Below are 56,281 nucleotides of genomic sequence, written 5' to 3'. Positions count from 1 at the left end.
GCTGCTGGTCGCGATCGAGATCGCCGTGGCGGTGCGCCGCGTGATCGAGATCGCGGCCGGACCGCCGGTGACGGTCGAGCTTCCGCTGATCGATACTCCGATCGACGGCCTCGAGGTCGAAGCGAGCGCGACGAGGGTGGACATCAGCCTCACGTGGATCGACGGCGGCGAGCGCACCTGGCTCGTCGTGCAGCAGCTCTCCGGCGCGTTGTCCTGGCTCGTGCTGACCACGTGCATCGTGGTGTTCCTGTCCTACGTCGCGCGACGCATTCCGTTTCCGCCGCGCGTGCCGCTCCTGCTCGCGGCCGGCGGAATGGCGTACCTCGTCTTCCAGGGCGTGGCGCTGATGGCGCGCACGATGGCGCTCGGGGCGATCAGCGCACGGCTCGGCGTCGGGGACGTCAGCGTCGACGTCGACTTCCTGCGGCTCCTGGTGGTTCCGGTCGTCCTCATCAGCATCGCGTACGTGCTCGGCGCAGGTCAGCGGATCCAGAAGGACACCGAGGGGCTCGTATGACGCCGCGCGATGCGGAGCTGACCGGGATCCACTGCCGCCTCGACGAGCTGCTCGCGGAGCGCGACATGACCCTCACCGCCCTCGCGGAGCAGGTCGGGGTGAGCATCGTGAACCTGTCGGTACTGAAGAACGACCGGGCGAAGGCGATCCGATTCTCGACCCTCGTCGCGATCTGCGATGCGCTCGAGTGCGAGGTCGGAGACCTGCTCGTGCGCGCGCGGTGACGCGGCGACGGGCGCCGGCGCACCCAAGCGCGCACCCACGTGACATTCCCGAGTGCCCTACCGATCAGCCCGCGTTCCCGAGTGCCCTACCGCCCTCGCCGGCGTCTTTGAGGGCGGCGAGGCACTCGCCAGATGCCGCGGGGACGCAACGGCACTCGCGTAGGGTTCACGGGCGCGAACGCACTCGCCAAGCGGACGGCACCGCGGGCGCGGTGTTCAGCTGCGGCTGCGCGCGACGTACACCGTGTTCGACGACACCCCGCCGGTGACGGCGTTGTCGAATTCGACGACGTGGGCGGCGGCGTCATCGAAGACCGAACGCAGGTCGACCATGAACTCCTCGTCGGGAGGGTCGTCCGACCAGAGCGCGAACACTCCACCGGGTGCGAGGTGCCGGTCGAGTTCGCGGAGGCCGTCGGGCGTGTAGAGCACGGCGTGGGCGGGATCCAACTGGTGGCGCGGCGAGTGGTCGACGTCGAGAAGGATCACCGAGTAACCAGGCTGGTCCGCGGCGGGTTCGGTGCGCATGAGCGCGAAGAAGTCGTCCTCGACGAGCGACGTGCGCGTGTCACGCACGAGCTCCTCCGACGCCGGCAGAAGCTCGCGTTCGTGCCAGCCGATCACGGCGCCGAGGCGGTCGACGACCGTGACGGATCCGACCCGCTCGTCGCGCAGGGCCGCGACGGCCGTGTAGCCGAGACCCAGGCCGCCGACGAGCACCGACAGACGCTCACCGTGCGCCGCGGCGAGGCCGAGATCGGCGAGCTCTTCCTCCGCCACGGTGAACAGGCTCGACATGAGGAACTCGTCGCCGAGCTTCACCTCGTAGATCTCGCGGCCCACCGAGGGCTCCGTGCGTCGGCGCAGCGTGAGCTCGCCGATCGGCGTGGGCTGCCAGTCGAGCTCTTCGAACCGCGTGATTGCCATGAGGTCCCTTCGTCGCGGTTCACCCTATCCGGCGCGGGCGATGGCACGATCGTTCGTATCAGCACCACGATCGCCGCCGTCACATCTCCCACGTCACGCCGGAGATGCGGGCATCGGCACGGCGGGCGGTCTGCTCGATCAGGCGGGCGTTCGCGCCATCGACCCCGCGCGCCCACGCCGTGGCGGCTTCAAGGCTGCGGCCGTGCCGCGTGTGCCGCGCAACCAGGCGCTCCTCGCGTACGTCGGCGGCAACCTCGCAGAACCACGCGGCGTCGAGCAGGCTGCGCACGCGATTCCACGGATCCGCGTCCGCCAGCAGGTAATTGCCCTCGACGACGATGACGCGCGCGGCGGGTGCGATCGCAATCTCGCCCGCAACGGGTTCGTCGACCTCGCGGCGGAAGCTCGGTGCGTACACGACGTGATCCGTCTCGCGCCGAACGCGGTCGAGTAGGGCGATGAACCCCCAGCCGTCGAATGTGTCGATGGCGCCCTTCCGGTCGCGGATGCCCAGCCGGTCGAGCGTGGCGTTCGCGAGGTGGAACCCGTCCATCGGCAGGTGCGCGGCGCCGCCCGGCGTGCGTTCGCGGATCCGCTCGACGATTGCGCTCGCGAGTGTGGTTTTTCCGCTCCCCGGGCTGCCCGTGATCCCGAGCACGAAGCGCTCGAACCCCGCCGCCTCGTGCTCGATGCGCGCGACGAGGGATCCGGTCGGGTCTGCAGCCATACGTCCAGCCAACACGATGCTTGATCGGGCGGCATCAGCCCCCTTGCAGACTAATAACGCGTCGCGTTATTATTATCGCAATGATTCGATCCTTCGCCGACAGCCGGACGGCGAAGGTGTGGAACCGCGAAAAGCCCGGCAAGATGAGCCTCGAGCTCACCCGGCGCGCACACCGGAAGCTGCTCATCCTGAATCGAGCGGCAACCCTGAATGACCTGCGCGTTCCACCGGGAAACCATCTGGAGAAGCTCGCCGGTGGCCGCGCTGGCCAACATTCCATCCGCGTCAACAAGCAATTCCGCATCTGCTTCCGCTGGACCGAAAGTGGCCCAGCGGACGTGGAGATCACCGATTACCACTGAGGAGCGACCATGACCGAGAAGGCATTCGAGCCGGTGACCCCGGGTGAGATCCTGCTCGAAGAGTTCCTGCGGCCGATGAAGATCTCGCAGTACCGCCTGGCGAAGACCATCGCTGTCTCACCCCGACGCATCAACGAAATCGTGCACGGCAAGCGTCGGATCACGCCCGAAACCGGAGTACGCATCTCCAAAGCGCTCGGAATGAGTGAACGGTTCTTCCTCGATCTGCAACTTGACTACGACCTTGCGATGGAGAAGGACGCGCACCAGGCGGAGATCGATGCGATCACGCCGCTGGTCGCGTGACATCCTGCCCACAATCACGCCGGTTCTCGACGACGTCACCACCGAACGCACCGATGCCATCGTGAACGCCGCGAGCACCGCGATGCGCGGAGGCGGCGGCGTCGACAGTGCGGTCGCTCGGCCGACCGGACGAACCTGATTAGGGCGTCAGGACGTCGCGCGCGACGGTGTATTCGTCGAGGACGTCGGCGCGGACGTCGACCCCGATACCAGGCCGGGTCGGCACCGACACACAGCCGTCTGACACCGTGAACGGCTCCGTGATGTCCTTCGCGTAATACCTCGAAGACGCTGAGATGTCGTTCGGTAGATCGAACCCGGGCAACGACGCGAGTGCGGCGTTTCCCGCCCGCCCCACTCCGGTTTCGGCCATGCCTCCGCACCAGACGCGCACGCCGTTCGCTGTGGCGAGGTCGTGGATTCTTCGCGCCTCCAGGTACCCGCCGACGCGTCCAGGCTTGATGTTGATGATCGAGCACGCCGCGAGCCGGATCGCGGTTGCGGCGATCCGAGCGGATGTCACCGACTCATCAAGGCAGATCGGCGTGCGCACGTGGCGAGCGAGGTCGGCGTGTCCGATCAGGTCGTCGGGATCCAGAGGCTGCTCGATCATCAGCAGGTCGTAGTCGTCGAGGCGGGACAGCAGGCGTTCATCGCCGCGTCCGTACGCGGTGTTCGCATCGACCTGCAGCAGCACGTCGCTTCCGAACGCCTCTCGGACGGCGCGTACCGGTTCGATATCCCAGCCCGGCTGAATCTTCAGCTTGATCCGGCGATAGCCTGCGTCGAGGTGGTCGGCAACCTCGCCGACCAGGGCATCGATGTCGTCGGCGATGCTCACCGAGACACCTGCTGGCACCTCCGTCCGAGTGCCGCCGAGGTAGTTGGACATGGAGAGGTTCCACTCGCGCAATTGGCCATCCAAGACGGCTGCCTCCAACGCGGACTTCGCCATCGGGTGTCCGCGAAACTCCGCCAACAGCGAGGAGACCTCCTGCGGAAGCACCTCTCCTTCCGCGAGCAGGCGGGGAACGAGGAAGTCTCGCATGACGCCTACCGCACCACGGACGTATTCAGGCGAGTAGGACGGGTCGCCTTCCGCCACGCACTCGCCCCACCCCTCGCTGTCCTGGCCCTCGACACGCACGAGGAGGCCGGCGTGCAGACTCTGCGTGCCGAGCGAGGTGCGGAATGCACTCACTCGAGGGATCTCGATGGTGCGCAGTTCAACGGCCCGAATCTTCACGATCAGTTCCCCTTCATCTCGTCCGCATCCGGACGTCCACCCTGCCGGTCGATCACTGCCTCGAAGAACGCGCGGACTGCCGGCATCATGAGACGCCCACGGTGTCCCGCGCCCGCCACCCGTTCCAATTGAACGTCCACGCCGTGCTCTTCGAGATTTCGGCGAAGCGACTCGATCCGCTCCTGCCGGTCCCGCCCCGCGTGATTGGCATCTGGCATCCAATGACGACTGTCGGGTGGCACGGTAACTTCTTCGGCACCGGAATCGTCGGCACCGATGACGAGCAGCGCGGAGACCTGGCGCATGGCGTCAAGATTCATCTCGACACCGAATCGCGCACGCACGTCGGCCGTCCCGACCCACCAGTCACGTTGATCATCGACAAGCGTGACCGCCCCGGGCGCGCCGATCGAGACCGCGGCGAGACGTTCCGGATGGAGGTAGAAGAATCGATGCGCGAACTGGCCTCCGCCAGAGAACCCGTGCAGATACCAGCGTCCGAACGACAGTCCGTAGCGCTGCGAATACTCGGCGACCATGTCGATGAGGACCCGGTCGAAACGGATGCCGCGGAAGGCGATTCGCTTGTAGTTGTCGATGTCGCCCGTCTCCTCGATCCCGGCCGGGAACAACGGCGCGAGGACAGCGCACTGGTGTTCGTGCGCGAAGTCGACGAACTCGTCTCGATAGACCTGCGGCTGCCGCAGCGTTCCGTGCACGACGATCACGAGTGGGATCTCGTCTTGCCGACCCTGCAGCTCTGGAGGCGTGTACGCGTAGTAGCTGAATCGCTGGTCTGTCGCGAGCGCCCACGCGGGCGCCTTGCCCCACAGGTAGTGTGCGAATCGGTTCTCCGTGTCCGCGCTCGTGTCCGACGTGTTCATGTGCGTATCCCTTCCGCGTCACGCATGTCACTCATCATCTCTGCGCGGAGCCGCGAGACTTCGGCAGGATTCCACGAGGGCGACGGCACCGACGCCAGCAGAAGGCGCGTGTACGGATGCTGTGGATTCTCCAGCAGCTTCGCCGTTTCGTCCGCCTCCACCACGCGCCCTCGCTGCATGACGAGCGCACGATCTGTGATCTGCCTGACCACCGCCAGATCGTGGCTGATGAAGACGTATGCCGTGCCGGACTCGCGACGAATGTCGTCGAGCAGTTGCAGGATCTGCGCCTGGATCGACACGTCCAGCGCGGCGACAGGCTCGTCCATGACGAGCACGGCCGGATCCGCAGCGAGCGCCCGGGCGATGGCCACACGTTGACGCTGCCCTCCGCTCAGGTGGCGCGGCCGCAATCCCGCCTCGCGGCTTCCGAGGCCGACCTGCGCAAGCAACTCCTTCGCTCTCGCTCGACGATCGTGCCCGGTGCCGCGCTGCGCGACCTTCAGCGACGCCTCGACGCACTCGAGCGGGGTCAGCCGAGGGTCGAGGGTGGAGTACGGATCCTGGAACACGAGTTGAACGTCTTTCGCGCGCCGCAGACGCGCTCGCGAGGATTGCGATCGGACAAGCGTCCGGCCGTTCACCGCGATGGTCCCGCTGTCCTGCAGTTCGAGCCCGACCAGCATCCGCGCGATGGTGGTCTTGCCCGAGCCGGACTCGCCCACGATCCCGAGGGATTCGCCGGCGCCGACCGTGAACGAGACGTCATCCACAGCCACCGATCGCGCGCTTCTGCCCCTCCGCACGACGCCGCGGTCTTCGAACGACTTCACGAGGTTGTCGACCTCAAGAACGGTCATCAGTGCCTCCCTCCCACACAGCCGCCGATGGGCCCACGTCAGCGGCAACCGCCGGAAGGCGCCGGCACGCCGCTTCGACTCCGGGCGCCACGGGGATGAGCTCGGCCTGCCACGTACGGCACGCTTCCTCGGCCCAGTCGCACCGGTCGACGAACGGACACCCCGACACGGCTTCGCTCATCATCAACGGCCGTCCGGCGATCGGCATAAGCGGCCTGTCGCCGGAGAGATCAGGCACGGATCCGAGGAGCCCGCGCGTATACGGATGGCGAGCGTTCGTGAACAGGCTCCGCCCGGGCTGCTCCTCGACGATGTGCCCCGCGTACATGACGTACACCCGATCGCACGCAGCGGCCGCAAGGTGCAGGTCATGCGTGATGAAGAGGACCGCGAAGCCATGTTCGCGGCGGAGCTCTTCGAGAAGCGCCATGATCTCGGCCTGCGTCGAGACGTCGAGGGCGCTGGTCGGTTCATCGGCGAGAATGAGTTTCGGCTCGCTCGCGAGGGCCGCCGCGATGACGACACGCTGCAGCATTCCGCCGGACAGCTCGTGCGGGTACTGCTTCATCCGCAGTTCTGGTTTCGACACGTGTACGGACTCGAGCAGCTCGACCGTGCGTCGGCGAGCCTTCTCGCGCGACCAACCGAGCTGCTCCAGCTGTTCGGTGAGGAAGTCGCCGACCGTCCGCACGGGGTTCAACGTCGTTCGCGGGTCTTGGAAGATCATGGCGGCCGAGCGCGTCCGCAGTCCACGCAACGACATCTCACCCATCGCGAGAACATCATCGCCGCCGACCGACACGCGTCCCGTGACCCGGGCACGTTGGGGAATCGCCCCCACGGCCGCTTTCGCGGTGGTCGACTTCCCGGATCCGGATTCGCCCACGAGGCCGACGACCTCACCGGGCGAGACCGTCACGTTCACGTCGTGAAGGATCGGACGGGCGATGGCCTCGTCATCGAGCACCAGCGAGAAGTTTTCAATGCTCAGCATCACTCCCCCTTTCCGATTTTGTCGGCGATTCTCACGCCGACGAGGTTGACGGCGACGACCGTCAGAACGATGGCGATGCCCGGGACGATTGTCGGAAGCCACGCACCCTGCAAGAGCGCGATCTGGCCTTCGGAGACCATGAGACCCCACTCTGAGGACGGCGGCTGCGCACCGAAGCCCAGGAAGCTCAGACCGGCCAGACTCATGAGGGCGTCGCCGAAGAGGACGACGATGTATCCCAACACAGCGGGGGCGATGTTCGGCAGGAGACGCAGGAAGCAGATCGCGAAGCCACTCACCCCCTGCACGCGGTACGCATCGATGTACGGCTTACCGATCTCTGCGATCGCCAGGCTGCGCGTGAACTTCGTGATGGTGGGAAAGAAGGCCAAGCCCAACGCGATCGTGACCGCGGTCATTCCGCGCCCGAAGACGGCGATCACCAACAGGGCGAAGAAGAGACCGGGAAAGGCGTAGAACATGTCCGTCGCGCGTGAGGCGACGGCATCGAACCACCGTCCACGCCACGCCATGACGATCCCGAGAGGCACGCCGATCACGCTCGCGGTCAGCAGAATCACGAGTGGACCGAGAAGGCTCGCCTGCGCGCCGTACATGAGCCGAGACAGAATGTCGCGGCCCATCTGATCCGTTCCCAGAAGGTGCTGCGCGCTCGGCGGCCCCTGCGTGTTCGCGAAATCCGCTGTTCCCGGACCGTACGGCGAAATCACCGGAGCGAGGACGGCGACCACGGCGAGCACGAAGACGAAGCCGAGCGAGATCCAGAAGAACGCGTCACTGCGCGGCACCCGCCGGCGAATCTGGCCGGTGGTCTCTGTCATGGTCGCTCTCATCACGCCTTCTCCTTTCGCGCCACTCGGGGATCGACGAGGGGATACAACAGGTCCATGATCATCGTGACGACGACGTAGGTTCCGACCATCAGCAGCAACACCGCCTGCACCACCGGGAAGTCGTTGTTGTTGATCGCATCGACGAGAAGAGATCCGACGCCGTTGAGCCCGAACACCGTCTCGACCAGGACGGACCCGCCCAGCATCCCGGCAAGGATCAGACCGCTCATCGTCATCACGGGACCCAGCGCGTTGCGAAATACATGCCGACGCACGAGAGGACCGCTCTTGATTCCACGGATGCGGGCGGCTTCAACGTGGTCCTGGCTGAACGCGTCGAGCATCGACTGCCGCGTCACGCGTGTGATCACCGCGAGTGACACAGATGCGACAGCGAACGTGGGCAGGACCATGTGGTACAGACGGTCGGCGAATCCCGTCCCCGTGCCTGATACCGGAAACCATCCCAGCTCGACGCCGAATATCCCGATGAGCACGAGCGCCACGACGAACTGGGGGATGGCGGATCCGAAGGTCGTTCCGACGAGGATGACGCGATCGGTCCGCCCCCGCCGTGTGGCCGAGAGGATGCCGAACGTGATCCCGAGGCCGATGATCACCGTGTAGGAGAGCACGAGCAGAAGGCCCGTCGTCTCCAGCCGCGTCGCGAGCATTGTCGTGACGGGCAGACCGTACACGTACGAACGGCCGAACGACCCCTGGAGCACGCCTTCCAGCCAGTACCAGTACTGCACGACGAACGGCTCATCGAGGTGGTAGGCCTCGGTGATCGCGCGAATGGATTCGGCGTTCACGCTCTCGGGCCCCCCGAGGAGCGTGGCGACCAGGCTCCCCGGGGCGACATACATGGCGCCGAAGATGAGCACCGAGGCGATCAGCAGCGTCAGCAGACCCTCTGCGACGCGGCGCACCACCCGGTACAGCACGGGCACTGCTCGGCTCATCGGTTAGCTCGCTGCTCCGATACCGGCCGCCCATGGGTACGTGCGGTACACGAAGGACGTGGGAGCACCGGTGAGGGCGTCGTCGAGCACGAGGGTGATCGGTGCAGACGCGAGCGGGATCCACAGCATCTCGTCGAGTGCGAGCGCTTGAAGCTCAGAGACCACGCCCGCACGTTCGTCCTCCTCGTAGATGGCGGCCGCCTTCTTGTAGAGCTCGACATACTCATCGCCTTCGTAGCCCAGATAGTTGCTCGATTCCCCCGGGAGCAGGTTGTCATAGAGCCCAAGCGCCTCGGGCTTCGAGAGGTACCAGTCGTCCGAGACGAAGTCGACGTCCGCACGCGCCTCGGGGGACGAGAACAGCTCACCATATTCGGCATCCGAGTACATGCGGACCTCGACGTCCAACCCGATCTGCTCGCCTGCGCTCACGGTGGCGTTCGCGATGACGTTACGCAGCTGCGTCCCGTTGGAGGCGACGACGATCGGCCCGTCTGGCACTCCCGCCTCCGCGACGAGTTCCTTCGCCTGCTCGATGTCCGCTTCTTCCGGCGAGACGGGCACGCCCTCGATTGCGTCGTATGCCGCTTCGAAGGTGTCGCGCGCGTAACCCCACGCGCCTGGCCCCGCGGGTGACTTCCACGGCTCACCGATGCCCTGCAGGCCGGCGGTGACGATTCCCTGCCGATCCATCGCCAGCGAGAGCGCCTTGCGGATCCGCGGATCCGTGGCGTTTCCACGGTCGGTCGGGATGAGCTTCTCGGCACCCGTGCTCGCGCCGTAGTAGATCGACATCCCTTCCACATCTTCGATCGTCGGCACCAGCGTCGGCTCCGCGAGGAACGTGCCATCGACGTTTCCGGCACGGACCATGTTTGCGACCGTGGTCTCATCACCCCAGGTGAACGTCACACTCTCTGAGAGCGCGCGCCCGTCGGTGTGCCAGTAATCGTCATAGCGGCTGATCGACAGGTTCGATCCCACATTCCATTCGTCGAGGACATACGGCCCCGTACAGGCGTCTTCACTTCCGGCCGTTCCGTAATCCTGGCCCTGTGCTGAGGCCACCTCGCTGTCGAGGATGATGCCGGCGCCGCCGGCCATCCGATACTCGAACTGTGGATCCGGCTCCTCGAGAGTGAGCGTCACTTCCATGTCGCCGGTCTTCTCGATGGCGGTGATGTTGCTGAACTCGTCTGACTCACCGCTCTCTGGGCGCGAGTGGCGCTCGAGGCTCCAGACCACGTCGTCGGCCGTCATGTCACGACCACTGTGGAACGTCACGCCGGAACGAATCCCGAGGACGAACGTGACGTCGTCGGGTTGCTGCACGCTCTCCGCGAGCCACGGCTCGACCGAGAGATCGGTCTGCATGCGGAACAGGCCCTCGCAGACGTTGGCGATGACAGCATCAGAGTCGCCACCGTTCGCCCTGTCAGGGTCGAGCGAGTTCGGCTCTTCGGACAGCGCCCAGTCGATCGCGTCGATTTCGCCTGACGCCGAGGGCGTCGATTCCACCAGCTCGAACTCGCGAGCTTCTCCTTCTTCTTCGCCCCCGCCGGTCGGCTCGGGGCTCGTACACCCGGTCAGGGCCAGACCGCCGATGAGGACGGTCGCAACGGAAATGTGAGTCTTCTTCATGGTGCTGCACTCCAAAGGGATTCGTCATTGAACAAGCGGCGTGCGAGATCGTCGCGGGTAGGGCAAGCGCTACATGGAACGTGCACCTCCACGGCGCGGTCCATCGGGGCCGGGGCCGTCGAATACGTTCCACGGCACGAGCTCGTAGTCGTTCTCACAGGGCATCCCTGGCGCGAGCATGTATTCCCCTGTGGTCAGGTCCACAAGGCTCGAGAGCAGCGTTGACACCTGCTCGTGCGGGCCCTCTGTCGGATCCGGATGAGCGCACACGGATTTGGGATAGCCGAGGTGGTCGGAGACTGCCGCATGGACGCGTCGGCGGACTTCTGCCGAGTCCGCCGCGTCCCGACAGGCGAGCAGGCGCTCACGGAGGCGCGGGACGCGGAAGAGCGAGTCGACTGAGGCGGGGCGATACCGCGCGGCGAGCTGCTCTGGAACGAACGCCTGGTAATGGTTGCCGTGCACCAGGAGCCCGTCGTCCGGGTACATCCATCCATTCGCACCGGGGGTCGTCTCGAGGTCGATCGAGAAGTGATCGTGGTGGGTGATCAGTGCGTTGCTCGCGATGTGCTGTGGCGCGTGGTTGAGGACCCGCACGGCCTCCAGCAGTCCGGCCGAATCGAGCACGCGTCGCCGGATAAAGGCCTGCGGGACGCCCACCGACTCGTCGAACCGACCGCCGAGCCCGTTGGCGTTGAGCGCCAGGCCCGCGGAGTTCGCGCCCTGTCGGCCAATCTGTCCGGCCTCGACCTGCATCACGATCGTCGGTTTCGGATCCTGGACGATCCTGAGCACCATGAGCGTCTCGCTCGAGCCATGCAGCCAATCCCAGTTCTGCCCCGCATACACGTGGCCGTCGCCGCTCGCGCCGTGGGTCATCGAGAAGGACGAACAGCCGTCCAGAACCGTTTCCTCCCCCTCGGTGGACTTCCCGAAGGAGGTGTCGTAGATGATCTCGCCGCGCGCGTTGAGCGTGAGCACGTCGAGCATTTCCACGCCTGCACCGTCGGCGACGCCTTCGATCTCCTCCATGAGGTCCGGCGCATATCCACGGCACGTCTCGACCCACTGCTCGGCGCGCTGGAGCACCTGGCTCCACGTCAGCCCCGTCGCCTCGCCCACAGCATTCTCGTAGTGTTCCAACGAAGTGTGAATGCGCTCTTTCGCTGCTTCGCCGTACTGCTGGCCTCGCTCGACGGCGGAACCACGTAGCTCCACAACTGGAAGACTGAGATTATTCATGTACCACCCTGTCAGATTTGCAATGTAGCAGTCACTACGACAACCGCTACGATCAGTGTGGCACGCCCGCAAACATTGAGCAAGAGGTGTAGTGATGACTACGAGTCTCCACGAAGACATGACCTTACGCGAACGCGTCGAGGCGATGTGGCAGAACCTGTCGCCGACAGAACAGCGAATCGCCGAGGCCCTGCTTCGTTGCCCGCCGGAAAAGCTCGTCTTCTCGACGGCTGCCGATCTGGCGCAGCTCTCCAGCACCAGCGACGCTTCCGTGATCCGGATGTCGCGTCGCCTCGGATACAGCGGGCTCCCTGGCCTCAAACGCGAAGCGGGTGCCGCGCTGACCCGCGAGTCCGACCCTCGCAGCAGGCTCGAGCGCCGCATCGCGGAGCTCGGACCCGATCTGAACGCGGCGCTGACCGGTGTCATCACCGACGCCCGTGAACGCCTCGACGAGACCGAGCTGAGCCAGGACATGGCACAGCTCGGGGCCGCCGTCGCGCTGATCTCGAAGGCGTCCGAGGTGGTCAGTTACGGTGTCGGCGGATCCGAGCTCGCGGCACGTCACCTCAGCCTGAAGCTGAATCGCCTCGGACACCGCTCGCGACACGTCGGCACGACGGGGTTCCGCCTCGCCGACGACCTCCTCAGTCTGCAGGCATCAGATGTCGTCGTTCTATACGTTCCGGGGCGAATGCTTCGGGATGCCGAGGTACTCATCGAACGCGCGCGAGCTGTCGGCGCATCGTGCATCGCCGTCTCGGAGCGCGACCTTGCCGAACGCCTCAGCAGCACCGTCGACGTCGCACTGATCGCCCCGCAGTCTGCGGGGGGCTCGACTGCGGAGGCCCTCACGGCATTGATCGTCACGGACGTCCTCCTGCTCGGCGTCGCTGCGTTGGACGAGCCCCGCGCGCTCTACACATCAGACCTGCTGTCGACGTTGCGCCAGCGACTGATGGGCGACGCGTCCCACTGACGCCTGGTGCAGGATTCGCGTGAAGCGGTCGCGCGCGCGAGCATGGACGCATGCGCTTGCACATTCCGATCCATCGCCGGTGGGGCGACCAGGACGCCCTCGGCCACGTCAACAACGTCAGCATGATGAAGCTGCTCGAGGAGGCGCGGCTGCGCGCCTTCTGGCGCACGGGTGAGGCCGACGACGGCCCGATGGCCGTGTTCGGCGAGGACACCGTCGCGACCGATGGCGAGATCATGACGCTCATCGCGCGGCAGGAGATCGAGTATCTGCTGCCGACGCCCTATGCCAAGGAGCCGCTGGACATCCAGCTCTGGATCGGGCGGATTGGCGGATCCAGCGTCGAGATCTGTTACGAGGTCATGAGCCCGAAAACCGACGCGGATCGGGTCAGCTACGCCCGCGCGACGACGCTCGTCGTGCTCGTCGACACCAAGACGGGGCGCCCGACGCGGATGCCGGATCACATGCGCGAGGCGTGGACACCGTACCTCGAGGATCCGATCGCGCACCGCCGGTGACGAACGCGGCCGGGCCGAATCGAGCGCGGCCGGGCCGAATCGAACGCGGCCGGGCCGAATCGAACGCGGCCGGGCCGAATCGAGCGCGGCCGAGCGAGCGCGACCGGTGACGAGCGCGGCCGATCACGAGCGGGTCCCGGCGCACTACCCGAGCGCGCCGAGACAGCGTCAGCCGTGCACGCGAAGGTACTCGAGCTGCGTCGCGACGGACTCCTCGGCGGCGAAACGCACGGCGGGATCCGTGTGGCCGTAGACCGCGTCCGTGACGGAGGCGACCGACGCGCTCGAACCGAGCTTCGCGGCCGCTGCACGGACCTGTTCGAGCCGCTCGAGGCGATGTGCGCGCAGTCCGGCGCACGTGGCCGCGAGGTCCGGCAGCACGGAGCCGTGCCCGGGGAGGCCCCTGACGGATCCGAGAGCCGAGAGCCGGTCGAGCGAATCGAGATAGTCGGCGAGCGACCCGTCACCGTGGATGAGAACCGTTGTGCCGCGACCGAGGACCGTGTCACCCGTGAGCACGACGTCTTCGCCGTCCACGACGAAGCTCACCGAGTCGGCGGTGTGACCGGGCGTCGCGAGCACGCGGATAGCCGCCCCTCCCGCCTCGACGATCTCGCCGTCGACCAGCGGTTCGCCACCGTGGCAGAAGGCGGCATCGGCGGCGCGCACCGGAGCACCCGTCCGGGCATGCAGCGCCGCACTGGCTTCGGTGTGGTCGGCATGGTGGTGCGTGATGAGGATGAGTTCGACGCGACCGGCGCCCGCGACGGCGTCGACGTGTTCGAGCATGTCGGGGCCGGGATCCACGACGACGAGCCGGTCGTCAGCGCCGAGCAGGTAAGTATTGGTGCCCTCGAGCGACATGGGGCCCGGGTTCGGGGCGAGGACGACGCGGACATGCTCACTCACGCGGGTGGTCATGGCGCGACTCTATCCGGGATGGCGGGCAGGTGCCGCACGGGAGTCACGCCGGGAACTCGGTGAACCCGTACGCCGCCTCGGCGGGGATGACGTGCACCCGCGTTCCGTCGGGGAGCGTCTCCTGCCACGCGATCACGGGATACGGCGTGATGCCGGCGGCCTTGCGGAACGCTTCATCGGCGTCCTCGCTCTCGGCGAGGCGGAGGAGGTTCGCGTAGGTGGGGAGCATGATTGCGCGTTCGCCCGCCTGTGCCCGCTCGATGAGCGCGGAAGGGCGGGCCCATTCGATGTCGACGGTCTCGACGCCGTCGGCGACAGCGGTCTGGTTCCGTGGCGCTCGGGCGAGCAGGAAGCGCGTGTCGAATCTTTTCGGTGGGCCCTCGGGCGTGATCCAGTGCCCGAACGGGCGGATGTCGTCGAGCGCGAGCGTGCCGCCGGACGCTCGCACGGTCTCGCGGAACGTCGGGTGGGGCGCGGCGGGTTGAGCGACGTGGCCGCCGTCGGGCAGGTGCGCCAGCAGCAGGCTCGTCTCTTCGTAGGTCTCGCGGATGCCGGCGATACGGATCGCGCGCTCGTTCGGACCGAGGTCGTCCGCGCCGCTGACCAGCGGCAGCCATTCCTCGCTGCGATCGGCTTCGTCGACGACACCGCCGGGGAACACGATCGCCGAGGCGAAGGTCGCGTGGGCGTGCCGCCGCACGGTGAGGACCTCGAGGGGGTCGTCGCGCACGATCAGGATCGTCGCGGACAGGCGCACGCCGCCGGTCGTGGGATCACTCGTCATCTGAGACCCTCCGTCCCGGACTGTCGCGGGTGCGCGCCATGCGCACCACGCTAGCGACGAGAGACCCTCCCCCGCGTCACTTCGCGGCGAGAAGGCGCTGCACCCGCGGCGTGACCTCGGTCGCGAGGAGGGTGATCGATTCGATCAGGTGCTCCTGCGGCAAGCCGCCGATGTCCATCTGCAGGAAGTGGCGCATGTGGCCCATGTATCCGTGCAGGTGGACGATGCGCTCCGCGACCTCGTCGGGGTCGCCGACGTAGTACGCACCCGGGGCATCGGCCTGCGCGAGGAAGGCCTGCTTGTCGGGGGCTGGCCACCCGCGCAGGCGGCCCATCTCGACGTTGAGTGCATGCCATCCTGGGTACATCCGGTCGAGCGCTTCCTTCTTCGTCGGGGCGACCAGCCCCAGCGCGGCGACGGAGATCTTGATGTCGTCTCTCGTGTGGCCAGCGGTCGCGGCGGAACGACGATACAGCTCGGCCAGCGGAGCGAAGCGGTGGGGCGCGCCGCCGATGATGCCGTACGAGATCGGCAGGCCCAGCTTTCCGGCACGGGCGGAGGATCCGGCGTTGCCGCCGGTCGCCAACCAGATCGGCAGACGACCGTTCACCGGCCGCGGCACGACAGCCAGTCCGGGGATCTCAGGGCGGTGCTCACCCCGCCAGGTGACCTCGGCGGTCGGGCTGTCGTTCAGCGCCATCAGCAGGTCGAGCTTGTTGGCGTAGTACTCGTCGTATTCGGCCAGGTCGTAGCCGAACAGCGGGAAGGTCTCGACCGAGGATCCGCGGCCGGCAGTGATCTCGACGCGTCCTCCCCCGGACACCGCATCGGCGATCGCGAACTGCTGATAAACCCGCACCGGGTCGTCGGTGCTGATGATGCTCGCGCCGCTGCCGAGAATGATCTGCTTCGTGGCGCCCGCGGCGGCGGCGATGACGGCACCCGGCGAGGACGCCGGCATACTCATCGTGTGGTGCTCGCCGACGCCGAAGTAGTCGAGACCGACCGTGTCGGCGTGGACGATGGCTTCATGCAGGTTGCGGATGGCTCCCGCGGTGTCGACCTGTTCGCCGTTGTCGTCGAATTGCGTGTCACCGAAGCTGTAGGCGCCGATTTCCATGATGCCCCTTCACCAAACCGATTTGTATTCATCATCATACATTTCGCAGGTCACCGGGGCATGGTGCTGCGCGGATATCAGGCGTCTCGGCACCAACGGCTCGCCATAGCCGCCCACCGCGCGGATCCGAGTTGGATCCCGTGAGAGGGCATGGATCGTCGGCCTTGCGCCACTGACCCCTCAGGCCGCGAAGTCGATCTCCGCGCTCATCACCGTGCCGCCCTCGCGGCCGGGCGCCGTGTGGTCTGCCCAGTACAGATTCGTGTGGGCGATGACGAGCTCCGGGGCCGGGGCGCCGTACGACGTGGCGTCTTCGGTGGTGTGCGCGTCGGCGACGAGCGTGGCGTCGTAGCCGCGGGCGATGGCGCCGTGCAGGGTCGATCGGATGCACTCGTCGGTCTGGGCGCCCGAGACGAACAGGTGGCCCACGCCGCGGTCGGCGAGCACCTGCTCGAGGTCGGTATCTTCGAACGCATCGCCATACTCCTTGGCCACGAGAGGCTCGGCCTCGTCGCGGGTGAGCTCCGGAACGAGCTGCCACGCGTCGCTGCCGCGCGGGTGATCCTCGTCTTCGTCCTGTACCCAGATAACGTCGGATCCGGCGGCGCGCGCCCGGTCGACGAGCGTCGCGATCCGCGCGACGACGGCATCGCGATCGTGAGCCTCGCCGATCGCGCAGTTCTGCACATCGACGACGAGCAACGCGGAGTTCGGACGATTCTCGAGCGTGGTCAAACGGTCTCCTTCGACGCGAGAGGCGGTGTGCCGACGACGAGACTATCTTCCCGCGCCGACGAGCGCGATACCCCTCACTCGTCGTCATCGTGCGCGTGACGACCGGACCGCAACGAAGCTTCACAGCGTTTGTCGTCCGCGCCGCGCCGTGTGAGGATTTCGACATGATCGACGGTTGGAGCCTCTCGTACGTTGTCAGTGAAACGATCCCCAACTGGATCATGGCGATTGCCGCGGCCGGCGCCGTCATCGTCTTCGTCTGGCGCAAGCGCGATAAGGCCGAGCAGGCGGCGCTGCGCGTGGAAGAGCGCGGCGACAAGATCGACGCCCACTGGGTCGCGATGCCGAGCGGCGCGAACGACGGGAAGCACCGATGGGGCGTGCTGATCACGAACGGATTCGGCTCGTCGCTGTCGAACGTCGAGGTGAGCTGCAGTGGCAATCGCCGCAGCGGCACACTGCGGATCTCAGCGCTTGCTCACGGCCGCCACTTCGTCGAGTCGTCCTCCGGCGAACATCCCTGGGGCTTGCCGGAACTCGTCGCGAATGGGGCGGACATCACGCCGATCACTTCCAGCACGACGCACCGGGTGACACAGATCTCATTCGGCGCGCTTGGGCGTCACTATGTTCGTCACGCGGACGGACGGGTCGAGCTCTTGACCCGCCCGGCGGGGTGACTCGAAGAGCGTCACTCGTGTTCCGCGAAGCTATGGGCAAGCACGGGCGGGTGCGAGACTTCGCGGCTTCCCCGACGCCAGTGAGCGCGTTGGAGAGTCCGCAGCCCTGATGAACACTCACCACCGCCAGACGACCGGTGGCTCTCGCGTAGGCATCGGCCATACACGTGGCCCCCATCTCGTGACGTGCAGCCACGAAGGACACTCCCTCGGCCGTCATCGCGTTCGTCGTTCGGAAGTTTCCGCTGCCGACGACGCCGAAGATCTCGGCGACTCATCGAGACGTCACCCACGGCCGAGTTGTCCGGCAAGATCGCGCACCGCGGTCGCGGCTTCGACGAGTGCCGCCTTCTCCTCGCTCGTGCACTCGAACGCGTCGCTGACGGCGGCAGATCCGCCCGCGAACGATGTCGGCAGCCCGATGAAGGCGCTACTCGGAAGAAAGTCGACGCTGTCCGTTGAGACCGATAGCGGCAACTCAGCGCCGCTCCTGGTCGCTCGGACGACGGAGGCGACTCCGGCTGCCGTCGACCTGATCGACGAACGGCCGCTCTTCAGTTCGTGCCAGCGGGCGAACCACCCTTCCGTCCATGTGTCGATGCGCTGCCGTTGCCCGGCGTCGAGTTCGACCGGCTCGTCGTCGATGCGCACGCCGCTGTAGAGCGGCACGAGCTGCTCGCCGTGCACGCCGAGCGCGTGTGCCTGCACGCGGTCGGGTTCAACGCCGACCTCGGCTGCGATCGCCACTCGCAAGCGCGTCGAGTCGTTCACGGAATACCCGATGATGCGATCGCGGGGGATCGTCTCTTCACGGGCCAATCGTTCAGCCATCGCGTCAACGGGATTGGTGACGAGCAAAACGGTGCCGTGCTCTCCGGCGACTTGTGAGATGAGCGGGACCAGCGATATCAGCAGTTCCCAGTTCACCTGCGCAAAGCTGCTCCGTGACTGACCGGGCTTCTCTCCGAGCGTCGCCGCGCACACCACGAAGTCGGATGACCCGAGCGCATGCAGTGCCGAATGCGGATCCTCGACGGTGATGTGCGGAGGCTGGTGGCCCGCAGCGACGCTCGCTTCGCTGAGGTCGATGCGGTCGGCTTCGAGCAGATTCGTGCGCAGATCGACCAGGTGGAGTTCATCGAACAGGTCGCGCGCGACGAACTCCGCGGCGACCGTCTGGCCGATTCCTCCGGCCGCGCCGATGATTGTTGCTGAGGTCATGACACCTTCTCTTTCTCGCTTCGCGCAGAGTTGCGGCGACGGATGGCTCGCGCCACCATCGGCCCGGCCACACCCCTCACCCGCGCTCGTCGAAGACGCGCTTGGCCTTCATCTCGTTCTTCGGGAGCGAGTCGGGGGCGACAACCTCGACGGTGGCGCGCACCTCGCAGCGCGAGCGGATCTCGGCGGTCACCATCTCGGCGACGCGGGAGTCGGTGTGCTCGACGATAACGGTCATCACGTCGAGTCCGTCTGACTTGGTCGACAAGCGGATCTGGAACTCGTCACCGGTCCCGGCCACGGCGCGCACGGCCTCCTCGATCTGCACGGGAAAGAACTTGATCCCCCGCAGGTTGAGCAGGTCGTCCGAGCGACCGGTCATGCACCCCATGGCGCGCACGTGGCTGCGGCCGCAGGCACACGGATCCGTCGACAGCGTCGTGTAGTCGCCGACGAGGAAGCGCAGCTGCGGCGAGCTCTCGGAGGCGAGATTCGTGCACACCGAGACGCCCTTGACACCGTCGGGCGAGGTGATGAGGGTGTCGGGGTCGACGGTCTCCCACACCTGGATGTCTTCCATCAGGTGGATGAAGGGGGTGTCGCCCTCCTGATACTCAGGGCACGAGTATCCGCCGCAGTGCGGGGACGCCTCGGTGCAGCCGTAGAACTCGACGGCCTTCGCGCCCCAGAGGTCCTGGATCCGTTCGAGCGTGCCGCGCACCCCCGAGAACGGCTCCCCGCCGGTGACGAGCCACTGCACGGCGGTGTCGGCCGGATCCCTGCCCATCTCCTGCATGACGCGTCCGAGGTACAACGCGTACGAGGGCGTGCAGACCAGCACGCGCGGCGCGAAGCGCTCGACCAGGCCGGCGCGCGCCTTGCCGTCCATGCCGCCGCCGGGGATGACCGGAAGCCTCATCTTCGCCAGCGCATACTGCACGCCCCACGCGAACACGTGCGGCCCGAAGCCGACCATGGGCAGCGCGGCATCGCCCGTGCGGAGTCCGCCGGAGTGGAGGGCGCGGGCGTTGGCCTGCTCCCAGTGCTTGCGGTCGAAGTGCGTGTAGCGGAAGGCGCGGGGCACACCGGTTGTGCCGGAGGAGGAGAACAGCATCCAGCCGCGGTCGTTCCACTCGTCGTCACCACAGGTCGAGTACGTGCCGTAGGGCGGGTGCTCGGTGACGTCGGCCATCATCTCCTGCTTGGTGACGACGGGCCAGTTCGCGATCATCGACTCCACCGAGTGCACGTCGGTGGGCGCGACGCCGAGCCGGTCGAACCGGGCGCGATAGAAGGCGCTGTTCTCGTAGAGGAAGGGTGCGACGGCGGCGATCTTCTCGTCCTGCACCTCGCGCACGCGATCCCGCGACCACGTGTCCTTCGCCGACCAGTAGTCGGCGCTGATCGGCGATTCGCGATCCTCGTGATACTTCTCGAGCACGGCCTTCCACGTGTCCCGCGTCGTCTCTGCCGCGAACGCACTCGCCATCATGTCCTCCTCGACGTGATCAGTAAGGTGGTGACCGACTTCCCGCTCGCCGCGCATACGCGTCGGCACCGGATCCGACTGCCCTCACCGTAGTAAGTTTCATACTAGAACGGACACCCGGCATGCACCACCGTCAGGTTTCCGACGGGAGCAAACGAAAGGATCCGCGAACGTGACGGACGAGCGGGCGCGCAACCACGGCACCACGTCGGTGCAGCGCACCGAGGAGCTGCTGCGGTACGGGGCGTCGTCGCTCGTGCTGCGCGAGGCGTTCTTCCGGGTGCGCCGATTCGACGACTTCCAGCGCGTGCTGGACATCTCGCGATCCGTGCTGTCGCGCACGCTCAAGCATCTCGTCGAGGCGGGGATCCTCGAACGACGCCGCTACCAGCAGCGCCCCGACCGCTACGAATACCTGCTCACGGAAGCGGGCCTCGAGCTCTACCCCGTCTTCCTCGTGATGAAGCAGTGGGGCGAGAAGTGGCTCGGCGACGATGCGCGCGACATCTCCCTGCACCACGTCACGTGCGGGCACGTCTCGACGCCGCAGCTCACGTGCGACCACTGCGGCGGGCCCGTCCACGCGCGCGACATGCGATACGTGATCGACGGCGACGCCTGACCGATCAGCCGCGGAAGCGCTCGACGAGCTCGTCGGGAAGCGGCGCCGAGCCCAGCCCGCCGTCGGGCTTCTCGGCCGTCCAGACCCGCGTCTCGTAGCCCTCGACGCAGACCTCGTCGCCCTTCGTGAGCGTGTGGCGGATGCTGAAGCTGCGGGTGCCGATCTCGGCGATCTCGCTCGTGATCTGCACATCGTCGCCGAAGCGGCACGGAGCGCGGAATGAGGCACGCGTGTCGACGACGGGACATCCGGCCGCGCCGAATCGCTCGAGGAGTTGCGGCTTCGGCCAACCGGCGGCCTCGTAGAGCATCGTCGTGCCGTGATCGAACCACCGGAAGAACTGCGGATTGAAGACGATCCCGGCCGGGTCGCAGTCTCCCCACTCCACTCGGCGCGACAGCGTGTTCGACAACATGGCGTTCCCCTTCTCCTGCCTCAGCGGCGAGCACGGATCCGAACCTGCACTTCCGCGTGCTCTCTCGCCAGGCTATAGTCAGTTCTAAATTAGAATCTACCCCGTGGAGGAGATCCTCATGACGGACAACAGCCTGCAGTCGTTGATGGAGCAGGAAGAGAGCATCGTCGCTCGCTTCTACCGCAGCGCGCCGAAGACGGCGCTGAACATCTTCGGCGTGATGATGCCCGTCGACGCCGTGCGCGCGGAGTTCACGACGTGGCGTGACGAGCAGCTGTCGTGGCGCAACGGCATCGCGCTGCACGACCAGAGCTACCACATGCACAACCTGCGGGTACGGGGCAAGGACGCCCTCGCGTTGTTCTCGCACCTCGGCATCAACTCGTTCGCGACGTTCCGGCCCGGGGCGGCGAAGCAGTTCATCGCGTGCTCCCCCGAGGGCTACGTCATCGGCGACGCGATCCTCTACTACTTGGACGAGGAAGACCTGCTGCTCGTCGGCAACCCGGCGTCGACCGACTGGGTGCAGTACCACGCGGAGACGGGCGACTTCGAGGTCGAAGCCGAGCTGGATCCGGTGTGGGCGCTCAATAAGGACAAGCGCCGGCTGGTGTGGCGCTATCAGGTGGAGGGCCCGAACGCGTACGAGCTGCTCGAGGAACTGAACGGCGGCCCGCTGCCGGAGATCAAGTTCTTCCGGTCGGCGACGATCTCGGTCGACGGCCACGAGGTGCGCGCCATGCGTCACAGCATGGGCGGCGTGCCGGGGCTCGAGCTGTCCGGATCCTGGGACACCCGCAACCAGGTCAAGACCGCGCTCGTGCAGGCGGGCAAGAAGCACGGGCTGCGGCAGATCGGTTCCCTCGCCTACTTCAGCACGGTGATGGAGTCGGGCTGGTGGGCGGTGCCGTTCTCGGCGGTGTACACGAGCCCCGCACTCGCGGACTACCGCGCATGGTTGTCGGATCGCAGCGCCTCGGCGCGCATGTCGCTCGGCGGCAGCTTCTTCTCGGACAACCCCGAGGACTACTACGCGACCCCGTGGGATCTGAACTACGGCCACATCATCAAGTTCGACCATGACTTCGTGGGTCGCGAGGCGCTGGAGAAGATGGCGGATCAGCCGCACCGCAAGAAGGTCACGCTGCTGTGGCACCCGGATGACTTCACGCAGGTCTTCCAGCGCCTCGTCGGCGACGGCCCCTCCGCGCTGCACATCGACCTGCCCGTCTCGGCGACCGGGCGGCTGCACTACGACAAGGTGCTGGACGACGCCGGCGAGCTGGTCGGCTTCGGCACGTATCCGGCGTACAGCTACAACGAACGCGCGATGATGTCGCTCGGATCGATCGACGAGCGGCTGGCGGAGCCCGGCACCGAGCTCACGCTCATCTGGGGCGAGGACGGCGGCGGCAGCCGCAGCGGCGGGCGGGTCGAGCCGCACGAGCAGGTGCGGATCCGCGTGACCGTTGCGCCGACGCCGATCGGCGACGTGGCCCGGGAGTATCGTGCGCGGTCGAACGCGGAGCTGACCGTCACGGGGTGACGGGCGGATGGGATCAGACGGCGAGCCGTTAGTAGCTCGCGGCTGACGGCAGCCACCGCACACGCCAAGGGACGCGGGCTCTCGCTGCGCGCGCTACGAACGCACCGATCACGCCGTGCGGGTTGATGCGGTGGCAATCCCTTCGTTTGTCAGTGATCGTGGGCTACTCTCGAACCAGGTTCACGAGTTGCAGCTGTCGGTACCTGGCCGGCTGCACGGCAACCCTCTCCATCGAGCGGGGTGCCCCAGGGGAAGAACCGGCTCGTCGCGACCGCGGCGGGCAAGTCGATGGGAGTTCGCCGCGTGCGGGCACCCGGAACGGAGTTCTCCGATGTCCCTGATCTATGTCGATTCCGGCGCCGATGACAATCTCGATCCCGCTGACGGCTGGGGCGACGTCCCCGAAGCCGACCGGCCGCTGTGGTCGCGCTACATGGTCGATTACATGCCGTGGTTCCCGGGCGCCGTCATCATGAACTACATCGCCCCCGGTGTGATGAATGGCGGCACGCGTGCGCCGCAGATCTGGAAGGATGCGGCCCGCGCGCTCCACGCCGCCGGGTTCACGCCGGCCGACTACTACCTGCTCGCGACGCTCGTGACGGGGCGATTCCGCAACGAACTCGACGTGCACCGGCACGCGCGCCTGTTCGAGCTGTGGCCGGACGAGAAGAGAGCGGGGGATTTCCGCTTCACTCCGGCGGCGTGGAAGCCCTGGCTCGAGAGAGTGCAAGCGGGTGAGTCACCCAGCAGGGCGGTCGAGCACATCCTCACGGGCGGGAAGCCGCGGGCGATGGGAACGCTTGTGACGCGCGGTCAGCCGACGAGGGTGGTCGGCGACTGACACGGCTGCCGGCGCGTCGCCGAGCGGCACGTCGGCAGCGCGTTACGCAGCGATCCCCGCGACGTACGCTTCAAACACCCGCACGAATTCCGCCTCAGTCACGATCGGAATCCCGTGCTTCGCCGCCGTCTTCGCCTTGCCCGACTGCGTTGCGGGATCCGCTGCGACGAGCACCGCACAGTTCTTCGTCACGCTGCCGGTCGTGAATCCGGCTTCCGCGATCGTCTGCGCCCATTCCGCGCGCTCGCGGCTCAGGGCACCGGTAAACACCACGCGCGCCCCAGGCGAGAGTACGAACGTTGCCCCGGTTTCGGGCGCATCGACCGCGGCCGACGACCTCGCGACTGAGGGCACAGAGATCGGATCCGACGTCTCGGCTGACGAAGGAAGGGATGGCACCTCGAGGTCGAGCACGGCCGCGATCTGCTCGAGTTCGCGACACTCCGACTGCGTGACCTGGCCATCGGCGGCCGCTTCGTCGACCGCCGCCGCGAGATAGGCAGCGTGGAGGCGACGGCGGCGACGTTCACCGACTTCGACGATGTCGGCGATCGCGTCGAGGCGCGAGTGCTCGTGTCAACGTCGGCTGAATTCTGACCCCCTATCGACGTCTGAAAGTTGACCCCTCTCGGGGTTGTTGATCGTTACTGTTCGCCGCCCTGGGCGGGCGGTGTCTTGAGCAGCTCGCGGCGCGAGCGGGTCCGGTAGGAGTCCCCGCCAAGGGTGAGGACCTCGGCGTGGTGGACGAGCCGGTCGATCATCGCGCCCGCGACGACGTCGTCAGCGAAGATTTCGCCCCAGCGCCCGAACGGCATGTTGCTGGTGACCAGGATCGATCCCTGTTCGTAGCGCGCCGCGATCAGCTGGAAGAACAGGTTCGCCGTGTCCGCGTCGAACGGGAGGTAGCCGACCTCGTCCATGATCAGCAGCCGGTAGCGCCGGAGCCGCTTGAGCTCCTTCTCCAACCGCCCCTCGCGATGCGCGGTCTGCAGGCGCGATGCCCAACCGGTGGCGGTATCGAATGCGGTCGGAAAGCCCGCGTGACAGGCCTTGATGCCCAGCCCGATCCCGAGATGCGTCTTCCCGACCCCGGGAGGACCGAGCAAGACGACGTTCTCGGCCTTCGCGATCCAGGACGTCGTCGCCAGATGCGCGAGAACATCGCGGCGCAGGGACGGCTGGTGATCGAGATTGAAGTCCTCGAGGGTCTTGACCTGCGGGAAGTGCGCCCCGCTGATCCGCAACGCCGTGCCGTTCGCTTCCCGGTCGGCGACCTGGCGCTGCAACACCGCGGCGAGGTAGTCCTCGTGCGACCATCCCTCCTCGCGCGCGGTCGCCGCCAGAGGCTCCCAGACGCGCCCGATCGTGGGGGTCTTCAACGCTCTGACCAGGTAGCCGATCGTCGACGCGGTCTCCGTCACGGAGCCCATCACGACACTTCCCCGGTGGTCGGGTTGAAATCGATGCCGAACAGGGCGTCGTAGTCGGCCGTGTCGCGGAACATCACCCGATGCTCCGGCGCCCGCAACATCTCCCGCCGCTGCCGATCGCGGTCGCGTTTGGCGCCGGTGTACTGGGCCCGCAGCCCCTTCGCGATCATCACGTGCGACGGGTCGGTCACGACCGCGCCCGACGCCCAACACCGCGCATGATCGGCGACCGTGACGCCGTCGCAGACGACGATCACGCGCGTCAGCGTCGCGGTGACATCGACGAGCCGGCCGATCACCCGCGGGTCGACGGAGTAATCGTTCCCATCGACACGGACGTAATAGTCCCTCCCCAGCCGGACCCGCGTGACCAGGCCCGTCGCTGGCGGATGCGGCGGCAACGCGGTCATCGCCGCGACATCCCGGTCGAGGGCATCAACAGGACGCCCGCCGAGAGAGCGGACCGTGCGGGCGTTCGCGCGCGGCAGCCAGCCATGCAGCTGATCGTTGAAGTCCGCAGGCGAGGCGAACTGACGCCCCGGCAGGAACGACGTCTCCAGGAACCCGTTGTTCCGCTCGACCATGCCCTTGAATTCCGGATCCCGCGGAGGGGCGAGCACGATCCTCGTCGCGAGCGTCCCCGCGAACGCCGACGCCGCCTGGGTGACTTTCCCTTTCCCGCCGATCGCGGCCTCGCGATCCCAGACGAGCGTCTTCGACACCGCCCCGACACCGCTGATCAGCTGCCACATCCCCGCCAGCAGGTCTCCCGCCTGACGCGACGGCAACATCACCGCCTGGAGGAACCTCGAGAACGTCAGCGTCATCACCAGCACCGGCAGCATCGCCGCCTGCCCGAACCCGACCGGGATCCGCAGCTCCGGGAACCACAAGTCCATCTGCGCGGACTGCCCGGGCTGGTAAACGATCCGGTCCGCCGGATCGAGGCCGGCGTACTCCGGGCGGATCTGCCGGATCCGGTCTTTCAAGATCGTGATCGAGTGCTCCCAGCCGATGCGCTCCGCGATCACCGTCGCGGGCATCTTCACGTCCACCGCGAGCAGCTTGCGGACCTCGGGCTCGACCGCGTCGACAAGAGACCCCTTCCTAGCGCGTCGATACGTCGGCGGCTCGTCGGACGCGAGCGCTGCGCGGACCGTGTTCCTCGCGACGCCGAGCGTGCGGGCGATGGCCTTGATCGGCATGCCCTCGGCCTTGTGCAGTCGGCGGATCTCCGCCCAGTCTTCCACTGAAATCACCCTCCAAGAGTGTCGGAGGGGGTCAAGATTCATCCGACGCTACGGGGTCAGTATTCACCCGGCGTCGACACCCTGGCCCGCTGGCCCCACCGACCACAGGCGCGATCACGTGTTCTATTACCGTTACAAGGCCGACAACGCCCGCCGCACCCTGCGCGGCATCGCCCAGCAGGTCGAGAAAGCAGAGAACGCTGTCGCCGGCCGGGTCTCGGTGAAGCGGAACCGGTTCGTGAAACTCACCGGCGGCGACAAGACCGTCAACCGCGACCTCGAAGCGAAAGCACGCGCACTCGCGGGCATCAAGGGATACGTGACGAACCTCACCGACGAGCCCGCGGAGTTCGTCATCGACGCCTACCACCGGCTCTTCGAGGTCGAGAAGAGCTTCCGCATGTCGAAGAGCGACCTCCGCGCCCGACCAATCTACGCCAGGGTCCGTGACTCGATCGACGCGCACCTCCAGGTCGTGATCGCCGCCCTCGCCGTCTCGCGTAGGGTCGAGGACACCACCGGCTTGTCCATCCGGAAGTTCGTCAAGACGCTACGCCGCTACCGCGAAATCATCATCAACGTCGACGGACACGAAATCGCAGCCGCCGACACCCTCACCGATGACGTCGCCGCGGTCATCGAAGCCATCAAACAGCGAGCCGCCGCAGGGCACTAGCCTGATAAAAGTCGGGACAGCCAGACCATGGCGGTGAGCCTCGGCATCCACGTTACGAACGGCCTCGAACCAGGGGTTCGGGTCCAGCCCCTATCAGCGATCGCGCACCGCCGACCGGGCTCGGTGACAACACCCCCCAGATCATCGAGGACAGGGGGCAGTAGTCATGCCGAGCCCGGCAGGCTGTCACCGTCCAGCATGCTCGCGAGACGGCCACGAAGAAAGTATCGGGGGCGCTTGTTCGCATAGCGCGACCCACCTAGTCGGGACACACGGGATATCTATCCTCATTGAATACCTGGAGCAGGGTCTCATTCCACCACCCACCGTAATTCGTACAGTACACACCCTTCAGCGCATCAATATTTATGCGCGCCAATGCCCGACCTTCGCCCACGAGAACAGTCGCCTCATTTGCATCTCTATTCAATACATACACCACCTTCTCTCCATCCGGCCCTTCAGACACTTCCGGAGGAACCCAGGGTGTGTGTAACGAACCAAACAAGAGGACTACTAAGCAACCAAGTGATGCACTGAGCGTCTCGAAACGTGTCGGAACCTCACTTCCGTCTGCATGACGCTTACGAGCCGCATTTCGACCTGCCCGCATTCGTTGAAGTATAAGCATGAAGATTATGAACAGGACGACAACGAACAGCGCAATGAGCATAGCCACAGGCACAATGAAGACAAGCAAGACCGTCGGCAAGGTCTCCAGCATCCGCGCGGCTGATCGCTCAACAGGTGTACGACGCCGCAGCTTCCGCTCGACCCTCGGCAGGAGGAAGACCGCCACAGCGCCATAAAGCATCGGCAAAACCGCGAGTAGCGTTCCCGTCAAAACGTTGACAGTGCCACCCGAGGCAAGAATACCAAATGCCGTAATACTGTCCCACCCGGCGACGGCGAGAATCTTCAGGCATATAAGAGTCGTTGTTGCACCCGCGGCGAGCAAACCAACGTGCTTCTCCCACCCGAAACCGCGAGAAGAGCCACTATCCGACACGGCGGTGCTCACCCTTCCCACGCTTCCTCAGCTAACGGCGCTCCGTTCAGTTCATCGCGTCGGACCCGCCAATCCGGCAGGTATCGATCCATCAAGGTCGTGAATGTGCCACCATGATTACGCTCGAAGTAGTGCATAAGTTCATGGACAACGATGTACTCCAAGCACACTGGATCCTTCTTCGCCAGTTCCACATTGAACCAGACGTTGTGCGTCTCGCGGTTGCAGGAGCCCCACTTGGTCTTCATCTTGCGAACCGTCCACTTCGGCACCATGACACCGAGCTCGGACTCCCATCGTGAGATCAGGCCCGGCAGCACGTTGCGTAGCTGCTCCCTGTACCAACGATCAAGAACCGCCCGCCGCTGCTCAGACGTGGAGTTGGTTGACGTGTAGAGAACGAGGCGCTCGCCATCGAGCTCAATGTGGGAACGTCCGGCGCGCTCAACGACCTTGAGGCGCTTGCGCGCCCCCCACACATAATGACTCTCTCCTGTCACCATCTCGCGCATCGACTGGCGTGCGGCTCCGGCCAGCTCCTTGCGCCGCCGACGGATCCACGAGAGCCGTTGCACCACCGCGAGTCGGATGGTGTCATCGTCGAAGCGCGATGGTGCTGCCACCCGCACTCGCCCGAGAGGTGGATAGACGCCGATGTGCAAGTGCTTGATGTCCTTGAACACAACGTCGACGTCGATGCCGCCCACTGTGAGGTAGTTGTCAGGCATACTCATCGCGCCTTTGAAGCAGGTCGAGGACCTCTTCCGCACGATCGCCCTCAGGTACGTGCCGTCGAATGGCTCGCAATACCTGCTTGCGCTTGAGGCCGTTTCCCTTCCACCCATGCTGCTTAACGTTGCGCACGGCGTAGTCAATCTGAAGTGCAGTCTCACTGTCGGGCCAGAAGAAATCGACCAGCGCCCGTTGCCCCCCGTTCGTCGCCCATCCCGGGTACGAGCGATCTGCATGGCCTTCGCCCGAGCGCTGCGCGATGTCGAGGATCTTCGCGAGGTACTCCTCGTACGCAAGTGCCTGCTGGCGCCGCTCTTCAAGCACAGCGTCGAGAAGCTCACTCATACGATCGAAGAACTTCGGGTTCGTCCCGTGCTCGTCGATGATGAGCTTGCGGGTGTTGTTGACGATGGTTTCGGCCACCGCCTCCTTGTTCTTCTTGATGCCCGGTGGCAGCCTGTCGATCGCGCCTGCGCCCAGCTTGACGATCAGGTCGATGAGCCCGTCGTCCTCAAAGTTCGAGACGACCTCCGATGCGCTGGCTTTGATGTACGTATCCAGCAGGAAGCGCATGTCCGCCTCGTAGGCCTTGAAGTCGACGTCCTCGCCAGCGGCGAGCTTCACCTCTGCCCGCACATCGCTGTAGTGCGCGATCTCCGCCTTGATCTTCTCGACGTCGGCAGGGCTGTAGCCGGCCGCGCTCATGTCGTTGGCGATGTTCGCAAACGCCCGTGTGACTCCGGACACGGCCTTATAGAGCTCGACGCGCTTGGGCTCGTTGTCCTTGATCTCCTGCGCATTCCCGGCCTCGCGAGCAACGAAGTACGCACGGTACTGATCGGTGCCCTTCGGCGGTAGCACTGGTTCGCAGAGGGCTCGGATCCGTTCAAGGGCGTCCTCGAGGTCCTCGCGGGCCTTGTCGATGCGGTCGGAGAGGAGACCTTCGATGTCCTGCTTGTCGTACCCCTCGAAGGCACCGGCCGTGTAGTCATCGATGGCCTTCTCGAGCGACTTGAAGAGGTCGCGATAGTCGACGATGTAGCCGTAGTCCTTGTCGTCGCCGTCGAGGCGGTTGACGCGGCAGATCGCCTGGAAGAGGCCGTGGTCCTGCATCTTCTTGTCGATGTACAGGTAGGTGGCGCTCGGAGCGTCGAAACCGGTCAGGAGCTTGTCCACCACGATGAGCAGGCGCATCTGGCCGGGCTCGTCGATGAACTGCTTCTTGACGGCAGCCTCGAACTCCTCAACGCGACCCATCGCTTCGTCTTCGGACGCGTCGAAGTAGTCTGCGAGCATGCGCCGGTAGGTGTTGTATCGCGCCATCTTCTCGGTGAACCCAGCGCCGGAGTCCTCCTTCGAGATCTCGCTGACACTCGGTTCGTAGCTCGTGACGATGGCGCACTTGCCCTTGAACCCGGCAGCCACGAAGAGGTCGTAGAAGGTGCAAGCCTGGCTGATGCTCGAGCCGACGAGCATCGCGTTTCCGCGACCATCCATGAGCCTCGGGCGAGTGTCCATATCGAACAGGATGTCCGCCACGATCTGCGATGCGCGCGACTTGCTCGAGACGACCTTCTGCATGGTGCCCCAGCGCTTCTTCAGCTCAGCGCGACTGAGGTCGGTCATGCCCTTGGTCTTCGCCTCGAACCACTTGTCGACGTGCTGCGGCGACGTCATCTCCTGGTCGATGTCACGCGCCTCGTAGCGCAGATCCAGCACGACACCATCGTCGACAGCCTCGTTGAACTTGTAGGTGTGAATGAACGAGCCGAACGTCTCGATGCTCGTAGCCTTGTCCTGCTTTAGCAACGGCGTGCCCGTAAAGCCGATGAACATCGCCTCGGGCAGGAGCTTCTTCATCGCGTCGTGCATCTTGCCCGACTGCGTGCGATGGGCCTCGTCGACGAAGACGAAGATGTTGCCCTTGGCCTTGAAGTCAGCGGGCAGGGAAGCGCTGAGCTGTTCGATGTAGTCGTCCGTGTCCGCCGTAGCTTCATCGTCGTTGCCGCGGAACTTGTGGACGAGCGAACCGATCAGCCACTGCTCGGACTTGTTGAGTGTCGCGATCAGGTCGGCGCCACTCTTGGTGCGATAGAGCGACTCGCTGACGCCGTTGAAGACCTTCTCGATCTGGTCGTCGAGCTCGGTGCGGTCGGTGATGAGGAGTACGCGCGCATCCGGCTGGTTCTCGCGGATCCACTTGGCGAGCCACACCATCGTGAGGCTCTTGCCGGATCCCTGGGTGTGCCAGATGATGCCGCCCTCGCGCTTGGCGATACGCGCCTGCGCGGCCTTGATGCCGAAGTACTGGTTGTGCCGCGGGCCCTTCTTGACGCCCTTGTCGAAGACGATGAAGTCATGGATCAGCTCGAGGAAGCGGCCCTTCGAGCACATCTGCAGCAGCGCACGATCGAGCGGGGACTGGACGTCGGAGACTTCCTTCCACTCGAGCCAGTACTTCTCTGGGGTGTCGATCACGCCGTAGCGAAGCCCCTCGGCGTCGTTGCCGGCGAAGAGGAACTGCGTCGGGGCGAAGAACGGCCGGATGAAGTCCTTGCTCTGGTTGCCGATGTTCTGGCGAATGCCCTCGCTGACCGAGACCTTCGAGCGCTTGAGTTCGATGATGCCGAGTGCCAGACCGTTGACGTAGAGCACAACGTCGGGACGCTTCGTGTGCTGACCGAGCACCGTGACCTCTTCGGCGATAGCGAAGTGGTTGGCGTTGGGATCCGCCCAGTTGATGAGATGTACGGTCTCGGACTGTTCACCGACGGCTGCCTTGACCTTCACACCGTAACGGAGCAGCTCATACACGTCGCGATTGGCCTCGTAGAGATTGCGCCCGGCGCCAACCGCCGCCGCTTTGTGCAGGCGATCGAGCGCCCGACTGATGAGCGTCGCGTCGTACCCGCGCGCCTGGAGGTTCTGGATCAGCAGATCGTCCTCGATGCCACTGGTGCGGTTGCCGTCGTGCCAGTCACCGAGGTACTCGTAATCGAGCCGCTCCCTGAACAGCTTGACGACGCGACTCTGCGTCTTACGTTCGATCTGACCTACGGTGCTCATGACGGTTCTCCTGCGTGCTCCACAGTTGATTCACCCACCCACCGCGCGAGCACGCTCAACGCAGCCAGGTGTTCAAGGGCCACTTGCTCAGACATCTCCTGATCCACGTCGTGGCTGAGCGGATTCCGGATCCCCGCGAAGACACCTTCCGCGAACGCCATCGCGCCACGCTGTACTGAACGGTAGGTGTCGCTGTCTTCCGGACTCGTCCGACGAAGTCGGGGCTTGCCCGGCTTAGCAGGATCGGTCGAGAACGACTCTTGGAACAACTTCGTCTCGCTGACATCGCGGCGGCCGACCTTGTTCTGGGTCTCCGCGTTTAACTTGGTAGCAGCATCGCGCACTGCCTGAACGTAGTGGCCCGACTGCCACAGCGAGCGCGCGCCGCTCCAGATCCACGGGTGCAGGTTGGCAGCGGAGATCCCAGGGGCGTCGTCGCCCAAGTTCTGCCGCAGCTCGTCCTCACGTTGAAGTTGAGCGCGGCCTCTGCTTGCCGCCTCCCGCAAGCCAGCCCACTGACGCCCTTTCTCTGGTAACGCTTCTCTCCATCCCGGGGTCGCTCGATCGAGAATCTGCTCGACGATCTGCGCCTGCGCCGCCAGGTCGCTTCCTGACCCGCGATACACAGTCCCAATCACGTTCGCGCTCGGATGCGGGATCCGCTCAGCCAGGTGAATGAACGAGTCGAGTTCGTGTACTGCCCATTCGAGGTTCATCCCATTCACGCGGCGACCACGTCATTCACCGGCAGGCGGGTGCGGCCAGTCAGAAGTTGCTGCATCATGCCCGTCTTGACTGCTTGGGCTTTACTGAGTCGAGCGTTCAGCGCGTTGATCTCGATGCTCACTTCGCGGAGCGTCGCACCGATCGCCCGCTGCTCGTCGATCGCGGGCTTCGGTACAACCAGGCTTCGGAAGCCAGGCATGCTCACGACGTACCGTGTCCCACTTCCAGCCGCGAGGGTCGAGGCCTGAGCTCGAAAGCTCTCTGTCGAGAACGCGTACCCAAGGTATGACGGATCCCAACCCGGCCCGGGCCGCCAACGAACAAGATGGTAGCTGTACACCACGCCCGGCAAGTCGGCGTCAGCAACGGCAGAGCGAGCAATGTCGTCCGGCGTTTCTGATGTAGGGGTAAAAAAGACGTCTCCAGCCTTTACGGAGCATTTCGCCATTTTCGGCGCCGACGCTGTCACATGCATCGTCGCCGTCCCCTGATCAATGAACTCAGCTCGGTATACGTCCATATAGTTCAGTAACACCACGGCCGTCTCCGTGGGGTTGCGAGTCTTATCGACCCCTCCCCCTGTGATCGCACCCGATTCCCCGAGAGCGACTTCGTCCCACCTACCGGTGAAGCCGGGGAGGCGAGTCTTGCCGGTGAGGAGCTGCTGCATGATGCCTTGCTTGATCGCCTGCTTCTTGGCGATGAGGCGCTCGAGTGTGGCGATCAGGTCATCGGAATCCGCAAGGGCTCCGGCGATCACCCGCTGCTCCGGCAGGCTCGGCAACAGGATCTCAAACTCCGAGAACTGAGACTTGTTCACGAGCGGGACAGCTTGCTCACCAGCCTGCTCACGCACCAACGTCGACAGAGTCGATGACGCGTAGTAGAGATACTCCGCATCAACGGCAGCGTTAGGTATGACCGAGTTGATCTGCTGGTTCGTGGTGAGTTCACGATCAGCCATCCCAATCTTTCCGATTGTCGAACCGATACACACGAATAGGGTTGCGCCGGCAGGAACTCGACGCGACCGACCGAATCCTTTAGCGGAGAGCATCTTGGCCGTGCTCCGCACATACTTGCTACGTCCGAGATCGGCTGGACTCACGAAAAGATGTTGCCGACCGTAGTTCGAACGGACACCGGTCGGCGGCGTGCTGCCAGTAATGACCGTGCCAATCGCATCGAGCCGCGCGCTACGCCACGGAGCATCAGTGGTCATGACGAAACCCCCATGACAGCAAGATGGTCAGAAACCTTCGCCTCGAGCCGCTCCAACTGAGCGGCAAGGCTGCCGACGGTTACGGCGTACCGCTCTCCGAGCTGTTGGATGCGAGCGACGAGCGCGAGGGTCAGCGCGTTAACCTCACCGTCGATCTTCACCGCGATCGCGGCACGCCACTTGTCGTCGAGCACGATCGACTTGACCTCGTTGTCCGTCAGGTCGCCGTACTTGCGGAGCGTCTGCTCGTCGAGCGCAGCCTGAGCTTCCTTCGCCGCCTTCTTCGCCACAGCTTCATGATTCACCAGCTCAAGAGCGGCTTTGGCGCAGTCGAGAATCTCCTGGTCTCCACTCGCTCGGGCTTCCCGGATCACCGCGCTGACGAGCTGCTTCGTGTACGTACCCTTGTCGTTCGTCGCCTCGGCAAGCGGCGCTTCATCGGCGCCGTGCTCCTCTGCGTGCTCAGTGACCGCCACCGTCGCCGCTTCGAGCTCCGCGTTCACCTCATCGACGCGCGCTTGCTCATCTGCGAAGTAGCGCCCCACGATGAGTGACGGCGGGACGAGATCCATCTTGTACTTGGTCTTCTTGCGACCGGTACCGAGCTCGAGGTCCGCGGTCTCGTTGAGCTTGCGCTCCTTGTCCTCGATGGTCGGGCGGGGTGCCGCTGCTTTCGCCCAGTCTCCGCCTGCGCTCAGTTCCGCCATGATTAGGCTCAGGTCGTCGTGCATGACGTCGTGCCAATAGGTCGTGAGCTGCTGATAGGCGTCGTACTCGTTGAGGAGCGGAACCGGCTTGAAGCGTTCGAGCAGGTCGTCGCTTAGCGTCGTAATCAAGTCGCCCGGCCTGGTCTCGGCTGTGAGATTCAGGAGCGTGCCGCGGTGGGCGGCGAACCAATCGTCGACGATGGCAGCGACCTGTGCGCGGAGGCTGTCGAGCCCGCTGCGGTGAAGCGCGTAGTCCTGCACCTCACTCAATTCGACCTTGAGGCTGGAGTATCCCTCACGGAGCGGCTCGAAGAGCGCGTCCTTCAGTGACGGCAGTGCATCCCAGTACTTCTGGAGTGCTTCGATGTCGCGGTTCGGGATGCCGCCGTTGAGGTGCGCGGAGAGATCCTGCAGATCCTCGGGCTCCGAGCTGTCGATGTAGCGCGGGATGTTGAGGTTGTAGTCGTTCTTCGGATCGGCGATCTCGCTCATCGGCACCATGCGCGAGTAGCGATCGATCTCGATCTGCTTGTTGAACGTGTCGACGATGCGGTGAATGTCCTGGTCGCGCAGGCGGTTCTTGGCGCCGTCCTTGATGAACCCCTTCGACGCGTCGACCATGAACACGCCCGCACGGCCAACGGCGTTCTCCTTGTCGAGCACGACGATGCACGCAGGGATGCCCGTGCCGTAGAAGAGGTTTGCCGGCAGACCGATGACGCCCTTGATGAAGCCACGCTTGAGCAGCTCGCGGCGGATGTTGCCTTCGGCGTTGCCACGGAACAGCACGCCGTGCGGGAGGATGACGGCTGCCTTGCCTTCGGACTTCAGCGACGTCAGCGCGTGGAGCAGGAAGGCGTAGTCACCGTTCTTCTCAGGAGGCTTGCCGTACTCGAAGCGCCCGTAGTCCTCCTCGAGCCCGTTGCTCCACGACTTGACGGAGAACGGCGGGTTCATGACGACGTAGTCGAAGGTCTTGAGCCTCGTCCCGTTCGTCAGCTGCGGGTTGGTGATCGTGTCACCCTTGTAGATCTCCGCGGTCTCATTGCCGTGGAGGATCATGTTCATCTTGGACAGCGCCCACGTGGCGTTGTCCTTCTCCTGGCCATAGATCGTCATGCCGCGCGGCGCCTCAGCAGCCGCCTTGAGCAAGAGCGATCCGGAACCGGCTGCGGCGTCGTAGACCGTCTCATCCTGACGCGTCTGGCGGCCAATGCCGACAACCTTCGCCACGACGCGCGACACCTCTGCGGGCGTGTAGAACTGGCCCTTGCTCTTGCCCGACTCCGTCGCGAAGTGACGCATCAGGTACTCGTAGGCGTCCCCGAGCAGGTCGTCGCCCTCAGCTCGCGAGCCACTGAAGTCGAGATCGTTGAAGATCGTCACCAGCTTGGAGAGGCGATCCTGCATCTCCTTGCCGCTGCCGAGCTTCTCGGGGTCGTTGAAGTCGGCCTGGTCGATGACGTTACGCAGGTCGTTGGCTTCGGCGAGCTTGCCGATGATCTTGTTGAACCGGTCGCCGATCTCCTTGTCGCCCTTCGCGGCGAACATGTCGTCGAACGAACCACCCTCGGGCACCTCGATGAGGCTGTCCGGGTCGGACTTCGCCTTGTCCGTGACGTACTTCATGAAGAGCAGCGTCAGGACGTAGTCCTTGTACTGACTCGCGTCCATGCCGCCGCGGAGCTGGTCCGCGCTGGCCCACAGCGAGCTGTAGAGGTCAGACTTCTTGAGCGCCATCAGATTCTTCTTCCGTCGTCGTCGCCATCGCTCACGCCTTTCGCGTCCCCGACGCTCGCGAGGTACTCATCCCGCACGTGCGACAGCCGTCGTTCCGTGCCGGCGAGCGCCCAGTACCACCAGCCGTTCACGCCGTGCCCGAGCACCGCGCGGCCCGCGCCGGAGGGGGTGTCGTGCGGCGTCTCGCCGACGTGGATCCGCCCGTCCTGCGCGATCGCCGCCTCGATGCCCTCCGCGAAGTAGCTGCCGCCCGGCACCAGTCGCGTCCCGGCCTCGAGCCATCCGGCGTCGACGAGCTGTGCCACATCGACCTCGTTCGACGCCGAGCCGTTGCCTCGCGTCTCGGTCAGCCCGACGTGCCCGTGCGGCGCGGGCCAGACGACGAGGATCTGATCGATCAGCTGCTCCGTGCGCCGCTCGATGGCGCCCTCGTCCCAGCCGGTCTCCCCGGCGAGATCGATCGCGTCCTTCGTGATGAGCACGTCGTCGGACCGCAGGAAGTGATCCCTCTTCTGCTCCCACGGTCCGTTCGAGACGCGCGTGTTCAGCGACTGAGTGACGATCGTGAGGTTGCCGAGCTGCTGGATCCGGTGATCCCGCATGGCCTGCTCGTCGTCGCTCAGCTCGGCGAACCAGCTCTTGCGCCACTTCTGAGGCATGAGGTGCTCGATCGTGGCCTTGCCGCGCACGATCGGGCCCATCGCGAAGCGTCGCCCGTCGGGGTATCCGCGCTTGACGTCCTCGAGCGCCTCGAAGATCATCCGTTGAATCGACTGGCGGTACGACCAGTAGGCGCGCACCTCGCTGACGACCGATCGCACCTCGGCGTCGTCCGGCCAGTAGCCCGTGCGCGAGTGGATGTCTGCGAGGAAGTCGACGACTCCCTGCGCCACCCGATCCGGCGGAAGGCTGCTCACGCGCCGGAGGAGGTCGACGATCGTCCGGTTGGATCCCTGCGACGTCGCCTTCACCAGCGCCCGCCGCACGAACCAGGACTCGAGGGTCCCGAGGATCCGGTTGCGATCCTCGTCCGTGATCGCCTCCTGCTCCGGCTCGTCGAGCCAGATGAGCAACGGGCGCGCGACGTCCGTACGCAGCGCGTCGACGCGGTAGCTGAACAGCTCGATGCGGCTCAGCTCGCCGACCTCTCGCGCGGATCCCTCGATCACCGCGCGATAGCGATCCGCCGCCCGCTTGATCTGCGGCAGCAGCGCGCCGATGTCCTTCGCGACCGTGCTCACATAGTGCTTGAACTGCGTGAACACCTCGCGGATCGGAAAGTCCTCGAGCGTGCGGGCGGTCAGCCACTGCCAGAGGAACAGCGACGAACGCGTGTTCTTCACGCGCCCCGATGTGACCGTCTGCTCCCACCACGGCGTCTCGAAGTCCGCCCAGTACGCGAGGTAGGCGCGCTCGGTTCGCTCCTCCGGCATCTGCTGGAAGACGTAGTTCTTGATGAGGTCGGCCGCCGACAGGGGCGTGCCGCGGGCGTTGAGCGTCTCGAAGATCGCCTGCGCGTCTTCGTTCGCCTCAAGGGTGATGCTCGCTATCTCGAGTCGAGTCATCACCGAATCCGCGAGGGACGCCGCACGCCGTTCGACGTCGTCGCCGTCCCCGAGCCACTCCGTGATGGATCCGGTGAAGAATTCGTGCGCGTCGCGCATCCGTGTGTGCGCGATGTCGCTGTACTGCGCCGCGACCGGCAGCGACATAACTGCCGCGAAGCCCTCGCGGTCGCGGTTCGTGGGCCAGACCTTGTAGCGGTCCTCGTCCTTTGTGCGCTCGTCTTGCGAGTTCTCCGTCAGTGGCAGAATCCGTCGGGCGAGGCTCGAAAAGCCGCGATATTCAAAGGACGAGTACATCGCATTGAGGAACAGCTGGAGGGTCGTCAGGCGCTGCTGTCCATCGATGACGTTCCACGTTGGCAGAACACCCAACGAAGTCGGCACCTGCTGGATGACGATGGCACCGAGGAAGTGCGTCGCGTTCTGATCGTGCCGATCGATCACCTCGATAAGCCGAACGATGTCCTCGCACAGCGGCTGCCACTGCGACTCCCGCGACCACACATATGGGCGCTGGAAAAGCGGCACCACGAGACGCGTGGGACGGTAGAACACGTCTTGCGGCTTGACGACGTCGGTCCTCATCGAGCGAACCTCGGGGCCATACCGGGATTTCATGGAGCGCCTGCATGCTGCTCAGTGTATTAGTATCCGGTGCCCGCCACCCGGGCGCGACGGCCTCCGCGCGTGACGAATGTGTCCCATCCCGAGTCTGATGTGTCGGACGAGCGCCTCATCCCCTACTTCTTCCGCAGCGCCCCCTTCGTATCCAACGCCAGCTCCTCCGCATCGATCGCGTCGAACACCTCGCGCATGACCTCCTCGCTGAGGTTTCCCGCCCTCGACTGCTCGAGCGCGACGCGGCGGCGCACCGCGAGCCAGCCCTTCGACAGCGCGAGGAACTCCTCGTGCGCGACCCCGCCCCGGCGCGCGGTCGCGTCATCCGTGGCTCCGTCGATCTCGCGATCCCCGCGCTCCGCGCCCTGCTCGATCCTCAGTAACCCACGCGAGAACCGCTTGAAGGCGTCGATGTCGTCGGATCCGTACTTTGCGCCCCAGCGCTCCTGCTGCTCCCGCAGGTACTCGACGCCCGCCTCCTTGCTGAGCCGCCGCATGCGCGCGATCTCGCGGTTGTCGGCCACCGTCTGATCCGTCGCCGACACGCCCAGCCCGCGGATCAGCGCCGGAAGCGTCAGCCCCTGCAGCAGCAGGGTGCCGACCGTGACGATGTACGCGACGGCGATCATCGTCTCGACGTTTCCGTCCGGCATCCCGTGCTCGGTGAGGTCGGGCAGCGCCACGGCGAGCGCGAGCGTCACGACACCGCGCATGCTCGACCATGACACGACGAGGCGCTCCTGCCACGACAGCCGCGGCTTCTGCACCCGCGTGCGGATCGCCTGCGCCGTTGACTGCACGGCCATCGCCGCGCGGCGCTTCTTCTGCTCGGCGATGCGTCGGCCGGGCCGGGAGGACGGATCCGCTCTGCCCGCCTCGGGCGCATGTTTCCAGCGCCGCAGCTTGATGCCCTTGCACATCTGCCCCGAGGCGTACGAGACAACGAGCGCAACCGCGGTGACGACGAGCGGAGCGGGCCAGCCACGCCGTCGAGCAAGCGACGTGATCGCGATCGAACCGGCCAACCCGTTACCCACCACGTCACATTACGTCCGCAGAAGTCACCCCATGACGGAGATTCCCCCTGGCCCCACCCCGAAACCGAAACTCAGGGAAACATCGGGAACATCGACGCCCGTCGAGGAGTTGAATGGCATCAGGTCGCTGCGCCGACCGCTGCGCTCGGCGCCGCATCAGCCCCCGTTTCCTCAGGAGATTTTTCATGTCCGCAACAACCGATCCGAAGGTGAAGAAGAAGCGTCCCTTCTACGCCTCCTTCGGCTTCCAGATCATCGCCGCGCTGGTCCTCGGCATCGTCCTCGGCCTCGCGGCCCGCCAGTTCGGCGCCTCGGCCGAGAACCCCACGTGGCTGTCCGACACGCTCGGCACGATCGGATCCTCGTACGTCACCCTGCTGCGCGCCGCCGTCGTGCCGCTCGTGTTCACGGCCATCGTCGCGAGCATCTCGAACCTGCGCCGCGTGCAGAACGCCGCGCGCCTGGCCGGACAGACTCTCCTCTGGTTCGCGATCACCGCGCTCATCTCGGTGTCGATCGCGATCACCCTCGGCATCGTGCTGCAGCCCGGCGCCCGCGCAGGCGGCGGTCTCGAGACGGGCGAGCCCTCGCGCGTCGGCTCCTGGTGGGACTTCCTCATCGGCCTCGTGCCCGAGAACTTCCTCGGCCTCGGCGTGCGGGGCGGCATCGACGAGGGCGGCGCGTTCACCGGATCCGTCAGCTTCAACATCCTGCAGATCATCGTCGTGTCGCTCGTCGTCGGCCTCGCCGCGCTCCGCGCCGGCAAGAAGGCCGAGCCGTTCCTCGACTTCACCGAGTCGCTGCTGAAGGTCATCCAGCGGGTGGTGTGGTGGATCATTCGCGTCGCCCCCATCGGCACGCTCGGCCTCATCGGTAACGCGGTGGTGCAGTACGGCTGGGAGAAGCTCACCTCGCTCGTGTGGTTCACCGTCGCCATCTACATCGGCCTCGCCCTGGTGTTCTTCGTCGTCTACCCGCTGCTCGCGAAGGCGCACGGCCTGTCGATCAAGCAGTACTTCACGGGCGTGTGGCCGGTGACGCAGTTCGGGTTCGTCAGCCGCTCCTCCATCGGCACCCTGCCGCTCACGCAGCGCGTCGCCGAGCGCAACTTCGGGGTCCCCCGTTCGTATGCGTCGTTCGCCGTGCCGTTCGGTACGACCACCAAGATGGACGGCTGCGCCGCCATCTACCCGGCCATCGCCGCGATCTTCGTCGCGCAGTTCTTCGACATCGAGCTGACGTTCATCCAGTACGCGCTGATCGTGCTCGTCTCGGTCGTCGGATCCGCCGCAACGGCCGGCACGACCGGCGCGACCGTCATGCTCACCCTGACGCTGTCGACCGTCGGCCTGCCGCTCGAGGGCGTCGGCCTGCTGCTCGCCATCGACCCGATCCTCGACATGGGCCGCACCGCGCTCAACGTCTCGGGCCAGGCGTTGATCCCGGCGATCGTCGCCAAGCGCGAGAAGATCCTCGACCTCGACCTCTACAACGCGCCGCGCGAGGGGCTGCCGTTCCACGACGAGGAAGAGGCCGACGAGCCCGTCGACGCCGACCGCGACACGGCGCACTCCGCCCGATAGGCGAATCCATCGTCGCCTGAGCGGCGCACCTCGAACACAACGCAGTCGATTCCGGCTCCGGATCGGACCACACCGCGGAAACACGCGGCACGTGGCCACCTGGGGCCCGGGATTGACTGCGTTGTTGTGCGAGCCACCGACAGCCGACCGACCCTGAACAACGGCGCCCGTGACCCGCCCGATATCCCGCGCTCCCAGAAACATCACAAAACGGTAACTAACGTGGTAGTTATGAGCGCGACAGTCGATACCCCGGTGCTGAAGAAAGCACCGAGCACGTGGCGCCCCGACATCCAGGGGCTCCGCGCGCTGGCCGTCGGGCTCGTGCTCGTCGCCCACGCCGGCGTCCCCCTCGTCGAGGGCGGCTACATCGGTGTCGACGTCTTCTTCGTCATCTCGGGCTTCCTCATCACCCAGCTGCTGCTGCGCGAGGTCGAGCGCAGCGGCACCGTCTCGATCTCGCAGTTCTACGTCCGGCGCGCCAGGCGGATCCTGCCGGCTGCGACTGTCGTCACCGTCGCGATCGTCCTCTACGCGACCTTCACGCTGTCACTCGAGCGCCTGCACCAGACCACGGCAGACGCGGCCTGGTCGAGCATCTTCTTCGCCAACTGGCACCTCGCGCTCTCCGGCACCGACTACTTCTCCGTCGAGGCCCCGAGCCTCTTCCAGCACTACTGGTCGCTCGCGGTCGAGGAGCAGTTCTACATCATCTGGCCGCTGCTGGTGCTGTTCGTCGTGCCTCGCTTCAGCAAGCGCGGCTTCGCGATCACCGCAGGAGTCGTGTTCGTCGCCTCCCTCGCCTACTCGCTGTGGGCCACCGGCGAGCGCCCCGAGGCGGCCTACTTCGACACTGCGGCCCGCGCGTTCGAACTCGCCGGTGGTGCGCTGCTCGCCTGCGTGCTCACCTCACCGCTCGCCTCGCGCTGGCGACACGCGGCCGCGACCGTCGGGATCCTGATCCTCGCCTACGCGACGTGGCAGTTCGACGAGTTCACGCCGTTCCCCGGCTGGCACGCGCTCTTCCCCGTCGTCGGCACGGCGCTGCTGCTGGCCGCCGGCCCGAACACCTGGACGGGACGGATCCTGCAGTGGACGCCCGTCCGCTACGTCGGCGACATCTCCTTCTCGCTGTACCTGTGGCACTGGCCCGTCGCGCTCGCAATCGAGGCGCTGGTGCCCGCCTCGACGTCGTTCCTCCTCACCGCGCCGATCATCATCACGATCTCCGTCGCGCTCGCGAGCCTGACCTACCACGTGGTCGAGCAGCCCTTCCAGAAGAAGCGCGTGCCGGTGTTCTCGCAGGACATCAAGACGCTGTGGCTGTGGCCGATCAGCGTGATCGTCGTCGTCGCGGTCGCCCTCGGATCCTCCGCCTACGGCAACGTGCGCGCCGAGGCGAACCGCCAGATCGCCCAGGAGTACTTCGACGAGCACGGCTATCAGACCAGCGAGCCCGAAGACGCCGACCAGGTACAGAAAGACCTCGACGAGGCAGTCGAGGTCGCCGAGTCCGGCGCCCCGATCCCGCCCGACATCGATGCCGAGGCGATTCGCGACGCCATGTGGACCGACATCGCCGACAGCGACTGCTACGCCTCGAGCGGTGAGGACTCCGCGGACGTGTGCTTCTTCGGCGACACCGAATCCGAGACCACCATCGCGCTCGTCGGCGACTCCCACGCCGCGATGTGGCTGCCCGCACTCAACATCATCGGCAAGGAGAACAACTTCCGCGTCGCTCTCTTCGCGAAGATGGCGTGCGGCGCCTACTCGGTCGACCAGGGCAACGGCGGAACCGAGTTCCCCACGTGCGACCGGTTCCGCGAGTTCACCCAGGAGAAGGTCGCCGAACTCGAGCCCGAAGCCGTCATGCTCGGCGCGCGCGGTCAGCTGCGCATGGCCGACCACCCGGACGCGACCGTCGACGAGCAGTGGCGCGACGCCGTGGCCGAGGCGATGGTCGACTACCAGGCCCTGAGCGACCGCGTGATCGCGCTCGGTGACGTGCCGGCCCGCGACGATGTCGCCCCGCAGGACTGCATCGACTCCCCCAGCTCGAACCAGGCCGACTGCGTCGTCTCCGGCGAAAGCACCGAACAGCACAGCAACACGATCACCCGCGAGGAGGTCGAGGCCGCCGGGGCCTTCTACCTCGATACCGAGAAGTTCGTGTGCTCCGACGACGGCTGCCCGCTGTTCGCCGGCGAGCTGCCCCTGTACGAAGACGAGTCGCACCTGAACCGCCTCTGGGTCGAGCACCTCGCCCCCGCGATCGGACGCGAACTCGAAGAGGTGCTGCCGTAGCGGATCCGGTCGCTTTCGCGGCCGCGCGCCGGCGCGGTTCCGGTGCGCGCGCGGGAATACCGAGCGGGCGCGGGTGTTGCAGTTGAAGATGACCCCCGCACTCTCCGTCCTCGACCTCGTGCCCGTGCGCACGGGCCAGACGACCGCCCAGGCCCTGACGACGTCGTTCGCGCTCGCGCGCACCGCCGACGAGCTCGGGTTCCGGCGCTACTGGTACGCCGAGCACCACAACATGCCAGCGGTCGCATCGACGTCGCCTCCCGTGCTCATCGCGGCCACGGTGACGCAGACGAAGCGGATCCGCGTCGGCTCGGGCGGCGTCATGCTGCCGAACCACGCCCCGCTGATCGTCGGCGAGCAGTTCGCCGCGCTCGAGGCGCTCGCCCCGGGCCGCATCGATCTCGGGCTCGGCCGCGCGCCCGGCAGCGATCCGGTCATCACGCAGCTGCTGCGGCGCTCGGGCACGACGAGCGAGGCCCAGCAGTTCCCGGATCACGTGCAGGACATCATGCAGCTCATGGGTCCGGAGGGCGCGACGGTGCGGTTCACGTCCGGCGACACGTACGACGTGCACGCGACGCCCGAGGCGACCGGATCCCCGATGGTGTGGCTGCTCGGATCCAGCGACTTCTCGGCCCGCCTGGCCGCGCAGCTCGGGCTGCCGTACGTGTTCGCGCACCACTTCGCGGGCGAGGGCATCGAGCGGGCGATGTCGCTGTACCGGCAGGAGTTCGTCGCGAGCGAGACGTTCCCGGAGCCGGTGACGTTCGTGACCGCGAACGTCGTCGTGGCGCCGAACCAGGCCGAGGCCGAGGAGCGCGCGCTACCGCAGCTGCGCCAGTTCGCGCGGCTGCGCTCGAACAAGCCCATGCGCAAGATCGAGACCGTCGACGAGGTGCTGCGGGATCCGTCGGACGCACTCGAGGATTCGCTCATGCAGCAGAACCGGCAGCGGTGGTTCGTCGGAGAGCCGTCGAAGGTGGCTGACGAGCTGCGCACGTTCGCCGAGACGCACGGCGTCGACGAGGTGATGATCTCGCCGAGCGCGGGAGCCTACGAGTCCGAGCCTCTCGACGAGACGCCGGGCCGCATGCAGACGCTGGAGCTCCTCGCCGCGGAGCTGTAACGCGCGGGCGCATGTCCGGTGCGCCGACGCATGTCCACAAGTCTCCGACAAGTCCGTTGTGAATCGCGCCGGACTTGTCGGAGACTTGTGGACTTGAGGCCGACGAAGGAGCGCCCGCGCGCTCCTACGCCGCGTGGGGGCGGTCGGTCTGAGCGATCTCGCGCAGCGGCGGCGCGGGCGTCGGATCTGGGTCGTCATCCCCGTGGACCTGGCGGTGCAGGCGCTCCATGCGCACGTCGAGGTCGCTCGCGGTGACGGCCGCCTCGCGCAGCTCGTCGAGCAGCTGCTGCGGCACCTGCTTGTCGTACTTGTAGTAGATCTTGTGCTCGAGGCTGGCCCAGAAGTCCATCGCGATGGTGCGGAACTGCACCTCGACCGGCACGTGCACCGTGCCGCGCGGCAGGAACACCGGCACCGTCACGATCGCGTGCAGACTCTTGTACCCGTTCTCCTTGGGCTCGGCGATGTAGTCCTTCACCAGCAGCACCCCGACGTCGTCCTGTCCGAGCAGCAGCTCGAACAGGCGGTAGGCGTCACTCACGAAGCTGCACGTCACGCGCACCCCGGCGATGTCGGTGATCTCCTCGCGGATCGCCGAGAACGTCGGCTCGACCCCACGGCGCTGCACCTTCTCGATCAGCGAGTCGACGCTCTTCACGCGGCTGGAGAGATGCTCGATCGGGTTGTGCGAGTGCTGCTGCGCGAAGTCGTCGCGCAGGATCTGGAGCTTCGTCTCGATCTCCCGCATCCCGAACTCGTACTCGTTCAGGAACTGCTGCATCTCATCGCGCAACTCACGCGCGAGGCGAATCACGGCGTCGTCAACCTCAACGGTGCTCATACCCTCGACCATACGTTGCCCCACTGGGCCGAGGACTATGTGCAGCCTATGAATGCGCCGCGCGGCCGGGCTAACCTGACCACATGCGATTCGGAACCTTCCTCCCCCAGGGCTGGCGCTTCGACCTCGTCGGCATCGACGCGGCCGAGCAGTGGAACACGATGCGCCGGCTCGCCCAGCGCGCCGACGACGGCCCGTGGGAGTCGATCTGGGTCTACGACCACTTCCACACGACCCCCGTGCCGAGCGACGAGGCGACGCACGAGGCATGGACCCTGATGGCCGCGTTCGCCGCCTCGACCTCGCGCGTGCGCCTCGGCCAGATGTGCACCTGCATGGGCTACCGCAACCCCGCCTACCTCGCGAAGGTCGCGGCGACCGCGGATCACGTCTCGGGCGGCCGCATCGAGATGGGCATCGGCGGCGGCTGGTACGAGCATGAGTGGCGCGCGTACGGCTACGGTTTCCCGGAGATCCCCGACCGCCTGCGCATGCTGCGCGAGGGCGTCGAGATCATGAAGCAGGCGTGGGAGACCGGGTCCGCGACCCTCGACGGACGTTATTACCAGGTCGACGGCGCGATCGTGCAGCCGCAACCGCTGCAGGATCCGGCGATCCCGTTCTGGATCGCGGGCGGCGGTGAGAAGGTGACGCTCAAGATCGCGGCGACCTACGCGCAATACACGAACTTCGCGGGCGGCGACATCGAGCAGTTCCGGCACAAGGATCAGGTGCTGCGCGGCCACTGCGATGCCCTCGGACGCGACCAGGCCGAGATCACGCGATCGACGAACGTCAACGTCATCATCGGCGAGACCGAGGCGGAGGTGGCCGATCGCGTCGCCGCCGTCGGCGCGCGCCTGCAGCCGCACCTCGGCGAGCGCTACGAGAGCGCGATGCGCAAGTACGGCACCGACGTGCCCACGGTCGGCACGGTCGAGCAGGTCACCGAGCACCTGCAGAAGCTGAAGAACGCGGGGGTCGACTACACGATCACCTACTTCCCCGAGATGGCGTACGACCTCTCGAGCGTCGAGCTGTTCGAGGGCCGCGTCATCCCCGAGCTCGCCTGACGCGGATCCGTGGGTCTCGCTTTTTTCGGAAGAACTCCGGAATTTTCTCGCCTCCGTGGCGCGAGAACCCTCGGATAGCGCTCAGAATCGAAGAGACCAAAGAATCTTCGTCCCGCAATGGAGCCTTTCGTGACCGACGTTCTCACCCACACCGAGACCGCCCCCGCCCCGACGACAGAGTCCGCCGGCCACGCGATCGTCCGCACCCTCGAGGAGCACGGGATTCCGCGCGCGTACGTCGTGCCGGGCGAGAGCTACCTCGAGGTGCTCGACGGCCTGCACGCCTCATCGATCGAGACGATCGTCACGCGGCAGGAGGGCGGCGCCGCGTATATGGCCGAGGCGGAGGGCAAGCTCACCGACCTGCCCGGCATCGTCATGGTCACCCGCGGCCCGGGCGCCGCGAACGCGCTCGTCGGGATCCACACGGCCTGGCAGGACTCGACGCCCGTCGTGCTGTTCATCGGGCTCATCCCCCGCGATCACCGTCAGCGCGAGGCGTTCCAGGAGTTCGACATCCAGGGTTGGTTCGAGAAGGGTGCCAAGCGCGTGTTCGTGCTCGATTCGCCCGAGCGCGCGAGCGAGATCACCGCGGAGGCGCTGTTCGCCGCCCGGTCCGGCCGCCCCGGCCCCGTCGTCGTGGGGCTGCCGGAAGACCTCATCCGCGAGCGCGTGGACGTGCGCGCGATCCCGCCGATCCCCGTTGCGACCGGCGGCGTCGCCCGATCCGATGCCCACGCACTGACCGAGGCCCTCGCCCGCGCCGAGAAGCCCCTGTTCGTCACGGGCGGCAGCGACTGGACGCCGGAATCGTCGCAGCTGCTCACCGGATGGCTCGAGCGCCAGGGCATCGCGGCCGCCGCCGAGTGGCGCACCGAGGGCGTCGTCTCGAGCGACTCGCCCAGCTACGTCGGGCCGATCGGGTACGGACGCCCGAAGCCCACCTACGACCTGTTCGCCGAGACCGACCTCGTCGTATTCATCGGCACCGTTCCGGGCGACGTGCTCACGAGCTACATCGCGCGCCAGGGCTGGCACCTCAACAACTTCATCGTGTCGATGGACTCGCTCATGCGCGGCCGCTCCGGCGCCGTGTCACACCAGATCCTGTCGAAGCCCGCGGCGTTCGTGCGCGACCTCGTGGCCCTCGACATCGCACCGCGCCCCGACTGGGCCCGGTGGACCGCCCGCATGCGCGAGCAGCAACTCGACTTTGCCGCCCTGCCGGTGCCCGGCACGACCGGTCCCGCCCGCATGGACACCCTCATGGCGCACCTCGTGCCGCTGCTCGACGACGACGCGCTCGTCACCCTCGGCGCCGGCGAACACACCAACTGGGCGCACCGCTACTTCCCCGTGCGGCGCTACCCGGCGATGGTCAGCGCGGGCAACGGGTCCATGGGCTACTCGGTTCCCTCGGCCGTCGCGGCCTCGCTCGATTTTCCCGACCGACAGATCATCACGATCGCGGGCGACGGCGAGTTCCTCATGAACGGCCAGGAACTCGCAACCGCCCGACAGTACGGGGCGACCCCGCTCATCGTCGTCATGGACAACGCCGAGTACGGCACGATCCGCACGCACCAGGAGCGCTTCCATCCCGACCGCGTCTCGGGCACACAGCTGATCAACCCCGACTTCGCCGCCATGTCCACGGCGTTCGGCGGGTGGGGCGTGCGCATCGACGACGAGTCGCAGGTCGCCCAGGGCGTCGCCGACGCGATCGCCGCGACGAAGGACGGCCGTTTCGCGCTGATCCACCTCATCGTCGAGCAGCGCGTGCAGGCGTACTGATCGCCGTCGCGCCGCGGGCGGGGCGGTGGCACCGCCCGCGGACGCGCGAGCGCCGTGCACAGGTGAGCATGCGTCGTCGCGAAGGGCGCCGACGGCGGGGGCCGGCGCCCCTACCGCACGACAATCGCGTGGGGCATGCGCTCCTGCATGACCTCGATCGCGCGCGGGCTGCCGTCCACGAGCACTGCCTGGCGCCCGAGCCTGCTCGCGACCGCGCCCGTGGTGCCGGATCCCGCGAAGAAGTCGAGCACGCGGTCGCCGGGTCGCGTCGACGCGGTGATCATGCGGGTGAGGATCCCCTCGGGCTTCTGCGTCGGGTAGCCGGTGCGCTCGGATCCGCTGGTCGGCACGATCGTGTGCCACCACACATCCGTCGGCAGCTTTCCCCGCGCCGCCTTCTCCGGATCCACAAGACCCGGCGCCATGTACGGCTCGCGGTCGACGGCCTCGGAATCGAAGTGGTACTTCTCCGGATCCTTCACGTACACGAGGATCGTGTCGTGCTTCGTGGGCCAGCGCGACCGGCTCTTCGCGCCGTAGTCGTAGGCCCAGATGATCTCGTTCAGGAACCGGTCGCGGCCGAAGACCGCGTCGAGCATGACCTTCGCGTAGTGCGCCTCGCGGTAGTCGAGGTGCAGATAGAGCGTGCCGTCGTCGGCGAGCAGTCGCCACGCCTCGCGCAGCCGCGGCTCGAGGAACGCCCAGTAGTCGTCGAACCGGTCGTCGAACGTCGTCAGCGTCTCGCGGATCCGCTCGTACCGGCGACCGTGGAAGCCGTTCCAGGCTGGGTTCGCCGGCGTGGTGAGCAGGTCGTCGCCGAATAGGGCGTCCGCGGGGGTGGGCGCCGGCGGCTCGGGGACCTCGGGAGCGTGGGTCGCGCGTTCGGTCGTGTGCTGCCGGCGGCGGCCTGTGTTGAACGGCGGATCCAGGTAGATCATCGTGAACGACGCATCCGGCATCTGCGCGATGACCTCGAGGTTGTCGCCATGATGGATCGCGACGGGCGCGGCGCGCGTCAGGCGCGGCGCGGGTTCGGAGAGGGTCACGGGACGCGGTGCAGCCAGGCGTCGGTCGAGAACTTCGTGCGCACGAGCTCCTCGGCCGCAGCGTACTCGTCGTCGGTGATGGATCCGCGCGTCGCCCCGGTGAATTTCTCGAACTGCGTGATGAAGGCGTCGATGATCTCGCGGCGGCCCATGCCAGTCTGGCTGCGCAGCGGATCCACGCGCTTCGCCGCCGACGTCGTGCCCTTGTCGCTCAGCTTCTCGCGTCCGATCCGCAGCACCTCGGTCATCATCTCGCCGTCGATGTCGTAGCTGAGGGTCGCATGGTGGAGGATCCCGCCGTTGGCGAGGCGCTTCTGCGCCGCGCCGCCGATCTTGCCCTGCGGGCTCGTGATGTCGTTGAGCCCCTGATAGGTCGCCTCGACGCCGACCGAGTGCAGCGCGTGCAGCACCCAGTCGTCGAGGAACGCGTACGAGTCGGCGAAGGTCAGCCCAGCCACAAGCGAGGCCGGCGCGTAGAGCGAGTAGGTGATGATCTGCCCGGCGCCCATCATCATCGCTCCGCCGCCCGAGATGCGGCGCACGATGTCGAAGCCGTGCTTCTCGGCGCCAGCGGGGTCGACCTCGTTCTTGTACGACTGGAAGGATCCGATGACGACCGCCGAGCGATCCCACTCCCAGATACGTAACGTCGGGGTCCGCGCGCCCTCGCCGACGCGCTGCGTGAGCACCTCGTCGAGCGCGAGGTTCATGAGGGGCGACACGGCGGGGTCGTCGACGACCTGCCACTCGAAGTCGGACCAGGTCGCGGCCGTCACGAGGGCCCGCCGGGTGGCCGTGCCGACCGCCTCGGGCGTGAAGCCGAGCAGCTGCGCCCCCTCGGGCAGGGCACGCCGCACGGCGGCGGCGATCGTCGCCACGTCGGCGGTCTCGGGCAGGCCCACGACGGCGCGGTTGATGTCCATCAGGGCGTCGTCGGGCTCGAGAAAGAAGTCGCCCGCGAGCGCGAACTCGGTGATCGTGCCGTCCGAGACCTCGAGGTCGACGACGACGAGCTTGCCGCCCGGAACCTTGTACTCACCGTGCATGGATCCAGCGTAGCCGGGCGGGTCGCGCTGACGCCCAATGCACAACTACGGCAATCCGGCGCCGGATCGGGCGGAACCACGGGTTCCTGCGGGATCGGGCCGGATTTTGCCGTAGTCCTGCAGGCCGGCCGAAGCACCGCCGGCCGCCCGACGCCCGACTCCGCGTCAGTTGAAGCGGGCGTCGAGCCAGGAGAGGATGTCGGCGCGCACCTCGGCCTGCAGGTAGCCGTTGAGGATCTCGTGGCGACCCTCGTAGACGCGGGTCGTGACGTCGGTGAAGCCCGAGCGGTCGCGGTACGCATCGGCGAGGAGGTGCACGGCGCGGGGGCCGCCGACGGTGTCGTCGCGGCCGACGAGCAGCAGGGTGGGCGTGTCCGGCAGACCCCGCGCCGGGAGGCCGTAGAGCTGCATCGCGTTAGGCAGGCCGAAGAGCTCCGGCAGCGACTTCTGCACCGTCATCGGATCTTTCAGGGCCGCATCCTGTACCGCCGGATCCTCGGAGATCCATTCGTTGCCCTTCGCGCCCGGCCCGTGCCAGCGTTTGTTGAGCGGGCCGGCGTTGAGGGCGCCGGGCCAGCGCAGCGCGGATCCGACGAGCACGATCGCGTCGTACATGTCGGGGTGGCGGTTGACGAGCTTCTGCGCGAGAAACGATCCCCACGAGTGGCCGAGGATCACGAGCGGTGTTCCCGGGTTCTCGTCGCGCGCGATCTGTGACATGCGAAACGCCGAGTCCTCCGCCGCGCGGTGGCCGCCGCGACCGAGGCGTCCGAGCCGGTCGGCGGATCCGTGCTGTTCGAGGCCCGTGCGTCCGTGGCCGCGGTGGTCGTCGGCGTAGGCGACCCAGCCGGCCGCGGCGAGCGCCTCGAGCAGGGCGGCGTAGCGCCCGGCGTGCTCCCCGACGCCGTGCAGCACGTGCACCGCGCCGCGCGGCGTTCCAGCGGGGCTGGCGACGTCGTAGTGGATCCGGGTGCCGAGGTGATCGACGAACGAGGGCATGCGCCGATCTTCTCAGACGCACGACGGCGGCACAGCATCCAGATCTGACGGGATGCGAGCCGATCCGCGCCGTCCTCCGACATGCGCCACACTGCGCGCCGTTTGCTTAACAAAGCTAATGAGCTAATCTAATTATTAGAATGGCTAACGACTCACCCCACAACGATGCCTCCGACCTGCGCGCGGCGACCCTGCGCCTGGCGCGACGAATCCGACAGCAACGCTCTGTCTCGACGATGACCGACGGCCAGTTCGCCGTCCTCGTCGCCCTGCGCGTGCACGGTCCGCACACGCTCACGGCCCTCGCGGAACGCGACGGCGTCACCGCGCCGTCGATGAATCGCACGGTCAACGCCCTCGAAGAGGTCGGCTACGTCACCCGCGTCGCGGACGTCGACGACCGCCGCAAGGTGCGCATCGCGATCACCGACGCCGGGTACGCGGTCGTCGCCGATACGGTCGAACGGCGCGACACGTGGCTCGCCACCGTGCTCGACCGGCTCACCGACGCGGAACGGACCACCCTCAACGAGGCCGCGCAGATCATCCTGCGCGAGGTGCACCGATGAAGGGCATGTTCCGGTCGCTCGGGCTGTTCAACTACCGGGTCTGGTTCATCGGCGCCCTGATCTCCAACATCGGCGCGTGGATGCAGATGACGGCGCAGGACTGGGTCGTCCTCACCGAGCTCACCGACCACGACGCCACCGCCGTCGGCATCACGATGGCGTGCCAGTTCGGGCCGCCGCTCATCCTTGTCGGGGTGTCCGGATGGGTCGCCGACCGGTTCGACCGGCGAAAGCTGCTGCTCATCACGCAGTCGACCCTCGGCGTCCTCTCGCTCATCATCGGCGTGCTCCTCCTCACGGGGATCCTCACGCTGCCGATGATGCTCATCCTCGCGACGCTGTTCGGCGTCACCAACGCCTTCGACGCGCCTTCCCGGCAGGCGTTCGTCAGCGACGTCGTCGGCCGCACCCAGGCCTCGAACGCGGTCGCGCTGAACTCGGCGTCGTTCAACATGGCGCGGCTGATCGGTCCCGCCGCCGGCAGCCTGCTGCTGATCGCGATCGGCAGCGGCTGGGTCTTCATCATCAACGCCGCCACGTTCGCCGCCATGCTCGTCGCCCTCGTGGCGATGCGCACCGACGAGCTGCAGCCCCGGGCGCGCTCGAAGAGCGGACAGGGCCGCATCGCCGACGGCCTACGGTACGTTCGCTCGCGCCCCGACATCACGGTGACGTTCGCGATGGCGTTCGTCATGGGCGCGTTCGGCATGAACTTCCCCATCTTCGCATCGACGATGGCCCTCGAGTTCGGTCGCGACGCCGACGGCTACGGGCTGCTCAGCTCGTCTCTCGCCATCGGATCCCTCGCCGGCGCGCTGCTCGCCGCGCGACGAGATCGAGCGCGACTGCGCGTCGCGATGCTCGCCGCCGCCGGCTTCGGCGTCATGCAGTTCGTCGCCGCGGCGACGCCCGCGTACCTGGCGTATGCGCTCGTCTGCGTGGGAATCGGATTCTGCACCGTGACGATGCTGACGACAGCGAACGGCTACGTGCAGACGACGACGGATCCGGCGCTGCGCGGACGCGTGCTCGCGCTGTACATGGCCGTGATGATGGGATCCACGCCGATCGGCGCTCCCATCGTCGGCGCCGTCGCCGACCTGTGGGGCCCGCGCGTCGCGCTCCTCGTGGGCGGCGCGGCAGGGATCCTCGCCGCGGCGGTCGGCCTCGCGTGGCTGCTCGGATCCGGCCGCATGCACCGCAACGCCACGTCACGCTTCCGCGTCGTCGTGGACGAGACGCGCCCGATCGACATCATCACGCAGGCGATCCCGCAGCGCCCCTCGACCGACGACACACTCGCCCAGACGACCACGGCGCAGCCGGAGCTGAAGCCGCGCCCCGAGGACTACGGCGGGGTATCACCAGACGAGGAGATCTCACGAAAGGAGGAGTGATCCTCGTCAGGCCACCGCTCCTCGTGAGATCTCCTCGTTTTGTGCGCCCGCCGGTGACGCGCCCCTAGTCCGACAACCGCCCGAGTGTCCAGGGACGCACGATGACCCATAGCGCGACGATCCCGACGACCGCGCAGCCGACCATGATCGACGACATCGACATCGGGGTGATCCCGCCGGTCCACGCCGCGACGACGCCGACGAGCGGCGAGATGATGCCTGCGACGCCGTTGTTGGCCGCGCCGAGCACGGATGCCGCGGTGCCCGCCGCGCCGGGATGACGGTCGAGCGCGAGCACCTGTGCGCACGGGAACGTGAATCCGCACGCCGACATGAAGAAGAACAGCGGGATGATCACGCCCCACGGCCCCTCGACGAGCTCCGCGCACACCGGGATCGCGATGCCCGCGACAAGCAGCATGCCGGTTGAGAAGGCCAGCACCCACTGCGGCCCGAAGCGCGCCGCCAGCTGCGCCGCGATCTGGTTGCCGATCACGAGCCCGATCGAGTTGGCCGCGAAGACGAGACCGTACTGCATCGTCGTGAGCCCATACCCGGTCTGGAACAGGAACGACGAGGACGACAGGTACGAGAAGAGTCCGGAGAACGTCATCGCCCCGATGATGAGCACGCCGACGTAGACGCGGTCGGAGAAGACGACGCGATACCGGTGGCGGATCGAGACGGTCTCGGCCGTCGCGCGATCCGCCTTCGGGCGCGTCTCGGGGAGGGCGAAGATCGCGGCCACGAGGATCACCGCGCCGTACGCGGCGAGCGCGACGAAGATGCCGCGCCAGGGCATGACCTCGAGCAGCGCGGATCCGATGAGCGGCGCGATCACGGGGGCGACGCCCGTGACGAGCGCGAGCCGCGACAGCATGATGACGAGCCGCCGGCCGCCAAAGAAGTCGCGCACGATCGCCATCGCGACGACCGCGCCGCCGGCCGCGCCGATGCCCATCAGGACACGAGCGACCCCGAGCACGGCGAGGTTTGGGGCGAACACGGCGCACGCGCTGGAGACGAGGTGCAGGCTCGTGGCGACCAGGAGAGGAGTGCGGCGCCCGATGACGTCGCTGAGCGGACCGACGATGAGCTGGCCGATTGCGAACCCGACCATCGTGCCGGTGAGCGTCAGCTGCACCGCGCCGGCGGTCGTGTCGAAGTCGTCCTCCAGCATCGGAAACGCCGGCAGGTACAGGTCGACCGTGAACGGCCCGAGCGCCGTGAGAGCGCCGAGCAGGATGACGTACCAGAACAGGCGCGTCCGGGAGAGCCGATCCCCCGGGTGAACGCTCGCCGTCTCCCGCGAGGCGCCGCGCACGTGATCCGGCACCGGCATGAGGCCGGTGGGGATCGGGATGAGTCCGGTCGCGGCGGAGAACATCCCGGTCTGCGGGTGCGCGTCGTAGTCTTCGCGCTCGTCGTGCTCGTCGTGGGACACGGGGCTCCGGTTTCAGTTGTGCGTCATGCGAGGTCTCGGAACGACGCTACCGGCCCACCCCGTGGGTCGCCAGAGTTTGCAGGTCTGCGCGTCGCGTCGCTGCAAAGTGTGGCGACCCTCAAGCGTGGGTCGCCAGAGATGGTCGCTGTGTGGGCCGAATTACGACCATCTCTGGCGACCCACTTAGGGGGTGGGGCGTACTTACGGAGTGGGGGTGTACTTACGAGGCGGGGGTGTAGCGCGTCGGGCGGAACGCCTCGGCCACGACCGCGCGCATGGCGTCGAGGTCGCCCGAGATGAACCCGGCGCTGCGGGCCTGCACGAGAAGGTTGCCGATCGCGGTGGCCTCCACCGGGCCGGCCTCGACCGGGATCCCCGAACGGTCGGCCGTCAGCTGGCAGAGCAGCTGGTTGAGCGATCCGCCGCCGACGATGTGGATCGTGCGCACATCGATACCGGACAGCTCCCCGGCCGTGCGCACGGCCGACGCGAAGGCCTCCGCGAGGCTCTCGACGATCGACCGGGCGAACTCGGCGCGGGTGGCCGGCACGGGCTGGTCGTGCTCGGCGAGCCACGTGCGGATCCGGCGCGGCATGTCGCCCGGGGGCATGAAGACGGGATCGTTCGCGTCGAAGATGCCGACGGGTCCCTCGACCCGTGCGGCCTCTGCGAGCAGCGCGGGCAGGTCGATCTTCTCGCCGGATTCCCGCTCCCACTCGCGGATCGTCTCGCTCAGCAGCCACAGCCCCATCACATTGTGCAGGAACCGCGTGCGCGAGTCGACGCCGCCCTCGTTCGTGAAGTTCGCCTCGCGCGCGGCGTCGGTGAGGACCGGGCTCGCGGTCTCGACGCCCACGAGGCCCCACGTGCCGCACGAGATGTACGCCGCCTGGTCGGCCTTCATGGGCACCGCGACGACGGCCGAGGCCGTGTCGTGCGATCCGACGGCGACAACCGGCGCGGATCCACCCAGCTCGCGCGCCACGTGAGGGAGCAGGGATCCGACCGTGTCGCCCGGGTCGACGAGGCGCGGCAGGATCCGCGCGGGCACGCCGAGGCGGCTCGCGAGCTCGGTGTCCCACTGCTGCGTCGTCACGTCGAGCAGACCGGTCGTCGACGCGTTCGTGCGTTCGGCGACCTTCTCCCCCGTCAGCAGCCACCCGAAGAGGTCCGGGATCATCAGCATGCTGTCGGCGGCGTCGAGGACGCCCTCTTCGCACGCGAGCTGGTAGAGCGTGTTGAAGGGCAGGAACTGCAGTCCGTTGCGCCGGTAGAGCTCGTCGAACGGCGCGATGCCGTGCACCCGCTCCACGCCGCCCGCCGTGCGATCGTCGCGGTAGTGGAACGGCGTGCCGAGCATGCGGTCGCCGCGCAGCAGGGCGTAGTCGACCGCCCAGGAGTCCACACCAATGGACGCGATGTCGCCGGCGGCGCGGAATGCCTCCCGCAGACCGTCCGTGACGCCGCGGGTGAGCGCCGTCAGATCCCAGTGCATGCCGCCCGGGGTCTGCACGGGGTCATTCGCGAAGCGCCCGACGGTCTCCATCTGGATGGATCCCCGGTCGAAGCGGCCCACGATCACGCGGCCGCTCGTGGCGCCGAGGTCAACGGCAGCGACTGATTTCATAGTGTCTCCTGATGCAGAAGGACGG

General features: G+C 66.6%; 53 protein-coding genes, 1 pseudogene and 1 riboswitch (1 of these 55 running past the window's edge). Of the genes and pseudogenes, 19 read left to right on the top strand and 35 right to left on the bottom strand.

Translation table 11 applies throughout. The annotated features are described in order from the left end of the window. Both IEW87_RS04275 and IEW87_RS04270 read left to right on the top strand, forming a co-directional pair. A protein-coding gene (locus tag IEW87_RS04275) for a hypothetical protein (protein WP_188711050.1) crosses the window boundary here: on the top strand, positions 1 to 517 show its 3' portion. Its footprint begins 98 nt before the window's first position; 517 of the gene's 615 nt are visible here — the last part of the coding sequence; its start codon lies off the left edge, out of view; the stop codon is at positions 515 to 517. Beyond that, a complete protein-coding gene (locus IEW87_RS04270; RefSeq protein ID WP_188711049.1) occupies positions 514 to 741 on the top strand; it encodes a helix-turn-helix domain-containing protein in 228 nt (75 codons plus the stop codon). The genes IEW87_RS04275 and IEW87_RS04270 overlap by 4 nt, the downstream gene beginning before the upstream one ends. Before the next feature lie 216 nt (positions 742 to 957). Here IEW87_RS04270 and IEW87_RS04265 read toward each other — a convergent pair whose 3' ends face one another. After that, positions 958 to 1,668 (bottom strand): polyamine aminopropyltransferase, encoded by a 711-nt coding sequence (locus IEW87_RS04265; RefSeq protein ID WP_188711048.1) that lies wholly within the window; start codon positions 1,666 to 1,668, stop codon positions 958 to 960. 79 nt (positions 1,669 to 1,747) lie between these two features. Further along, positions 1,748 to 2,395 (bottom strand): nucleoside/nucleotide kinase family protein, encoded by a 648-nt coding sequence (locus IEW87_RS04260; RefSeq protein WP_188711047.1) that lies wholly within the window; start codon positions 2,393 to 2,395, stop codon positions 1,748 to 1,750. Positions 2,396 to 2,475: 80 nt separating this feature from the next. Here IEW87_RS04260 and IEW87_RS04255 point away from each other — a divergent pair, with 80 nt between their 5' ends. Genes IEW87_RS04255 through IEW87_RS04245 form a run of 3 tightly spaced genes read left to right on the top strand, consistent with a single transcriptional unit; the run spans position 2,476 to position 3,202 of the window. Beyond that, positions 2,476 to 2,757 carry a type II toxin-antitoxin system RelE/ParE family toxin gene (locus tag IEW87_RS04255; RefSeq protein WP_188711046.1) on the top strand — a complete coding sequence of 94 codons (282 nt, stop codon included), beginning with the start codon at positions 2,476 to 2,478 and terminating at the stop codon, positions 2,755 to 2,757. Between the two features lie 9 nt (positions 2,758 to 2,766). Then, positions 2,767 to 3,063 (top strand): HigA family addiction module antitoxin, encoded by a 297-nt coding sequence (locus IEW87_RS04250; RefSeq protein WP_188711045.1) that lies wholly within the window; start codon positions 2,767 to 2,769, stop codon positions 3,061 to 3,063. Then, positions 3,038 to 3,202: a macro domain-containing protein gene (locus IEW87_RS04245; protein ID WP_188711044.1), complete on the top strand. Its 165-nt coding sequence runs from the start codon at positions 3,038 to 3,040 to the stop codon at positions 3,200 to 3,202. The genes IEW87_RS04250 and IEW87_RS04245 overlap by 26 nt, the downstream gene beginning before the upstream one ends. Here IEW87_RS04245 and menC read toward each other — a convergent pair whose 3' ends face one another. The 8 genes from menC to IEW87_RS04205 form a co-directional block, all read right to left on the bottom strand. After that, positions 3,203 to 4,309, bottom strand: a complete 1,107-nt coding sequence (gene menC / locus IEW87_RS04240; RefSeq protein WP_188711043.1) for an o-succinylbenzoate synthase — start codon at positions 4,307 to 4,309, stop codon at positions 3,203 to 3,205. 2 nt (positions 4,310 to 4,311) lie between these two features. Continuing rightward, a complete protein-coding gene (locus IEW87_RS04235; protein ID WP_188711042.1) occupies positions 4,312 to 5,193 on the bottom strand; it encodes an alpha/beta hydrolase family protein in 882 nt (293 codons plus the stop codon). Next, positions 5,190 to 6,053 (bottom strand): ABC transporter ATP-binding protein, encoded by an 864-nt coding sequence (locus IEW87_RS04230; RefSeq protein WP_188711041.1) that lies wholly within the window; start codon positions 6,051 to 6,053, stop codon positions 5,190 to 5,192. Before IEW87_RS04230 ends, IEW87_RS04235 begins: the two co-directional genes overlap by 4 nt. Then, positions 6,040 to 7,047 carry an ABC transporter ATP-binding protein gene (locus tag IEW87_RS04225; protein ID WP_188711040.1) on the bottom strand — a complete coding sequence of 336 codons (1,008 nt, stop codon included), beginning with the start codon at positions 7,045 to 7,047 and terminating at the stop codon, positions 6,040 to 6,042. Before IEW87_RS04225 ends, IEW87_RS04230 begins: the two co-directional genes overlap by 14 nt. Further along, positions 7,047 to 7,889, bottom strand: a complete 843-nt coding sequence (locus IEW87_RS04220; RefSeq protein WP_188711039.1) for an ABC transporter permease — start codon at positions 7,887 to 7,889, stop codon at positions 7,047 to 7,049. Before IEW87_RS04220 ends, IEW87_RS04225 begins: the two co-directional genes overlap by 1 nt. An 11-nt stretch (positions 7,890 to 7,900) precedes the next feature. Further along, positions 7,901 to 8,866 (bottom strand): ABC transporter permease, encoded by a 966-nt coding sequence (locus tag IEW87_RS04215; protein WP_229730935.1) that lies wholly within the window; start codon positions 8,864 to 8,866, stop codon positions 7,901 to 7,903. A gap of 3 nt (positions 8,867 to 8,869) precedes the next feature. Next, a complete protein-coding gene (locus IEW87_RS04210; RefSeq protein WP_188711038.1) occupies positions 8,870 to 10,507 on the bottom strand; it encodes an ABC transporter substrate-binding protein in 1,638 nt (545 codons plus the stop codon). A 69-nt stretch (positions 10,508 to 10,576) separates the two neighbouring features. Beyond that, the gene (locus IEW87_RS04205) at positions 10,577 to 11,749 is read right to left on the bottom strand and encodes a C45 family autoproteolytic acyltransferase/hydrolase (RefSeq protein WP_188711037.1); all 1,173 of its coding nucleotides are present in this window, start codon (positions 11,747 to 11,749) and stop codon (positions 10,577 to 10,579) included. A gap of 94 nt (positions 11,750 to 11,843) precedes the next feature. On the opposite strand from IEW87_RS04205, the gene IEW87_RS04200 reads away from it, so the two are divergent. Both IEW87_RS04200 and IEW87_RS04195 read left to right on the top strand, forming a co-directional pair. Next, a complete protein-coding gene (locus IEW87_RS04200) occupies positions 11,844 to 12,728 on the top strand; it encodes a MurR/RpiR family transcriptional regulator (protein WP_188711036.1) in 885 nt (294 codons plus the stop codon). Between the two features lie 50 nt (positions 12,729 to 12,778). Then, entirely contained in the window at positions 12,779 to 13,249 is a 471-nt protein-coding gene (locus tag IEW87_RS04195; RefSeq protein WP_188711035.1) for an acyl-CoA thioesterase, read from the top strand. A 168-nt stretch (positions 13,250 to 13,417) separates the two neighbouring features. On the opposite strand, the gene IEW87_RS04190 is transcribed toward IEW87_RS04195, so the two are convergent. The 4 genes from IEW87_RS04190 to IEW87_RS04175 form a co-directional block, all read right to left on the bottom strand. Next, positions 13,418 to 14,170 carry an MBL fold metallo-hydrolase gene (locus IEW87_RS04190; protein WP_188711034.1) on the bottom strand — a complete coding sequence of 251 codons (753 nt, stop codon included), beginning with the start codon at positions 14,168 to 14,170 and terminating at the stop codon, positions 13,418 to 13,420. A 43-nt stretch (positions 14,171 to 14,213) separates the two neighbouring features. After that, the gene (locus IEW87_RS04185; RefSeq protein ID WP_188711033.1) at positions 14,214 to 14,954 is read right to left on the bottom strand and encodes an NUDIX hydrolase; all 741 of its coding nucleotides are present in this window, start codon (positions 14,952 to 14,954) and stop codon (positions 14,214 to 14,216) included. A gap of 76 nt (positions 14,955 to 15,030) precedes the next feature. Continuing rightward, positions 15,031 to 16,074, bottom strand: a complete 1,044-nt coding sequence (locus IEW87_RS04180) for an LLM class flavin-dependent oxidoreductase (RefSeq protein ID WP_188711032.1) — start codon at positions 16,072 to 16,074, stop codon at positions 15,031 to 15,033. A gap of 180 nt (positions 16,075 to 16,254) precedes the next feature. Then, a complete protein-coding gene (locus IEW87_RS04175; RefSeq protein WP_188711031.1) occupies positions 16,255 to 16,809 on the bottom strand; it encodes an isochorismatase family protein in 555 nt (184 codons plus the stop codon). A gap of 164 nt (positions 16,810 to 16,973) precedes the next feature. Between IEW87_RS04175 and IEW87_RS04170 the strand changes: the two genes are divergently transcribed. Beyond that, positions 16,974 to 17,489, top strand: coding sequence for a hypothetical protein (locus tag IEW87_RS04170; protein ID WP_188711030.1), 516 nt, complete (start codon positions 16,974 to 16,976; stop codon positions 17,487 to 17,489). Here IEW87_RS04170 and IEW87_RS04165 read toward each other — a convergent pair. The 3 genes from IEW87_RS04165 to IEW87_RS04155 form a co-directional block, all read right to left on the bottom strand. Then, positions 17,377 to 17,709, bottom strand: coding sequence for a thiamine pyrophosphate-binding protein (locus IEW87_RS04165; protein ID WP_229730933.1), 333 nt, complete (start codon positions 17,707 to 17,709; stop codon positions 17,377 to 17,379). The genes IEW87_RS04170 and IEW87_RS04165 overlap by 113 nt on opposite strands. Before the next feature lie 65 nt (positions 17,710 to 17,774). Next, complete coding sequence (locus tag IEW87_RS04160) at positions 17,775 to 18,710, bottom strand: lactate/malate family dehydrogenase (protein ID WP_188711029.1); 936 nt, start codon at positions 18,708 to 18,710, stop codon at positions 17,775 to 17,777. A gap of 76 nt (positions 18,711 to 18,786) precedes the next feature. Continuing rightward, on the bottom strand, positions 18,787 to 20,199 hold the full coding sequence (locus IEW87_RS04155) for a phenylacetate--CoA ligase family protein (RefSeq protein WP_188711028.1): 1,413 nt from the start codon (positions 20,197 to 20,199) through the stop codon (positions 18,787 to 18,789). Between the two features lie 172 nt (positions 20,200 to 20,371). Here IEW87_RS04155 and IEW87_RS04150 point away from each other — a divergent pair, with 172 nt between their 5' ends. After that, positions 20,372 to 20,821: a winged helix-turn-helix transcriptional regulator gene (locus IEW87_RS04150; RefSeq protein ID WP_188711027.1), complete on the top strand. Its 450-nt coding sequence runs from the start codon at positions 20,372 to 20,374 to the stop codon at positions 20,819 to 20,821. A gap of 4 nt (positions 20,822 to 20,825) precedes the next feature. On the opposite strand, the gene IEW87_RS04145 is transcribed toward IEW87_RS04150, so the two are convergent. Beyond that, positions 20,826 to 21,236 carry an acyl-CoA thioesterase gene (locus IEW87_RS04145; protein ID WP_188711026.1) on the bottom strand — a complete coding sequence of 137 codons (411 nt, stop codon included), beginning with the start codon at positions 21,234 to 21,236 and terminating at the stop codon, positions 20,826 to 20,828. A gap of 118 nt (positions 21,237 to 21,354) precedes the next feature. On the opposite strand from IEW87_RS04145, the gene IEW87_RS04140 reads away from it, so the two are divergent. Then, positions 21,355 to 22,782 carry an aminomethyl transferase family protein gene (locus IEW87_RS04140; protein WP_188711025.1) on the top strand — a complete coding sequence of 476 codons (1,428 nt, stop codon included), beginning with the start codon at positions 21,355 to 21,357 and terminating at the stop codon, positions 22,780 to 22,782. A gap of 178 nt (positions 22,783 to 22,960) precedes the next feature. Next, positions 22,961 to 23,075: riboswitch (SAM riboswitch) on the top strand. 38 nt (positions 23,076 to 23,113) lie between these two features. Next, a complete protein-coding gene (locus IEW87_RS04135) occupies positions 23,114 to 23,626 on the top strand; it encodes a hypothetical protein (protein ID WP_229730932.1) in 513 nt (170 codons plus the stop codon). A gap of 42 nt (positions 23,627 to 23,668) precedes the next feature. Here IEW87_RS04135 and IEW87_RS04130 read toward each other — a convergent pair whose 3' ends face one another. The 3 genes from IEW87_RS04130 to istA form a co-directional block, all read right to left on the bottom strand. Further along, the gene (locus IEW87_RS04130) at positions 23,669 to 23,896 is read right to left on the bottom strand and encodes a BRCT domain-containing protein (protein ID WP_188711024.1); all 228 of its coding nucleotides are present in this window, start codon (positions 23,894 to 23,896) and stop codon (positions 23,669 to 23,671) included. Positions 23,897 to 24,270: 374 nt separating this feature from the next. Continuing rightward, the gene (istB, locus tag IEW87_RS04125; protein ID WP_188711023.1) at positions 24,271 to 25,056 is read right to left on the bottom strand and encodes an IS21-like element helper ATPase IstB; all 786 of its coding nucleotides are present in this window, start codon (positions 25,054 to 25,056) and stop codon (positions 24,271 to 24,273) included. Further along, on the bottom strand, positions 25,056 to 26,315 hold the full coding sequence (gene istA, locus IEW87_RS04120) for an IS21 family transposase (protein ID WP_229730931.1): 1,260 nt from the start codon (positions 26,313 to 26,315) through the stop codon (positions 25,056 to 25,058). Before istA ends, istB begins: the two co-directional genes overlap by 1 nt. 70 nt (positions 26,316 to 26,385) lie before the next feature. Here istA and IEW87_RS04115 point away from each other — a divergent pair. Beyond that, positions 26,386 to 26,982: pseudogene (locus IEW87_RS04115) on the top strand (IS1634 family transposase); the annotation flags it as partial. A gap of 259 nt (positions 26,983 to 27,241) precedes the next feature. Here IEW87_RS04115 and IEW87_RS04110 read toward each other — a convergent pair. The 8 genes from IEW87_RS04110 to IEW87_RS04075 form a co-directional block, all read right to left on the bottom strand. Beyond that, the gene (locus IEW87_RS04110) at positions 27,242 to 28,003 is read right to left on the bottom strand and encodes a hypothetical protein (RefSeq protein ID WP_188711021.1); all 762 of its coding nucleotides are present in this window, start codon (positions 28,001 to 28,003) and stop codon (positions 27,242 to 27,244) included. Then, entirely contained in the window at positions 28,000 to 28,719 is a 720-nt protein-coding gene (locus IEW87_RS04105; protein WP_229730930.1) for a M48 family metallopeptidase, read from the bottom strand. Before IEW87_RS04105 ends, IEW87_RS04110 begins: the two co-directional genes overlap by 4 nt. Then, complete coding sequence (locus IEW87_RS04100; protein WP_188711019.1) at positions 28,712 to 31,789, bottom strand: type I restriction endonuclease subunit R; 3,078 nt, start codon at positions 31,787 to 31,789, stop codon at positions 28,712 to 28,714. The genes IEW87_RS04105 and IEW87_RS04100 overlap by 8 nt, the downstream gene beginning before the upstream one ends. Next, positions 31,786 to 32,505 carry a TIGR02391 family protein gene (locus IEW87_RS04095; protein WP_229730929.1) on the bottom strand — a complete coding sequence of 240 codons (720 nt, stop codon included), beginning with the start codon at positions 32,503 to 32,505 and terminating at the stop codon, positions 31,786 to 31,788. The genes IEW87_RS04100 and IEW87_RS04095 overlap by 4 nt, the downstream gene beginning before the upstream one ends. A gap of 5 nt (positions 32,506 to 32,510) precedes the next feature. Continuing rightward, positions 32,511 to 33,737, bottom strand: a complete 1,227-nt coding sequence (locus tag IEW87_RS04090) for a restriction endonuclease subunit S (RefSeq protein ID WP_188711017.1) — start codon at positions 33,735 to 33,737, stop codon at positions 32,511 to 32,513. Further along, a complete protein-coding gene (locus IEW87_RS04085) occupies positions 33,734 to 36,184 on the bottom strand; it encodes a type I restriction-modification system subunit M (protein ID WP_188711016.1) in 2,451 nt (816 codons plus the stop codon). Before IEW87_RS04085 ends, IEW87_RS04090 begins: the two co-directional genes overlap by 4 nt. Beyond that, complete coding sequence (locus IEW87_RS04080) at positions 36,184 to 38,334, bottom strand: GmrSD restriction endonuclease domain-containing protein (protein WP_188711015.1); 2,151 nt, start codon at positions 38,332 to 38,334, stop codon at positions 36,184 to 36,186. Before IEW87_RS04080 ends, IEW87_RS04085 begins: the two co-directional genes overlap by 1 nt. Positions 38,335 to 38,489: 155 nt before the next feature. Beyond that, positions 38,490 to 39,404, bottom strand: coding sequence for a cation:proton antiporter domain-containing protein (locus IEW87_RS04075; protein WP_188711014.1), 915 nt, complete (start codon positions 39,402 to 39,404; stop codon positions 38,490 to 38,492). A 185-nt stretch (positions 39,405 to 39,589) separates the two neighbouring features. On the opposite strand from IEW87_RS04075, the gene IEW87_RS04070 reads away from it, so the two are divergent. From IEW87_RS04070 to IEW87_RS04060, 3 genes are all read left to right on the top strand, one after another. Beyond that, positions 39,590 to 40,987, top strand: coding sequence for a dicarboxylate/amino acid:cation symporter (locus tag IEW87_RS04070; RefSeq protein WP_188711013.1), 1,398 nt, complete (start codon positions 39,590 to 39,592; stop codon positions 40,985 to 40,987). Positions 40,988 to 41,218: 231 nt separating this feature from the next. Beyond that, positions 41,219 to 43,294: an acyltransferase family protein gene (locus IEW87_RS04065; RefSeq protein WP_188711012.1), complete on the top strand. Its 2,076-nt coding sequence runs from the start codon at positions 41,219 to 41,221 to the stop codon at positions 43,292 to 43,294. 88 nt (positions 43,295 to 43,382) lie between these two features. Beyond that, the gene (locus IEW87_RS04060) at positions 43,383 to 44,420 is read left to right on the top strand and encodes an LLM class flavin-dependent oxidoreductase (RefSeq protein WP_188711011.1); all 1,038 of its coding nucleotides are present in this window, start codon (positions 43,383 to 43,385) and stop codon (positions 44,418 to 44,420) included. Between the two features lie 124 nt (positions 44,421 to 44,544). Here the strand turns inward: IEW87_RS04060 and IEW87_RS04055 are convergent, their stop codons facing one another. Beyond that, the gene (locus tag IEW87_RS04055; protein WP_188711010.1) at positions 44,545 to 45,261 is read right to left on the bottom strand and encodes a GTP pyrophosphokinase; all 717 of its coding nucleotides are present in this window, start codon (positions 45,259 to 45,261) and stop codon (positions 44,545 to 44,547) included. Positions 45,262 to 45,344: 83 nt separating this feature from the next. Between IEW87_RS04055 and IEW87_RS04050 the strand changes: the two genes are divergently transcribed. Continuing rightward, complete coding sequence (locus IEW87_RS04050) at positions 45,345 to 46,334, top strand: LLM class F420-dependent oxidoreductase (RefSeq protein ID WP_188711009.1); 990 nt, start codon at positions 45,345 to 45,347, stop codon at positions 46,332 to 46,334. 117 nt (positions 46,335 to 46,451) lie between these two features. Next, entirely contained in the window at positions 46,452 to 48,128 is a 1,677-nt protein-coding gene (locus IEW87_RS04045) for a thiamine pyrophosphate-dependent enzyme (protein WP_188711008.1), read from the top strand. Positions 48,129 to 48,238: 110 nt separating this feature from the next. On the opposite strand, the gene IEW87_RS04040 is transcribed toward IEW87_RS04045, so the two are convergent. The 3 genes from IEW87_RS04040 to IEW87_RS04030 form a co-directional block, all read right to left on the bottom strand. After that, entirely contained in the window at positions 48,239 to 49,087 is an 849-nt protein-coding gene (locus IEW87_RS04040; protein ID WP_188712649.1) for a DNA-methyltransferase, read from the bottom strand. 83 nt (positions 49,088 to 49,170) lie between these two features. Further along, entirely contained in the window at positions 49,171 to 50,220 is a 1,050-nt protein-coding gene (gene lplAB, locus IEW87_RS04035; protein WP_188711007.1) for a lipoate-protein ligase LplAB, read from the bottom strand. 165 nt (positions 50,221 to 50,385) lie between these two features. Next, entirely contained in the window at positions 50,386 to 51,219 is an 834-nt protein-coding gene (locus IEW87_RS04030; RefSeq protein ID WP_188711006.1) for an alpha/beta fold hydrolase, read from the bottom strand. 140 nt (positions 51,220 to 51,359) lie between these two features. Here IEW87_RS04030 and IEW87_RS04025 point away from each other — a divergent pair, with 140 nt between their 5' ends. Together IEW87_RS04025 and IEW87_RS04020 are read left to right on the top strand one after the other, a co-directional pair. Next, positions 51,360 to 51,788 (top strand): MarR family winged helix-turn-helix transcriptional regulator, encoded by a 429-nt coding sequence (locus IEW87_RS04025; RefSeq protein WP_188711005.1) that lies wholly within the window; start codon positions 51,360 to 51,362, stop codon positions 51,786 to 51,788. A 5-nt stretch (positions 51,789 to 51,793) separates the two neighbouring features. After that, positions 51,794 to 53,185, top strand: a complete 1,392-nt coding sequence (locus tag IEW87_RS04020; protein ID WP_188712648.1) for an MFS transporter — start codon at positions 51,794 to 51,796, stop codon at positions 53,183 to 53,185. Between the two features lie 64 nt (positions 53,186 to 53,249). Here IEW87_RS04020 and IEW87_RS04015 read toward each other — a convergent pair whose 3' ends face one another. Together IEW87_RS04015 and IEW87_RS04010 are read right to left on the bottom strand one after the other, a co-directional pair. Then, a complete protein-coding gene (locus tag IEW87_RS04015) occupies positions 53,250 to 54,527 on the bottom strand; it encodes a multidrug effflux MFS transporter (RefSeq protein WP_229731171.1) in 1,278 nt (425 codons plus the stop codon). Between the two features lie 322 nt (positions 54,528 to 54,849). Further along, on the bottom strand, positions 54,850 to 56,256 hold the full coding sequence (locus IEW87_RS04010) for a rhamnulokinase (protein ID WP_188711004.1): 1,407 nt from the start codon (positions 56,254 to 56,256) through the stop codon (positions 54,850 to 54,852). Positions 56,257 to 56,281 lie beyond the last annotated feature (25 nt).

Source organism: Microbacterium faecale, from assembly GCF_014640975.1.
Lineage (GTDB): Bacteria > Actinomycetota > Actinomycetes > Actinomycetales > Microbacteriaceae > Microbacterium > Microbacterium faecale.
The sequence above is the reverse complement of the archived record's forward strand: the minus strand, read 5'-3'. Positions and strand labels throughout refer to the sequence as shown.

Bases quoted from the DNA above. Each gene is read 5' to 3' on its own strand.
- IEW87_RS04235 (WP_188711042.1), bottom strand. From the start codon at position 5,193: ATGAACACGTCGGACACGAGCGCGGACACGGAGAACCGATTCGCACAC.
- IEW87_RS04045 (WP_188711008.1), top strand. From the start codon at position 46,452: ATGGAGCCTTTCGTGACCGACGTTCTCACCCACACCGAGACCGCCCCC.
- IEW87_RS04050 (WP_188711009.1), top strand. From the start codon at position 45,345: ATGCGATTCGGAACCTTCCTCCCCCAGGGCTGGCGCTTCGACCTCGTC.
- IEW87_RS04270 (WP_188711049.1), top strand. From the start codon at position 514: ATGACGCCGCGCGATGCGGAGCTGACCGGGATCCACTGCCGCCTCGAC.
- lplAB (WP_188711007.1), bottom strand. From the start codon at position 50,220: ATGCACGGTGAGTACAAGGTTCCGGGCGGCAAGCTCGTCGTCGTCGAC.
- IEW87_RS04255 (WP_188711046.1), top strand. From the start codon at position 2,476: ATGATTCGATCCTTCGCCGACAGCCGGACGGCGAAGGTGTGGAACCGC.
- IEW87_RS04065 (WP_188711012.1), top strand. From the start codon at position 41,219: ATGAGCGCGACAGTCGATACCCCGGTGCTGAAGAAAGCACCGAGCACG.
- IEW87_RS04095 (WP_229730929.1), bottom strand. From the start codon at position 32,505: ATGAACCTCGAATGGGCAGTACACGAACTCGACTCGTTCATTCACCTG.
- IEW87_RS04160 (WP_188711029.1), bottom strand. From the start codon at position 18,710: ATGACCTCAGCAACAATCATCGGCGCGGCCGGAGGAATCGGCCAGACG.
- IEW87_RS04190 (WP_188711034.1), bottom strand. From the start codon at position 14,170: ATGACCACCCGCGTGAGTGAGCATGTCCGCGTCGTCCTCGCCCCGAAC.
- IEW87_RS04080 (WP_188711015.1), bottom strand. From the start codon at position 38,334: ATGAGGACCGACGTCGTCAAGCCGCAAGACGTGTTCTACCGTCCCACG.
- IEW87_RS04210 (WP_188711038.1), bottom strand. From the start codon at position 10,507: ATGAAGAAGACTCACATTTCCGTTGCGACCGTCCTCATCGGCGGTCTG.
- IEW87_RS04230 (WP_188711041.1), bottom strand. From the start codon at position 6,053: ATGACCGTTCTTGAGGTCGACAACCTCGTGAAGTCGTTCGAAGACCGC.
- IEW87_RS04030 (WP_188711006.1), bottom strand. From the start codon at position 51,219: ATGCCCTCGTTCGTCGATCACCTCGGCACCCGGATCCACTACGACGTC.
- istB (WP_188711023.1), bottom strand. From the start codon at position 25,056: ATGGGCTCCGTGACGGAGACCGCGTCGACGATCGGCTACCTGGTCAGA.
- IEW87_RS04015 (WP_229731171.1), bottom strand. From the start codon at position 54,527: ATGCCGGTGCCGGATCACGTGCGCGGCGCCTCGCGGGAGACGGCGAGC.
- IEW87_RS04205 (WP_188711037.1), bottom strand. From the start codon at position 11,749: ATGAATAATCTCAGTCTTCCAGTTGTGGAGCTACGTGGTTCCGCCGTC.
- IEW87_RS04020 (WP_188712648.1), top strand. From the start codon at position 51,794: ATGTTCCGGTCGCTCGGGCTGTTCAACTACCGGGTCTGGTTCATCGGC.
- IEW87_RS04165 (WP_229730933.1), bottom strand. From the start codon at position 17,709: ATGACGGCCGAGGGAGTGTCCTTCGTGGCTGCACGTCACGAGATGGGG.
- IEW87_RS04155 (WP_188711028.1), bottom strand. From the start codon at position 20,199: ATGGCGAGTGCGTTCGCGGCAGAGACGACGCGGGACACGTGGAAGGCC.
- IEW87_RS04245 (WP_188711044.1), top strand. From the start codon at position 3,038: ATGCGATCACGCCGCTGGTCGCGTGACATCCTGCCCACAATCACGCCG.
- IEW87_RS04070 (WP_188711013.1), top strand. From the start codon at position 39,590: ATGTCCGCAACAACCGATCCGAAGGTGAAGAAGAAGCGTCCCTTCTAC.
- IEW87_RS04170 (WP_188711030.1), top strand. From the start codon at position 16,974: ATGATCGACGGTTGGAGCCTCTCGTACGTTGTCAGTGAAACGATCCCC.
- IEW87_RS04085 (WP_188711016.1), bottom strand. From the start codon at position 36,184: ATGGCGCTCAAGAAGTCTGACCTCTACAGCTCGCTGTGGGCCAGCGCG.
- IEW87_RS04100 (WP_188711019.1), bottom strand. From the start codon at position 31,789: ATGAGCACCGTAGGTCAGATCGAACGTAAGACGCAGAGTCGCGTCGTC.
- IEW87_RS04260 (WP_188711047.1), bottom strand. From the start codon at position 2,395: ATGGCTGCAGACCCGACCGGATCCCTCGTCGCGCGCATCGAGCACGAG.
- IEW87_RS04140 (WP_188711025.1), top strand. From the start codon at position 21,355: ATGACGGACAACAGCCTGCAGTCGTTGATGGAGCAGGAAGAGAGCATC.
- IEW87_RS04225 (WP_188711040.1), bottom strand. From the start codon at position 7,047: ATGCTGAGCATTGAAAACTTCTCGCTGGTGCTCGATGACGAGGCCATC.
- IEW87_RS04145 (WP_188711026.1), bottom strand. From the start codon at position 21,236: ATGTTGTCGAACACGCTGTCGCGCCGAGTGGAGTGGGGAGACTGCGAC.
- IEW87_RS04195 (WP_188711035.1), top strand. From the start codon at position 12,779: ATGCGCTTGCACATTCCGATCCATCGCCGGTGGGGCGACCAGGACGCC.
- IEW87_RS04220 (WP_188711039.1), bottom strand. From the start codon at position 7,889: ATGACAGAGACCACCGGCCAGATTCGCCGGCGGGTGCCGCGCAGTGAC.
- IEW87_RS04135 (WP_229730932.1), top strand. From the start codon at position 23,114: ATGTCCCTGATCTATGTCGATTCCGGCGCCGATGACAATCTCGATCCC.
- IEW87_RS04265 (WP_188711048.1), bottom strand. From the start codon at position 1,668: ATGGCAATCACGCGGTTCGAAGAGCTCGACTGGCAGCCCACGCCGATC.
- IEW87_RS04025 (WP_188711005.1), top strand. From the start codon at position 51,360: ATGGCTAACGACTCACCCCACAACGATGCCTCCGACCTGCGCGCGGCG.
- IEW87_RS04180 (WP_188711032.1), bottom strand. From the start codon at position 16,074: ATGGAAATCGGCGCCTACAGCTTCGGTGACACGCAATTCGACGACAAC.
- IEW87_RS04040 (WP_188712649.1), bottom strand. From the start codon at position 49,087: ATGCCGGATGCGTCGTTCACGATGATCTACCTGGATCCGCCGTTCAAC.
- IEW87_RS04090 (WP_188711017.1), bottom strand. From the start codon at position 33,737: ATGACCACTGATGCTCCGTGGCGTAGCGCGCGGCTCGATGCGATTGGC.
- IEW87_RS04105 (WP_229730930.1), bottom strand. From the start codon at position 28,719: ATGCCTGACAACTACCTCACAGTGGGCGGCATCGACGTCGACGTTGTG.
- IEW87_RS04200 (WP_188711036.1), top strand. From the start codon at position 11,844: ATGACTACGAGTCTCCACGAAGACATGACCTTACGCGAACGCGTCGAG.
- IEW87_RS04060 (WP_188711011.1), top strand. From the start codon at position 43,383: ATGACCCCCGCACTCTCCGTCCTCGACCTCGTGCCCGTGCGCACGGGC.
- IEW87_RS04250 (WP_188711045.1), top strand. From the start codon at position 2,767: ATGACCGAGAAGGCATTCGAGCCGGTGACCCCGGGTGAGATCCTGCTC.
- IEW87_RS04010 (WP_188711004.1), bottom strand. From the start codon at position 56,256: ATGAAATCAGTCGCTGCCGTTGACCTCGGCGCCACGAGCGGCCGCGTG.
- IEW87_RS04185 (WP_188711033.1), bottom strand. From the start codon at position 14,954: ATGACGAGTGATCCCACGACCGGCGGCGTGCGCCTGTCCGCGACGATC.
- IEW87_RS04215 (WP_229730935.1), bottom strand. From the start codon at position 8,866: ATGAGCCGAGCAGTGCCCGTGCTGTACCGGGTGGTGCGCCGCGTCGCA.
- IEW87_RS04055 (WP_188711010.1), bottom strand. From the start codon at position 45,261: ATGAGCACCGTTGAGGTTGACGACGCCGTGATTCGCCTCGCGCGTGAG.